At 71.6% G+C, this 49,064-nt stretch carries 46 protein-coding genes and 3 tRNA genes; 24 read left to right on the top strand and 25 right to left on the bottom strand.

Annotated features, from left to right (window positions below; translation table 11 throughout):
* The first annotated feature begins 284 nt into the window (after positions 1 to 284).
* Both ASE27_RS07415 and ASE27_RS07410 read left to right on the top strand, forming a co-directional pair.
* Complete coding sequence (locus ASE27_RS07415) at positions 285 to 881, top strand: YdeI family protein (RefSeq protein WP_056648255.1); 597 nt, start codon at positions 285 to 287, stop codon at positions 879 to 881.
* Positions 882 to 960: 79 nt separating this feature from the next.
* Positions 961 to 2,412: a sodium:alanine symporter family protein gene (locus ASE27_RS07410; RefSeq protein ID WP_056648253.1), complete on the top strand. Its 1,452-nt coding sequence runs from the start codon at positions 961 to 963 to the stop codon at positions 2,410 to 2,412.
* Here the strand turns inward: ASE27_RS07410 and ASE27_RS07405 are convergent.
* From ASE27_RS07405 to ASE27_RS07390, 4 genes are all read right to left on the bottom strand, one after another.
* The gene (locus ASE27_RS07405) at positions 2,391 to 3,275 is read right to left on the bottom strand and encodes an endo alpha-1,4 polygalactosaminidase (RefSeq protein ID WP_056648250.1); all 885 of its coding nucleotides are present in this window, start codon (positions 3,273 to 3,275) and stop codon (positions 2,391 to 2,393) included. The genes ASE27_RS07410 and ASE27_RS07405 overlap by 22 nt on opposite strands.
* Before the next feature lie 122 nt (positions 3,276 to 3,397).
* Positions 3,398 to 6,067 carry a metallophosphoesterase family protein gene (locus tag ASE27_RS07400; RefSeq protein ID WP_056648247.1) on the bottom strand — a complete coding sequence of 890 codons (2,670 nt, stop codon included), beginning with the start codon at positions 6,065 to 6,067 and terminating at the stop codon, positions 3,398 to 3,400.
* Between the two features lie 209 nt (positions 6,068 to 6,276).
* Positions 6,277 to 7,122, bottom strand: coding sequence for an aminoglycoside 3'-phosphotransferase (locus tag ASE27_RS07395; protein ID WP_056648245.1), 846 nt, complete (start codon positions 7,120 to 7,122; stop codon positions 6,277 to 6,279).
* Between the two features lie 331 nt (positions 7,123 to 7,453).
* The gene (locus tag ASE27_RS07390) at positions 7,454 to 8,410 is read right to left on the bottom strand and encodes a 3-methyladenine DNA glycosylase (RefSeq protein ID WP_235535381.1); all 957 of its coding nucleotides are present in this window, start codon (positions 8,408 to 8,410) and stop codon (positions 7,454 to 7,456) included.
* Between the two features lie 454 nt (positions 8,411 to 8,864).
* Here ASE27_RS07390 and ASE27_RS07385 point away from each other — a divergent pair, with 454 nt between their 5' ends.
* Positions 8,865 to 9,692 (top strand): hypothetical protein, encoded by an 828-nt coding sequence (locus ASE27_RS07385; RefSeq protein WP_056648241.1) that lies wholly within the window; start codon positions 8,865 to 8,867, stop codon positions 9,690 to 9,692.
* A gap of 1 nt (position 9,693) precedes the next feature.
* Here ASE27_RS07385 and ASE27_RS07380 read toward each other — a convergent pair whose 3' ends face one another.
* Positions 9,694 to 10,077 carry a DUF1622 domain-containing protein gene (locus ASE27_RS07380; protein WP_056648238.1) on the bottom strand — a complete coding sequence of 128 codons (384 nt, stop codon included), beginning with the start codon at positions 10,075 to 10,077 and terminating at the stop codon, positions 9,694 to 9,696.
* Between the two features lie 120 nt (positions 10,078 to 10,197).
* Complete coding sequence (map, locus tag ASE27_RS07375) at positions 10,198 to 10,974, bottom strand: type I methionyl aminopeptidase (RefSeq protein WP_056648235.1); 777 nt, start codon at positions 10,972 to 10,974, stop codon at positions 10,198 to 10,200.
* A gap of 66 nt (positions 10,975 to 11,040) precedes the next feature.
* Here map and ASE27_RS07370 point away from each other — a divergent pair, with 66 nt between their 5' ends.
* The gene (locus tag ASE27_RS07370; protein ID WP_056648233.1) at positions 11,041 to 11,343 is read left to right on the top strand and encodes a helix-turn-helix transcriptional regulator; all 303 of its coding nucleotides are present in this window, start codon (positions 11,041 to 11,043) and stop codon (positions 11,341 to 11,343) included.
* 14 nt (positions 11,344 to 11,357) lie between these two features.
* On the opposite strand, the gene ASE27_RS07365 is transcribed toward ASE27_RS07370, so the two are convergent.
* Both ASE27_RS07365 and ASE27_RS07360 read right to left on the bottom strand, forming a co-directional pair.
* Complete coding sequence (locus ASE27_RS07365; RefSeq protein ID WP_056648230.1) at positions 11,358 to 11,738, bottom strand: MmcQ/YjbR family DNA-binding protein; 381 nt, start codon at positions 11,736 to 11,738, stop codon at positions 11,358 to 11,360.
* A 32-nt stretch (positions 11,739 to 11,770) separates the two neighbouring features.
* Entirely contained in the window at positions 11,771 to 15,211 is a 3,441-nt protein-coding gene (locus ASE27_RS07360) for an FUSC family protein (protein ID WP_157257443.1), read from the bottom strand.
* Between the two features lie 264 nt (positions 15,212 to 15,475).
* Here ASE27_RS07360 and ASE27_RS07355 point away from each other — a divergent pair, with 264 nt between their 5' ends.
* From ASE27_RS07355 to ASE27_RS07320, 8 genes are all read left to right on the top strand, one after another.
* Positions 15,476 to 15,781, top strand: a complete 306-nt coding sequence (locus tag ASE27_RS07355) for an urease subunit gamma (protein WP_056648226.1) — start codon at positions 15,476 to 15,478, stop codon at positions 15,779 to 15,781.
* Between the two features lie 192 nt (positions 15,782 to 15,973).
* Complete coding sequence (locus ASE27_RS07350) at positions 15,974 to 16,735, top strand: sirohydrochlorin chelatase (protein WP_157257442.1); 762 nt, start codon at positions 15,974 to 15,976, stop codon at positions 16,733 to 16,735.
* Between the two features lie 77 nt (positions 16,736 to 16,812).
* A complete protein-coding gene (locus ASE27_RS07345) occupies positions 16,813 to 17,229 on the top strand; it encodes an urease subunit beta (protein ID WP_056648221.1) in 417 nt (138 codons plus the stop codon).
* Positions 17,229 to 18,953, top strand: a complete 1,725-nt coding sequence (ureC, locus tag ASE27_RS07340; RefSeq protein ID WP_056648216.1) for an urease subunit alpha — start codon at positions 17,229 to 17,231, stop codon at positions 18,951 to 18,953. The genes ASE27_RS07345 and ureC overlap by 1 nt, the downstream gene beginning before the upstream one ends.
* A 38-nt stretch (positions 18,954 to 18,991) precedes the next feature.
* Positions 18,992 to 19,672, top strand: coding sequence for an urease accessory protein UreF (locus ASE27_RS07335; RefSeq protein ID WP_231907726.1), 681 nt, complete (start codon positions 18,992 to 18,994; stop codon positions 19,670 to 19,672).
* Positions 19,673 to 19,757: 85 nt separating this feature from the next.
* Positions 19,758 to 20,393 carry an urease accessory protein UreG gene (ureG, locus tag ASE27_RS07330; protein WP_056648213.1) on the top strand — a complete coding sequence of 212 codons (636 nt, stop codon included), beginning with the start codon at positions 19,758 to 19,760 and terminating at the stop codon, positions 20,391 to 20,393.
* Positions 20,390 to 21,454 carry an urease accessory protein UreD gene (locus tag ASE27_RS07325; RefSeq protein ID WP_082608670.1) on the top strand — a complete coding sequence of 355 codons (1,065 nt, stop codon included), beginning with the start codon at positions 20,390 to 20,392 and terminating at the stop codon, positions 21,452 to 21,454. Before ureG ends, ASE27_RS07325 begins: the two co-directional genes overlap by 4 nt.
* 139 nt (positions 21,455 to 21,593) lie before the next feature.
* Positions 21,594 to 22,481 carry an urea transporter gene (locus tag ASE27_RS07320; RefSeq protein ID WP_056648210.1) on the top strand — a complete coding sequence of 296 codons (888 nt, stop codon included), beginning with the start codon at positions 21,594 to 21,596 and terminating at the stop codon, positions 22,479 to 22,481.
* A 112-nt stretch (positions 22,482 to 22,593) separates the two neighbouring features.
* Here the strand turns inward: ASE27_RS07320 and crcB are convergent, their stop codons facing one another.
* The 5 genes from crcB to ASE27_RS07295 form a co-directional block, all read right to left on the bottom strand.
* Entirely contained in the window at positions 22,594 to 22,971 is a 378-nt protein-coding gene (gene crcB / locus ASE27_RS07315; protein WP_056648207.1) for a fluoride efflux transporter CrcB, read from the bottom strand.
* Complete coding sequence (locus ASE27_RS07310; protein ID WP_056648202.1) at positions 22,968 to 23,417, bottom strand: CrcB family protein; 450 nt, start codon at positions 23,415 to 23,417, stop codon at positions 22,968 to 22,970. The genes crcB and ASE27_RS07310 overlap by 4 nt, the downstream gene beginning before the upstream one ends.
* Positions 23,417 to 23,935, bottom strand: coding sequence for a universal stress protein (locus ASE27_RS07305; RefSeq protein ID WP_056648199.1), 519 nt, complete (start codon positions 23,933 to 23,935; stop codon positions 23,417 to 23,419). The genes ASE27_RS07310 and ASE27_RS07305 overlap by 1 nt, the downstream gene beginning before the upstream one ends.
* A 70-nt stretch (positions 23,936 to 24,005) precedes the next feature.
* Positions 24,006 to 25,013: an aldo/keto reductase gene (locus tag ASE27_RS07300; RefSeq protein WP_056648197.1), complete on the bottom strand. Its 1,008-nt coding sequence runs from the start codon at positions 25,011 to 25,013 to the stop codon at positions 24,006 to 24,008.
* Positions 25,010 to 26,323 (bottom strand): heparan-alpha-glucosaminide N-acetyltransferase domain-containing protein, encoded by a 1,314-nt coding sequence (locus ASE27_RS07295; protein WP_235534224.1) that lies wholly within the window; start codon positions 26,321 to 26,323, stop codon positions 25,010 to 25,012. The genes ASE27_RS07300 and ASE27_RS07295 overlap by 4 nt, the downstream gene beginning before the upstream one ends.
* Positions 26,324 to 26,590: 267 nt before the next feature.
* Between ASE27_RS07295 and ASE27_RS07290 the strand changes: the two genes are divergently transcribed.
* Entirely contained in the window at positions 26,591 to 27,400 is an 810-nt protein-coding gene (locus ASE27_RS07290) for a class I SAM-dependent methyltransferase (RefSeq protein ID WP_056648269.1), read from the top strand.
* A gap of 143 nt (positions 27,401 to 27,543) precedes the next feature.
* A complete protein-coding gene (locus ASE27_RS07285; RefSeq protein WP_056648194.1) occupies positions 27,544 to 28,326 on the top strand; it encodes a fumarylacetoacetate hydrolase family protein in 783 nt (260 codons plus the stop codon).
* A 102-nt stretch (positions 28,327 to 28,428) separates the two neighbouring features.
* Here ASE27_RS07285 and glsA read toward each other — a convergent pair whose 3' ends face one another.
* Positions 28,429 to 29,829: a glutaminase A gene (glsA, locus tag ASE27_RS07280; RefSeq protein ID WP_056648191.1), complete on the bottom strand. Its 1,401-nt coding sequence runs from the start codon at positions 29,827 to 29,829 to the stop codon at positions 28,429 to 28,431.
* A 75-nt stretch (positions 29,830 to 29,904) separates the two neighbouring features.
* Positions 29,905 to 30,378 (bottom strand): carboxymuconolactone decarboxylase family protein, encoded by a 474-nt coding sequence (locus ASE27_RS07275; protein WP_056648265.1) that lies wholly within the window; start codon positions 30,376 to 30,378, stop codon positions 29,905 to 29,907.
* Between the two features lie 47 nt (positions 30,379 to 30,425).
* Here ASE27_RS07275 and ASE27_RS07270 point away from each other — a divergent pair, with 47 nt between their 5' ends.
* From ASE27_RS07270 to ASE27_RS07260, 3 genes are read left to right on the top strand one after another with little or no spacing between them, the layout of a single operon-like run.
* Positions 30,426 to 31,868 (top strand): PLP-dependent aminotransferase family protein, encoded by a 1,443-nt coding sequence (locus ASE27_RS07270; protein ID WP_056648188.1) that lies wholly within the window; start codon positions 30,426 to 30,428, stop codon positions 31,866 to 31,868.
* Between the two features lie 48 nt (positions 31,869 to 31,916).
* The gene (gene gltX, locus ASE27_RS07265; protein WP_157257441.1) at positions 31,917 to 33,416 is read left to right on the top strand and encodes a glutamate--tRNA ligase; all 1,500 of its coding nucleotides are present in this window, start codon (positions 31,917 to 31,919) and stop codon (positions 33,414 to 33,416) included.
* Entirely contained in the window at positions 33,413 to 34,249 is an 837-nt protein-coding gene (locus ASE27_RS07260; protein WP_369818997.1) for an HAD family hydrolase, read from the top strand. The genes gltX and ASE27_RS07260 overlap by 4 nt, the downstream gene beginning before the upstream one ends.
* Positions 34,250 to 34,355: 106 nt before the next feature.
* Here ASE27_RS07260 and ASE27_RS07255 read toward each other — a convergent pair whose 3' ends face one another.
* A complete protein-coding gene (locus ASE27_RS07255) occupies positions 34,356 to 35,429 on the bottom strand; it encodes a LysR family transcriptional regulator (protein ID WP_056648186.1) in 1,074 nt (357 codons plus the stop codon).
* A 69-nt stretch (positions 35,430 to 35,498) separates the two neighbouring features.
* On the opposite strand from ASE27_RS07255, the gene ASE27_RS07250 reads away from it, so the two are divergent.
* The gene (locus tag ASE27_RS07250; RefSeq protein WP_056648182.1) at positions 35,499 to 36,716 is read left to right on the top strand and encodes a YeiH family protein; all 1,218 of its coding nucleotides are present in this window, start codon (positions 35,499 to 35,501) and stop codon (positions 36,714 to 36,716) included.
* A gap of 116 nt (positions 36,717 to 36,832) precedes the next feature.
* Here the strand turns inward: ASE27_RS07250 and ASE27_RS07245 are convergent, their stop codons facing one another.
* Complete coding sequence (locus tag ASE27_RS07245) at positions 36,833 to 37,498, bottom strand: hypothetical protein (protein WP_056648180.1); 666 nt, start codon at positions 37,496 to 37,498, stop codon at positions 36,833 to 36,835.
* Complete coding sequence (locus ASE27_RS07240) at positions 37,495 to 38,313, bottom strand: class I SAM-dependent methyltransferase (protein ID WP_197487023.1); 819 nt, start codon at positions 38,311 to 38,313, stop codon at positions 37,495 to 37,497. The genes ASE27_RS07245 and ASE27_RS07240 overlap by 4 nt, the downstream gene beginning before the upstream one ends.
* 263 nt (positions 38,314 to 38,576) lie before the next feature.
* On the opposite strand from ASE27_RS07240, the gene ASE27_RS07235 reads away from it, so the two are divergent.
* From ASE27_RS07235 to ASE27_RS07225, 3 genes are all read left to right on the top strand, one after another.
* Positions 38,577 to 38,648, top strand: a tRNA-Gln gene (locus tag ASE27_RS07235).
* 94 nt (positions 38,649 to 38,742) lie between these two features.
* Positions 38,743 to 38,815, top strand: a tRNA-Glu gene (locus ASE27_RS07230).
* A gap of 81 nt (positions 38,816 to 38,896) precedes the next feature.
* Positions 38,897 to 38,972 (top strand) — tRNA-Glu (locus tag ASE27_RS07225).
* A 124-nt stretch (positions 38,973 to 39,096) separates the two neighbouring features.
* Here the strand turns inward: ASE27_RS07225 and ASE27_RS07220 are convergent.
* The 5 genes from ASE27_RS07220 to ASE27_RS07205 form a co-directional block, all read right to left on the bottom strand.
* A complete protein-coding gene (locus tag ASE27_RS07220) occupies positions 39,097 to 40,596 on the bottom strand; it encodes a nitronate monooxygenase (protein ID WP_235535380.1) in 1,500 nt (499 codons plus the stop codon).
* Positions 40,597 to 40,764: 168 nt separating this feature from the next.
* Positions 40,765 to 41,787, bottom strand: coding sequence for a PH domain-containing protein (locus ASE27_RS20200; protein ID WP_157257440.1), 1,023 nt, complete (start codon positions 41,785 to 41,787; stop codon positions 40,765 to 40,767).
* 8 nt (positions 41,788 to 41,795) lie between these two features.
* On the bottom strand, positions 41,796 to 41,963 hold the full coding sequence (locus tag ASE27_RS20590) for a hypothetical protein (RefSeq protein WP_169834240.1): 168 nt from the start codon (positions 41,961 to 41,963) through the stop codon (positions 41,796 to 41,798).
* A gap of 246 nt (positions 41,964 to 42,209) precedes the next feature.
* Entirely contained in the window at positions 42,210 to 42,575 is a 366-nt protein-coding gene (locus ASE27_RS07210; protein ID WP_056648173.1) for a nuclear transport factor 2 family protein, read from the bottom strand.
* A gap of 136 nt (positions 42,576 to 42,711) precedes the next feature.
* Entirely contained in the window at positions 42,712 to 43,431 is a 720-nt protein-coding gene (locus ASE27_RS07205; RefSeq protein WP_030150819.1) for an IclR family transcriptional regulator, read from the bottom strand.
* A gap of 164 nt (positions 43,432 to 43,595) precedes the next feature.
* Between ASE27_RS07205 and leuC the strand changes: the two genes are divergently transcribed.
* Positions 43,596 to 45,077 carry a 3-isopropylmalate dehydratase large subunit gene (gene leuC, locus ASE27_RS07200; protein WP_056648171.1) on the top strand — a complete coding sequence of 494 codons (1,482 nt, stop codon included), beginning with the start codon at positions 43,596 to 43,598 and terminating at the stop codon, positions 45,075 to 45,077.
* Positions 45,078 to 45,159: 82 nt separating this feature from the next.
* Positions 45,160 to 45,798, top strand: a complete 639-nt coding sequence (gene leuD, locus ASE27_RS07195) for a 3-isopropylmalate dehydratase small subunit (protein ID WP_056648168.1) — start codon at positions 45,160 to 45,162, stop codon at positions 45,796 to 45,798.
* A gap of 157 nt (positions 45,799 to 45,955) precedes the next feature.
* Here the strand turns inward: leuD and ASE27_RS07190 are convergent, their stop codons facing one another.
* Together ASE27_RS07190 and ASE27_RS07185 are read right to left on the bottom strand one after the other, a co-directional pair.
* Entirely contained in the window at positions 45,956 to 46,795 is an 840-nt protein-coding gene (locus tag ASE27_RS07190) for an LLM class flavin-dependent oxidoreductase (RefSeq protein ID WP_369818996.1), read from the bottom strand.
* A 133-nt stretch (positions 46,796 to 46,928) separates the two neighbouring features.
* On the bottom strand, positions 46,929 to 47,864 hold the full coding sequence (locus ASE27_RS07185; protein ID WP_056648165.1) for a DUF808 domain-containing protein: 936 nt from the start codon (positions 47,862 to 47,864) through the stop codon (positions 46,929 to 46,931).
* 224 nt (positions 47,865 to 48,088) lie between these two features.
* Between ASE27_RS07185 and ASE27_RS07180 the strand changes: the two genes are divergently transcribed.
* Positions 48,089 to 49,064 (top strand): NAD(P)/FAD-dependent oxidoreductase (locus ASE27_RS07180; protein ID WP_056648161.1); only part of this gene is annotated, 976 nt, incomplete at its 3' end.

Below are 49,064 nucleotides of genomic sequence, written 5' to 3'. Positions count from 1 at the left end.
TCGTGGGGCTGGCGCCGGGCAAGAGTGCGTCGGCGTCGTTCGCGACGCGTTCCGGCGCGGTCGAGGCCGGCCAGGTCACGGTCGTGGTCTCCCAGGACCGGCGGTCGCAGGAGGTCGTGGCGTCCTACGACGCCACCACCTGCGACTGACCCACGAGCCGGGGAGGTGCTGGTCCGGACGCGTCCCGGACCAGCACCTCCCTTCGTCGTCCGCGGGGGCCGGGCCCCGACGGGACCCGCTGGTCTCGCCGGGACCCACGGGAGGTCCCGTGGCAGTCTGGGCGCATGGTGACCGACCGGCGCGCGGACGCGCCCCGCTTCCACCCCGAGACCGCGGCCGAGTGGCGCGCGTGGCTCGTCGACCACCACGACGACGAGGTGCCCGGGGTCTGGGTCGTGCAGTGGCGGCGGGCCAGCGGTCGCGCCCCGATCGACTACGACGCGCTCATCGAGGAGGCGCTGAGCTTCGGCTGGATCGACGGGACCGTGCAGACGATCGACGACGACCGCTCGATGATGTGGCTCACACGCCGGCGCCCCGGCAGCCGCTGGACGCGCCTGAGCAAGGAGCGGGTCGCGCGGGCCGAGGCGGACGGGAGGATGACCGACGCGGGGCGCGCGGTCGTCGAGGCCGCGCAGGCCGACGGTTCCTGGACGAGGTACGACGACGCCGAGGCGCTGGTCGTCCCCGACGACCTGGCCTCGGCGTTCGCCGCCGTGCCGCCTGCCCGGGAGCACTGGGACGCCTTCCCGCCCGGGGTGCGCCGACTCGTCCTCGGCTGGATCGCGGACGCCCGGCGGGCGCCGACCCGCGCCGCCCGGATCGCCGAGACCGCGCAGAAGGCCCAGCGCGGCGAGCGCGCGCACGAGCAGCCGCGCTGAGTGCCCGTCGCGACAAGGACCACCGCGAGAGGTTAGCGTCCTGCGGACGGCAGAACCGCCGTCGGGCTGGAGGAACCCCATGGACGTCCTGCAAGAGGCGCTGATCGACCCGGTCAGCAACTTCCTGTACTCCTACGTCCTGATCTACGTCCTCATCGGCGCGGGCATCTACTTCACGGTGCGCACGCGCGCCGTCCAGATCCGGATGTTCGGGCTCATGTTCCGGCTGGTCGGCGGCTCGACCGGCGCGGCCGAGGGCGGCATCTCGTCGTTCCAGGCCTTCTGCGTGGGTCTCGCCTCGCGCGTGGGCACGGGCAACATCGCGGGCGTCGCGATCGCGCTGACGCTCGGCGGGCCGGGCGCGATCTTCTGGATGTGGTGCGTCGCGCTCATCGGCATGGCCACGGCGTTCGTCGAGGCGACCCTGGGGCAGATCTTCAAGGTCCGTGCCGACGACGGCTCCTTCCGCGGCGGCCCCGCGTACTACATCCAGCGCGGACTGGGCTCGCGACGCTGGGGGATCGTGTTCGCGATCCTGCTGATCTTCGCGTTCGGCTTCGCGTTCAACATGGTGCAGGCCAACACGATCAGCGAGGCCCTGGACAACGGGCACGCCGTCTCGCCGGGCTGGACCGCGGTCTTCCTCATGATCCTCGCAGCGCCCGTGCTGTTCGGCGGGGTCAAGCGCGTCGCGAAGGTCGCGGGTGTCGTGCTGCCGATCATGGCGGGCATCTACGTCCTGCTCGCGGCCACGATCATCCTCATGAATCTCGGCGCCGTGCCGGGCGTGGTCCGGCAGATCGTCGAGGGCGCGTTCGGGCTCGACCAGGCCGTCGCGGGCACGGCCGGGGGGATCCTCGCGGCGCTGCTCAACGGGGTCAAGCGTGGCCTGTTCTCGAACGAGGCCGGCATGGGCAGCGCACCGAACGCGGCCGCGACCGCGACGGTCGCGCACCCCGCCAAGCAGGGCCTGATCCAGTCGCTCGGCGTGTTCGTCGACACGATCGTGGTGTGCTCGGCGACGGCCTTCATCATCCTCATGGCGGGACCCGAGGTGTTCGACCCGGGGAGCACGACCGACGCGGCCGGGGCCTCGCTCACGCAGGAGGCCGTCGCGGCCCAGCTCGGGTCGTGGACCGTGTGGCCCATGACGATCCTGGTGTTCGTCTTCGCGTTCTCCTCGGTGCTCGGCAACTACTCGTACGCCGAGGTCAACCTGACGTTCCTCGGCATCCGCGCCAAGGCGCTCACCGCGCTGCGCACGCTCGTGCTCGCGGCGATCGGGATCGGGTCGCTCGTCGAGCTCGAGGCCGTGTGGGCCGTCGCGGACGTCGCCATGGCGCTCATGGCTCTCGTGAACCTGGTCGCGATCACGCTGCTGGGCCGGTGGGCCTTCGGGGCGCTCAAGGACTTCGAGCGCCTGCGGGCGAGCGGGGCGGGCGACCGGTTCGTCGGGGTCGGGAACCCCGACCTGCCCGGGGACGTGCCGGGCGACGTGTGGGCGCCGGTTCAGCAGGACTCGAAGGCGTAGCCCGGGTCGTCGGGCGTCGAGAGCGCGCGGTCGCGTCCCACGACCGGCACCCCGCGCGCGCACGCGTCGGCGAGGCGGGCGGAGAGGTCCGGCTCGTCGTCGTACTCGATCTCCAGGACGCGCGTGCCGTAGGCGGCGGCGTAGTCGCCGCACTCGTCGTGGACGGCGCAGTCCTCGGCGACCACGAAGTCGAAGCCGAGCGCTGGACCGTCCTCGCCCAGCTCGACCGTGTTCTTCTGCCCGATCGCGAGTCCTCGCGCGTGCGCGCGGTCGATCAGCAGCGCGGCCAGGGCGAGGTTGTCGTCGCGCGTGAGCGCCCCCGACGAGCGGGTGAACGAGTCCAGGTTGTCGGGCTCGACCGCGTCGAACCCGGCGTCCGCGCACGCGTCCACCTGTGCGCCGACGACCTGCGCGATCTCGCGGCGCGCGGTGTCGGTCGAGGTGTCGAGGAGCAGCTCGTCGGGCCAGCCGGGGTCGGCGACGGGTTCGCCGCCGTCGTCGCGCAGGACCAGGTCGGGGTGGTCGCGCAGCCAGGTCTCACTCTCGCCGGGCTGGGTCTGGAACCCGTTGACGTAGCAGACGTCGTAGCCCGCGCCCGCGGGGGAGTCGGTGACGTCGCGGACGACGACGGTCACGCCGTCGGGCGGCGGGTAGGCCCCGCCCAGCTGGTAGTCGAGCCCGGCCCCGGCGGGCGGGGGAGCGGGGGCCTGGTCCTCCTGCCCGACGGCGTCGCTCACCGAGGTGGTCGGCTCGAGGTCGTCACGGGCCGAGGTGGGCGCGGGCGCCGGAGCGGTGCACCCGGCGAGGAGAGCGAGGGCCAGGACCGAGGAGGCGAGCGGGAGCGCGGAGCGGGTCGGGAGCACGGGACCATGCTCGCACCGGGCACCGGGCACCGGTGCGCAGGTGCGCAGGTGTCCCGCGAGGCACGGCCGGCCGACCCCCGCAGAACGCGGGAGCCGGCCGGCCGAGGTGCAACCGACCGGTGTCAGCCGATCTTCGTCGTGAACTCCGCGGTCGTGCCGGCGAACTCGACGGAGTCGGTCGGGGTGAGCGTCGCGGTGACCTGGACGGTCGCACCGCTCACGCCGAAGGGCAGCGACTGGGGCAGCGTGACCGTCGTCGTGGCACCCTTCGCGACGGGGACGCTCGCGGTCGTCAGGAACATCCCCGAGACGACCGTGACCTCGACCGTCCCGGCCACGGACGCGTTGGCGGTCACGCGCGGCTTGGCGCCCGTGCGCAGCGAGGACGCGGCGAGCTTGAGCGTCGTCGGCGCCTTGGTCACGGTCATGGTGCTCACGGCCGAGGTCGTCGAGGACTTCCCGGCCGTGGCGACCACGCGGTAGCGGTGCTGGTCGGTCGTGGCCGAGACCTTCTTGAGCAGGAGGTTCTTCGACGTCGCACCGGCGATGTCGGTCCACGCGTCGGTGCCCGCAGCGGCGGTCTGCCACTGGTAGGCGACGCGGGGGGCGGGCGTGGCCGTCGAGGTCGAGACGGCAGTCGAGGAGATCGTCACGTTCTTGCCCGACTCGACCGTGACGGCGGCGGCGGGCTGCGTCGTGAACGTCACCTCGCTCGGGACGGCGACGCCGGCCTCGGTGACCCACTTGGTGCCGTCGTCGCGCTTGGTGACCGTGAACTCGTCGTAGACCGCGCCCACGGGCAGGTCGGTGCTCGCGCCCGCGACCTTCTCGGCGATGTAGGACTTGTAGGTCAGGGTGTCCGCCGTGACGTCGACGACCTGGTAGGTCGTGATCTTCTCGCCGCGCAGCACCTGGGTCGCGCCGTTGTTGGTCCAGACGTTCTTGTCGGGGGCCGCGAGGTCGTAGTGCTTGGCTCCCGAGTTGGACACGATGTAGACGGGGCCGTCGGTCACGCCCTCGGTGTCGGTGCGGTCCTCGTCGTTGTAGCCGCGCGCGTAGGTGTGGTCGTGACCCATCATGACGAGGTCGATGTCGTGCTCCTGGAACACGGGGACCCAGTACTTGCGCAGCACGGGTTCGTCACGGCCCGACGACGTCGAGTAGACGGGCTGGTGGAAGGTCACGACGTTCCACTTCGACGGGCTCTCGGTGAGCACGGTGTCGAGCCACGCGGCCTGGAACTGGGTCCAGAGCTCGGCGACCTTGGCCTGCGGGCAGTCGGTGCCGGTGCACGCGGGCAGCGCGTCGGGCGTGAGGAACGCGGTGTCGCGGGTCGCGTTGATCGTGATGAAGCGCATGCCCTGGTAGTCGGTGAAGTACACGGTCTCGGCCGCGAACTCGCTCCAGTGCGCGAAGTAGGCGGCGTACTGGCGGGCCACGGGGGTGTCGCCCACGGCGAGCTGTGCGAGCTCGCCGACGGTCTCGGTCGTGGGGTTGTTGAGCGGGTACTCGAAGTTCGCCTTCCAGGCGGCGAGCTTCTTGTCGCCCGAGTACTCGTGGTTGCCGGGGGCGGCCATGACGTTGCTGGTCGCCGCGGCGTCCTCCATGCCGTTGAACCAGTTGACCCACTGGGTCTCGTTGCTCGCCGAGTCGATCAGGTCGCCCGCGTGGACCGAGCCGATCGCGTCGGGGGCCGTGGCCTGCGCCTGGGCGACGACCTTGGGCCACGTGCTGTCGAGGCCGATCTGCGCGTCGCCGTAGTAGATGAAGGAGAAGTCCGTCTCGGCCGGGTCGGCCGTCCCGAAGGTCTTCCACCCGGTCCATGCGCCGGGCACGCCGACGCGGTAGGAGTACTCGGTCGCGGGCTTGAGGCCGGGCACGGTCACCGAGAAGTGCTGCTTGGCGTTGCCGTTGACGGCGCCAGCGGCGTAGGCGCGCAGCGTGCGGGTCGCGCCGCCGGAGGCGGGGCGGATCTCGACCTGTCCCGTGGTGTCGGCCTCGCTGCCCGCGAGCCACGAGATCGACTGCGAGGTCTCGGGCGTCTCGGTCGGGGTGAGGATGACGCGGGTCGGCGGGGCGACCACGACCGGGGCGTCCTCGGCGACCGGCGTGAGCGAGGTCAGGTCGAAGTAGACGTCCGAGCTCGACGCGCGGTCCTGGTAGAGCGCGACCGCGATCGTGTTGGTCCCGTCGAGCAGGGCCTCGGGGTCGAGGTCGAACGAGGCCGCGATCGGGTCGGAGGCGCCCGAGCCCGCGTACTGCAGGTTCGTCGTCGTGCTCGTGACGCGCTCGTCGTGGAAGCCGGCGACCTTGGCGCCGTTGACGTAGACGACCAGCCCGTCGTCGTAGACGACGTTGCCGACGACCTTCTCGAGCTCGTCCGCCGTGTCGGCGTCGAACTCGAACGTCGAGCGGAAGAAGAACGTGGGGACGTCGGTCGTGGTCCCCTCGATGTACTGGGTCAGGAGGGTCGTGGGGGTGTGCGGCCCGACGGCCGCGAGCTTGCCGCCCTTGGCCCCGAACGACCCCTTGGCCGACTTCCACGCCGAGGCGTCGTAGGCGGGCTGGGTCCACGACAGCAGGTTCTCTGGCGTGCCCGGGTCCGTGTTGTCGTCGAGGTACTTCCAGGTGGTGTCCGCCGTGGTGAGCAGCGGTGCGGGGGGTGCGGTCGCCGCGGAGGCGTCCTGGGTGGGGGTGGCGGCGAGCACGAGCCCGCCGACCAGGGTGAGGAGGGCGAGCGCGGGCACGCTTCTCCGCACCGGGCGGACAGGGGTGTCCATCGTCTGCGTCATGTCAGTCCTTCGTCCGGTCCCGCGCGCGAGCGCGGCAGCTGGGCGGCGCGACCTTGGCGCCGTCCCGATCCCACCTGACCCGGGTGGCTACGGGGTGAGCCGACGATGAACGCGAAACGTCCGCTTCGTGCCCATTCCCTGCCCGACGGCGTGGCGCGCCTCGCGCGTGGCGGTGCGCCCCGTCGTCGGGCAGGGGAGGGGGGAGCGTCTCAGCCCAGGTCCCAGAGCAGCCGGTAGTAGGCGATCCGTTCCTCGTCCGGTTCGATGCCGTAGGCGTCGTAGACGATCCGGTCGTAGCCGGGCCCGTAGTTCCACTCGGTGCTCCAGGCCGCGACGGCCAGGTCGGCCCAGCGGTCGGCGACTCCCAGCGAGCCGAGGTCGACGTGCGCGGCGAACGACCCGTCGGTGTGCACGAGCGTGTTGGGTGCGCACGCGTCGCCGTGGCACACGACGAGGCGGTCCACGGGCGGCGCGAGGTCGAGCCGGGCGCGCGCCTCGGTGACGGTGAGCGCTGCGTGCTCGGGGAACCACTCGGTGGGGCCTTCGCCGTCGGCGATCCGTTCGTCGGCGCGCGCGACACGCTCCTCGACGCTCCAGGTGAAGGGGCAGCCCTCGACGGGCAGGGCGTCGTGCAGGACGCGGAGCCCGTTGCCGATCGCGGCTGCCGCGGTGGCGGGCTCGGCGACCCAGCGCGGGTCGACGGCCGAGGCCGCGTCGATGGCCTCGGTCACGAGCCAGGTGCCCAGCTCGTCCTGCCCGGCGTCCAGCACATGGGGCACGGCCGTGTGCTGCGACGCCCACGCGAGCCGCTCTGCCTCGGCGAGGAGGTCGATCTCGGGTGTGCCCGCGGCGACCCACTTGACGTACCGGTCCGTGCCGCCTGTGCCGCTCGTGCCGCTCGTGCCGCTCGCGCCCCAGCGGAACGTGAGCCCGCCGAGGTTGTTCCGCCACACCGGGACAAGGTCGCCGCCCCCGGCGGCGTCGACGAGCGAGCGGACGGCGGGTGGCACGGGCACGGGGCCGGTCGGGATCATGGCGAGGGGCGGGCGCGACATGCCCCGATCCTGCCAGGACCCGCCCCGTGCCTCATGACTCGCCGGGATTCGGTGGTGAGGGAGCCCGGGGAGGGCCGGCCCCCGGTGGTGCAGGTACCCAGGGTGGGATGTGTTTTCTGCGTAGCCACCACAATTGTGGTGGCTACGCGGAAAACACTCCCTCCCCCTGGGCTGCGGAACAGCCCGGCGTGCCTCGCCGGTGGTCTTCGGGGAGCACGAGGGATGCGGACGAGCGAGTGAGCCCGTCAGGCTGGACTGATCTCGAGCCGTGAGGGTTCGGGAAGCTCGGTCGGCCTGTCGTCGCTGACCCGACCCCGATCCGTGGCGTCCCTCAGCCCAGCAGGCGCTCGCAGGCCTCGAGCAGCCGGGAGCGCAGCACGGCCGAGCGCTCGGCGAACCCGCGCTGCAGCCGCACGTACTCGGCCTTCCCCTCGGACGTCTCGACCGCCACGGGCGCCTCGCCGTAGGACGAGACGTCGTAGGGGCTCGCCCTCATGTCGACCCAGCGGATGTCCCGAGCGAGCTCGAACGCGTCGAGCACCAGACCGCTCGGCACCGCGGGGGACAGCTTGGTCGCCCACTTGTAGAGGTCCATGTTCGCGTGCAGGCAGCCTGGTTGCTCGAGCGCCGGCTGAGTCTCCCGGGTGGGCTGCAGCCGGTTGAGGCTCACGGCCTCCGGGGTGAAGAAGCGGAACGCGTCGAAGTGCGAGCACCGCACCGGGTGCGACGCGACGACCTCGTCCGTCCCCTGTGCCCCGAGCCGCAGCGGCAGCGGGTGGCGGTGGTCACGCCCCTCGGCGTGGTCGCGGTAGACCATGGCCCACTCGTGCAACCCGAAGCACCCGAGCGTTGCCGGGCGCGACGCCGTAGCAGCGAGCAGCTCGCGCGCGTAGCGCACGGTGTCGCCCCGGTCGGCGAGGAACGCCTCGACGTCGAGGCTCACCTGGCCGGCCGCGTCGGCCCGGTGCCACCGCCAGTCCGCACGCTCGGCGAGAAGGGGAGCGACGTCGTCGGGCGTGAGCCCACCGGAGGGCGAGAGCGTGACGCCCGCACCCGGGTGCCAGCGGCGCAGCTGAGCCGGGCGCGTGGGGTAGTAGGTGAAGAGGAAGTCCTCGACCGCGTGCTTCTCGCCCTGGGCCTTGCGCTCGCGCCAGCCCGCGGTCAGGGCGTCGGCACGCGTGGCGTGCGCCGCAGCGAGCGGGAGCCACGTGTCGCTGTCCAGGACCTGCCCGACGGCGCCGCGCACCTCGGGCGCGAGGGCGCGGTCGGAGACGTCGAGGGAGGGCATGGTCCCAGGGTAGGCGGCTCGGCGAGCGAAGTTCACCCCACCAGCAGGAGCGGAACGGCGCGAGGACACGAGAACATGGCACCAGGGTCCAGCAATCGCGCCGGACCGCAGGGGGGTCGGTGACGGCCCATGACAGCGGCCACCGGTCGCAAGGAGCGCCATGTCTCAGCCGCCGTACGGACAGCCGCAGCCTCCGGCCCCGGATGACCCGCAACAGCCCGGCCCCGCATTCCCCGGTCAGCCGGACCCTTCTGGGCAGGGCGCGTATCCCGGTCAGCCGGCCGCATACCCGGGCCAGCCAGCCGCGTACCCCGGCCAGCCCGGAACCTCCGGCGGCGAGCAGGCGGGCTACCCCGGCCAGCCGACTGGACCCGGCCAGTACGGACCGGGCCCCGGGTACGGTTCGCAGCCCCCGGCGCAGCAGGGGTCGTCGGGCCTGGCGATCACGGGCTTCGTGCTCGCGCTCCTCGGCCTCGTCCTGTGCCTCATCCCGGTCGTCAACATCTTTGGCGGGATACTCGCGTTCGCCGGACTGGTCCTCGGGATCGTCGGCCTCGTGAAGGCCTCGAAGGGTGCTCCGGGCAAGGGCCTGTCCATCGCTGCGATCATCATCGCGGTTGTGGCGGGCATCGGGGTGATCATCTCCAACGCGATCTTCATCTCCGCAGTCGACAGCGCCGTCAACGACGTGGCGACCGAGTCGGTCGAGGAGGTCGCCCCCGAGGCGCCCGCCGACGAGGACGCCGCGGTCGACGAGGCCCCCGCCGACCCGGCTCCCGAGGAGGACGGAGCAGGTGCGCTGGGCAACGGCGACTGGTTGGTGGGCACGCAGATTGCGGCGGGGCAGTACCGGGCGAAGGTCGAGGAGAGCATCCTTCCGCTGGGGACCGCGTCGCAGAGCAACGGCGACGAGATCCTCGACATCCGCACCGCGAACGAGGGCTTCCTGATCTTCTCTGTCCAGGACGTGGCTGGCTCGGTTGTGAGCTTCTCGGGAGTCACCGACATCGAGCTGATCGACCCAGCAGCCCCTTCGGCGGCTCCGGTCGACTCGTTGGGCAACGGCGACTGGCTCGTCGGCACCGATATCCAGCCCGGGCAGTATCAGGGCACGGTCGACGTCACATCGATCATGCCTCTGGGGACCGCATCCCAGTACCAAGGAGCTGAGATCCTCGACATCCAGAACGCCGAGGAGGGCAACGTGATCTTCACGGTGCAGGACATCCCGCTCTCGGTCGTGAGTTTCTCGGGATTCTCCGCGATCGAGAAGATCGGCTGACCTACGTCTCGTCGGGCACCGGGTCAGGTCTGGCCTTGTCCGGATCCGGTGCACCGGGCACCTGCTGCCACGGCCACCGGCCCGTGATCTCGAGCTCGAGCGAGAAGCTGAGGAACGTCCTGATGAGGACGATCGCCGCGAGCACCCCGACGCTCTCGAGCGTCGGGGTGATGGCGACCGTCCGGATGATGTCGGCCGCGACCAGCAGCTCGAGCCCGAGCAGGATCGACCTGCCGAGGCGGCGCCGGAACAACCGGTAGACGTTGCCCTCATGGCGCCGGGTCACCGACAGGAACGTCGCGTACAGGGCGCCGACCACGATCGCGGCGACCCCTGCGGCGTCGACCACCTTGCCGACGACCTCGATCACCTCGGCGAACGTCATGAGCCGAGCCTAGGACGGAACGGCCCGGCGGGCCGGGCGAGAGCGTCGAGGGAGCACCGGGGCGCACCGGGCGTCCCGGTCGACCGCGTCAGGCCTGCAGCGGTGCACGGAGCCCTGACCTCACGAGGGGGTCGGCAGCGTGAGGATCTCGGCCCCCTCGTCGGTGATCGCGATCGTGTGCTCGCTGTGTGCGGTCCGGCAGCCCGTCGCACTGCGGAGCGTCCATCCGTCCGCATCGGTGACGAGCTCCGCGGTGTCCTCCATGACCCACGGTTCCAGCGCGAGCAGCAGGCCAGGGCGCAACCGGTACCCCCGGCCGGGACGTCCCGTGTTCGCGACGTGAGGGTCCTGGTGCATGGTCGACCCGATCCCGTGCCCACCGAACTCGGTGTTGATCGGGTACCCCGCCTCGCTGAGGACCGAGCCGATGGCGTGCGAGATGTCACCGACACGGGCCCCAGGCCGCGCGGCCGCGATGCCGGCGGCCAGGGCCCGTTCGGTCGCCCCGATGAGCGCGACGCTCTCGGGAGGTTCCGAGCCCCCCACGACGAAGCTGAGGGCGGAGTCCGCAGCGACCCCGCCCAGCGACACGGCGAGGTCGAGCGTCAGCAGGTCGCCGTCGGCGAGCGTGTAGTCGTGCGGCATCCCGTGCAGCACGGCGTCGTTGACAGCCGTGCACACGTAGTGGCCGAACGGTCCCCGCCCGAACGACGGGGCGTAGTCGACGTAGCAGGACTGTGCTCCCGCCTCGGTGATCATGGCCTGCGCCCACCGGTCGACGTCCAGGAGGTTCGTGCCGACGGTGCTGCGGGCCTTGAGGGTCTGCAGGACGTGGGCGACCAGAGCGCCCGTCTCGCGTGCCTGGGCGAGCTCGGTCGGGTTCAGGATCTCGATCATGGAGTGCCTCTCTCGTGTTTCCGATAACTATACCGGTCATATCATCCCGGTACTAGAATCGGCACCATGGTCAGGTTGCCCCTCACACCAGCCGAGGTCGAGCGCGGACAGCGTCTCGGCGCCCTCCTGCGTCGGGCCAGGGGGGATCGCTCGATGCTCGAGGTAGCGCTCGACGCCCGCGTCTCGCCCGAGACCCTCCGGAAGATCGAGACGGGCCGGGTCGCGACCCCTGCCTTCCCGACCGTCGCTGCGATCGCCGACGTCCTCGGCCTCTCGCTCGACGCCGTCTGGGCCGAGGTCACCCAGGCGGAACCTGGCGCTCAGGGGGCCGGAGCGCGCGAGGGTGCGCGCGAACGGTGGGCCTCCTAGGCGTCAGGCCGTACCTACTCGGACGCGTCGAGGAACGACTGGGCCAGGCGCTTCGGTGCCCGCGCCAGCCACGCGTCCTCGACGAGCTCCTCGAGCTCGGGGACCGCGACCAGGTCGAGGCGAGCCAGGACGATCGGGTAGCCCGCGAAGTGGGTCGTCGTGAAGAACGTGCCGGGCTCGTCGCCCACGAGGGCGAGCTTCTCGCCCTCGTGGGCGACGTAGAACGCGAGGGGGGCGGCGTCCGGCGCCAGGTCGCCCAGCTCGTCGAGGTCCCGACGGCGCAGCGGCCTCTCCCACACGAAGTTCCGGCCGTGCACGGCCCACTCGCGCGGCCGGTGCTCCTCGGTGTCGGGGAGGACCGACGCGACCCGACCGACGTCGTCCCAGGTGGCCATGCCTCCGACGCTACGCCTGCCGGGCCCGGATGTCAGAGCGTCGACCTCGCCGCGGCGTCGTCCTTCTCGGTGGCCCCGGGGGCGACGCTCTCGATGAGCACCACGAGCGTCTGGTTGATGCGCTCGAGCTGGCGCAGCACGACGTCCTCGCTGCGCGTCGTGGGCCCGGTCGGGTCGTAGTCGGCGCTGACGTCGAGGTTCTCCTCGACCTTGGTCGGGAGCCTGTCGGCGAGCGCGGCGCGGAGGGCGCCGATGTTGTGGCTCGTGGTGCGGCGCAGGTTCTCCCAGTCCTCGGACGTGAGGTCGCCCCCCGCCTCGATCATGCGTTCGACCGCGTGCGCGAGATGGCGGGTGTAGTAGGTCAGGGACCAGACGGCCGTGAGGCGCCCCTCGATGCCGTCGACCTCGAGCGAGCCCGACGTCCGACGCAGCGGCGCGGCCGTGGCGTTGACCTGCCGGACGTCCTTGTTGATGACCAGGAGCCGCTTGTCGATGGCCTTCCTCGAGATCTTGCTCCCGCCCTCGAGCCGCTCGAGGCCCGCGACGATCACGATCTCGATGTCCGTGACCAGCTTGGTGATGTCCTTGTTGAGCTTGGTGCGCGTGTGCGTCGGGAAGACGAACCACGCGACGAGCAGAGCGACCACGGCCCCGAAGAGCGTCTCCAGGATCCTGATCTCGAGCGCCTGCGTGGTGAGCCGTCCGAGGAACTCGTACAGGAGCGCGAAGATCATGGTGGTCCAGAAGTTCGACACCGCGGGTGAGACCGGCCGGTAGTACGTCGAGGCGAACACCGCGATGGCCAGCAGCGGCACGATGATCGCGGGGTCTGCTCCTGTCCAGATCGCGATGCCGAAGCCCACGGCTGCACCGACGACGGTGCCCGCGATGCGCTGGGCGCCCTTGACGAACGTCTCGCCGTCGGTGCCGCCCAGCACCTGGTACGCCGCGAGCGTCGCCCAGTACTGGTGGGTCGCAGACACGGCCTCGCCGACGCCGAGCGCCGCGCCCGTCGCCACGGCGACCTGTGCGGCCCGTCTCGTCATGGGCGACAGGGGCTTCTTCCCGTCCGTCGGTGGTGCGGACGTCGCCAGCTCGTCGAGGCCCGCGTCGTCGACCTGCGCGTCGTCGGGATCGACCGTGGTGAGCGGGGGTGCGTCGGGGTCGAGGCCCGCGGTCTCGGCCGTCCGGAGCACGTCGGCCGCGCGGTGGAGCTCGTTGGCGGCCTGGTAGAGCAGACGCGCTGCCTGGGGCCAGTCCGCCGGCGGGCGCTCGTCCTGCCAGGGTGCGAGGTGTGGCGTCGGGGCGGTCGGCGCGGATCCGTCGAGCGGCCGGGCCGCGATCTCCGCGAGGTGGGCCTGCAGCAGCTCGAGCCGTCCCGCGAGCCGGCCCCGGAGCTCGAGAGGGATCGCGGTACCCGTGACGTTGCGAGCCGCCGTCTTGAGGTTGACGGCGGCGAGCTCGGTGTCGAACACGTGCAGGCGCAGCTCGGCGCTGCGGGCAGGGTCGAGGCCCGTCGCGCTCTCCTCGCCGGTCAGCTGGCCCGCGAGGAACGCGGCCCCACGGTGCAGCTCACGCATGTCGAGGCTCACACGCTTGCGGATGTCGGGGTCCCAGCGTGCCCAGGACACGGCGTCGATGAGCGAGTCCATCGAGGCCACCAGGCGCTGACCGAAGCCTTCGATGCCGCCCTGCAGCACCTTGCGGGGGCGCTCGGGGAGGATCACGTAGTTCAGGAGGAACGCCCAGGCGATCGCGAGCGCGGCCGCGGTCACGTACAGGAGCACGTCGGAGAGGTGCAGGCGCAGGATGAGGGCGAAGTAGTACGCCACGAACGTGACCTGGCCCAGGGCGCCCCAGCGTGGCCCGAACCGGCCGAGCCACACCCCGAGCGTCGCGACGGACACCACGAGCACCGCGGTCCAGGCCGGCGAGTCGGAGACCAGCGCACCGAGCGCGACCACGAGGCTGATCGGCACGATCAGCAGGATGCTGGTGATCTTGCGCCCGCGCAGCGTCTTGTCGACCGAGATGCCGGTGCTGAGCATGGCCACGAACCCGCCGAACATCGCGGGTTGCATCCCGTCGCGCCCCGTGGCCTCGAACAGGAAGTACAAGGAGACGACGGCGGCGCTCGCCGCGAGCACGGAACGTCCGGCCGCGCGGAGGCGCGCGTAGCCGGGGTCGACGAGCGAGACGTGCTGGTCGACGAAGGTCTCCCAGCGTGAGAGCCGGCTGCGAGCGCCGCGGTCGCGGGGGCCGAGCGCCTCGACGACAGGGCCCGGGATGTCCTCCTCGAGGTTCTGGAGCGCCAGCGCGTCGTCGCTGTGCAGGATCGAGACCGGCTTGTCGGTGACGATGATCGGTTGGTAGTCCAGGTCCTGGCTGACCGCGAGCGTGATCTGCTGGGCTCGGTAGGCGAAGGGCAGCCACTCGGTGTAACGACGGTAGGAGTCGTCGAGGTCGGTGAGCGGCTCGATCGCCGCGAGCTCCGCCATGTCGCGCTCCAGGTCCACGAAACGGGTGACCCACTCGTCCCGACGGCCGCGGTGCCGCTTCTCCTGCGCGAGGCGCGCGAACTCCTCGGCGCTCACGATCTCCGGGACGTCGACGCTCGACCAGCGCAGCCTCTTCTGCAGATACTCCCCGAACTCCAGGAACTGGAACGAGAGGGGAATCAGGTCCGGTTCGGTCGACGCGGTGTGCCCGGTCGGCAGGCCCCAGCGGAGGGCGCCGAGGGTGCCGCCCAGCATCCGGATCGCGTACGGGAGAGCGAACTGGTCGCGCCCGCTCTGGAAGTAGTAGGCAGCGTGGTGGAGCCGGATCCCGTCCGTGTAGCTCGAGAACGTGCTCGCGATCCCGTCGAGGTGCCCGTCGAGGCCGGTGGGCTGCCCCTGCTGGAAGTACGGGGCGAGGCTCGCGACGGCCGAGCCGGCGCCCCGCTCGGCGCTGAAGAACTGTGCCGACAGGGCGCGCAGGTCGCGGATCACGTCGTAGACGCCGAGGAGGAAGGTCAGGATCAGCGAGACGAGGACGACGCCGGTGAGCGTCTCCGCGATGCTGAGGAAGCGCAGCACGTCCGTCTCGGCGGTCAGGGAGGATCCGCCGACCGTCGAGAGCTGCGCGGCGCTGAAGTACATCGCGTTGAAGAAGTCGAGGCTCGCCCCGGTGCCCGACACCGAGAACGCCGTCTTGGTCATCTGGCCGTAGTAGATCAGCCCGAACCCGAGGATCACCCCGAACAGCCAGGCGATCACCGTGATCATGATCTGCAGCCCCGTGACCTGGCGCAGCGCGAGGGGGCGCCACCGCCTGGACATCCGGCGTGTGACGCGACGCAGCAGCCGCCACTGACCCGACGCGAGCGGCCCGGCGATGAATCCCGACTCGTCGTAGTTCAGCGCGGTCAGGAAGACGTCGAGCAGGACGAGACCAAGAATGACGATTCCGAGGACGAGCCACACGGTTTCCACGCGTTCAGGCTATACGGGGCGTTCCGTTCCGGCCCGACAGGAATGTCCGGGTGCCTCGGCATGATCGTTTCGGGTGAATTGTGATGACGATCTGTTGCGACGACGTCGCATCTAGGTCGGGATTCACGGGCGATAAAACTCCTGCTCAGAGCCCTTTCTCTCCTCGGGTTGCAGTCCCGTGCGCCCCGCGTAGGGTCGAAGACATCAGACGCGAAGACCGATGGCTTCCGGCTGCCGGTCGCACCCCGAAAGGTCGTGCAGGCAATGAATCTCACCCCACGAGAAATCGACAAGCTGTATGTGTACCAAGTGGCAGATCTCGCGCGGAAGCGTCGTGAGCGTGGTACCAAGCTGAACCTCAGCGAGGCGCAGGCGTTGATCTCGGAAGCAATTCTCGAGGCCGCACGGGACGGAAAGTCCGTGGCCGAGTGCATGGAGCTCGGCAAGAAGGTCGTCTCCGAGAAGGACTGCATGCCGGGCGTTCGCGAGAGGCTCTCCCTTCTCCAGGTCGAGGCGACGTTCGTCGACGGCAGCAAGCTCGTCTCGTGTCACGACCCCGTGGCGGCCTGACATATGTCGGCAGGGGCACACGACGAAGCGCGGCTCGTCGTCGTCGGGGGGCACGAGAGCGATGACGGGGCTGACCTCGGATTCCTCCGGGACGCACTGCCCGGTGTGGTCGTCTCGCCGGCGGGGCGCGTCCTGCACAACACGGTGAGTGCACTGCTCACCTCCGGTGACGCACCGGTTGCGGTACTGCCCATGACGTTCGGCAGGAACCCGACGATGGTCGCGGACGTGGCCAAGACCCTCAAGTGGCTGAGCGCGGGGGACGGTGCGGGCCGAGTGGTCCTGTGCGACGACTTCGGGACGATCGACCACCTGATCGCGTGGCTCCGCAAGGCCGCTACCGAGACGGCCAAGCGCCGACCCGGCGCGGCCCTCGTGATCACGGCCCGGGCGTCGAACCCGTTCGACGATGCGGAGCTGTACCGCGTGGCGCACCTGGTGCGGACGCACGGGGCGGGACTCGAGGTCGAGGTCGCATGCGTCGAGGAGGACGGCGACGTCGCGGACGCGGTGCGTCGTGCCCGGCTGCTGGGCTCGGAGGAGTCCGTCGTGGTCCCGGCCGGATTCGCCAGGACCAGCTCCGCACCGTGGGGGATCGGCGAGCTCGCGAGCGCCAGGTTCTACGGTCCGCTGATGTCGGAGCAGGCGATCCTCCAGGTCGTCCGGCAGCGGCTCGCTGCCGCCGGGCACAGCCTGAGCCACGGGCACGACGGCATCGAGACAGGGCTGCTCGCCGACCACGGTCACGGGTACGCGCACTCCCACGCGTTCGAGGAGAGCCAGGGCGGTCATGCCCATCCGCATCCCCATCCCCACCCGCACCCGCACCCGCACGGCGGAGGGGAGCCCGCGCACGCCCCGGCCAACACCGCGCACGGGCACGACAGCAAGCATCACGAGGCACCTGCAGCCCACGGCGCCTCCAACGACGAGGTACTCACCCATCGTCACTGAGCGGTCGTCGAGACCGTCTGGTCACTGCGTCGAAGGCAGCGCCGCGACGCGAACAGCAGCAAGTGGAGGGAAGAACGATGCTAGGTAGCCCCAAGTACCACCACACCGACGAAGACATCGAGATCAACGCGGGCCGGGAGACGGTGACGCTCAAGGTCAGCAACACCGGTGACCGCGCGGTGCAGATCGGTTCGCACTTCCACTTCTTCGAGGTGAACCGTGCCCTGCTCTTCGAGCGGGAGAAGGCGTACGGGAAGCACCTCGACATCCCCGCCGGCACCGGCGTGCGCATCGAGCCAGGCGACACCCGAGAGGTCACGCTGACGGCCTATTCCGGTTCCCGTCACCTCGTCGGCTTCAACAACCTGGTCGACGGCGGGCTCGACTCGGGTCAGACCCGGATCGACTCGCTCGCGCGGATGACCGAGGGACAGTTCAAGGACGGCAAGCCGGCAGCGCGGACCACCGGAGCTGCGAAGAAGGGGAAGAAGTAATGGCCATCATCTCCCGCAAGCAGTACACGGACCTGTTCGGTCCGACCACCGGTGACAAGGTGCACCTCGCCGACTCGAACCTCGTGATCGAGATCGAGAAGGACTACAACGAGGGTCACTACGGCGACGAGGTCGTCTACGGCGGTGGGAAGAGCGCCCGTGACGGCATGGCCGCCGACCCGCAGGCCACCAGTGCTCAGGGTGCGCTCGACCTGGTCATCACCAACGCCATCATCCTCGACCCCGTCCTCGGCGTGATCAAGGGCGACATCGGCGTCAAGGACGGCAAGATCGCCGGTATCGGCAAGTCGGGCAACCCTCATCTGCAGAGCGGCGTCGACCCGCGGCTGGTGGTCGGCGCCACGACCGAGGTCCTTGCCGGTGAGCACTGCATCGCGACCGCCGGGGCGATCGACTCCCACGTGCACTACATCTCGCCGCAGCAGGCGCAGGCCGCGCTCTCGAACGGCATCACGACGCTGTTCGGTGGCGGCACGGGGCCGACCGACGCGACGAACGGCGTCACCACGACCCCCGGCGCATGGCACCTGCACCGCATGATCCAGGCCGCGGAGGAGATGCCCGTCAACATGGGCTTCCACGGCAAGGGGAACGGGTCGCTGCCTGCCGCGCTCGTGGAGCAGATCGAGGCCGGAGCCTCGTCGCTCAAGGTGCACGAGGACTGGGGGGCCACCCCGGCGGTGATCCGGAACGCGCTGACGGTGGCCGACGAGTTCGACGTCCAGGTCTCGATCCACACCGACAGCCTCAACGAGGCGGGCTTCGTCGAGGACACGATCTCGGCGATCGACGGCCGCACGATCCACACGTACCACACCGAGGGGGCGGGCGGTGGGCACGCGCCGGACATCATGAAGGCCGCGGGCTTCCCGAACGTGCTGCCGTCCTCGACCAACCCGACGCTGCCGTACACCGTGAACTCGGTCGACGAGCTCCTCGACATGGTCATGGTGTGCCACCACCTGTCGCACGACATCCCGGAGGACGTCGCGTTCGCCGACTCGCGTGTCCGTGCGGAGACGATCTCGGCCGAGACCGTGCTCCACGACGAGGGCGTCCTGTCGATGTTCTCGTCCGACTCCCAGGCCATGGGGCGTATCGGTGAGTCGGTGACGCGTGCCTTCCAGACCGCCCACCACAACAAGGCGGTGCGCGGCCCGCTGCCCGAGGAGACCGGGGACAACGACAACTTCCGTGTCCTGCGCTACCTGGCGAAGGTGACGATCAACCCGGCGATCACGCAGGGCGTCTCCGACTACGTCGGCTCGCTCGAGCCCGGCAAGATGGCCGACATCGTGCTGTGGCCCGTGGACTCGTTCGCCGCGAAGCCCAAGGTCGTCGTCAAGGGCGGTCTCATCAACTGGGCCCTCATGGGCGACCCGAACGCGTCGCTGCCCACGCCCCAGCCCGTGTACTACCGGCCGATGTTCGGCGCGTTCGGGCAGGCACTGCAGAAGACCCGCATCACGTTCATGTCCCAGGCCGCGATCGACAAGGGCGTCCCGGAGCAGCTCGGCCTGAAGAGCCAGGTCCTGCCGGTGCGCCGCTGCCGGGGGATCGGCAAGGAGCACATGGTCCGCAACGACGTCGCACCCGTGATCGAGGTCGACCCGGAGACGTACAAGGTGACGTTCGACGGGAAGCCCGCGCACATCGAGCCGGCCGAGTCCCTGCCCATGACCCAGCTCTTCTTCCTCGCCTGAGGATGGTCATGATCGAGACGGCCCGGACGAGGACCGACGTGAGTGCCCTCCTCGTCAGCCTCCAGCTGTCGGACTCGGCCTTCCCGAGCGGCTTCTACACGATGTCGCACGGGTTGGAAGGGTTCAGCCAGGCGCGCCTGGTCGACCGCGGAGACGTCGAGGGGCTGCTCACGGGTCTGTTGCTGCACTCCGTGGGCCCGGGCGACGCGACAGCGCTCGCCCGGGCCCACGAGGCGGCGATGGACGCCGACTGGGACCGGGTCCAGGAGGTGGACCAGATGCTCTTCGCCTCGAAGCTCAACGCCGAGATGCGCAAGGCCTCGGTCCGCAGCGGGCACCAGCTCACCGACATCGCCCGTGAGGCGATCGGGGGGCCGGAGCTCGAGGAGTGGGGGCGACGGATCACGGCCAAGGAGACGCCGGGATGCCAGCCCGTCGCGACCGCGGTCGCGTACGCCGGCACCCGCGTGAGCACCGAGCAGGCGGTGGCGTCGGACATGTTCGCGTTCGCGGTGAGCTTCGTGGGTGCGGCCCTGCGCCTACGTCTCACGGACCACCGGCACGCACAGGTGGTCCTGCACGCCGTCGGGCCGGTCATCGAGGCCGCGACGGCCGATGCGGTGACGCGAGACCTGACGGACATGGGTGGGTGCGTGCCTCTCGCCGACGTGATGTCGGCACAGCACGAGCGTGCCGAGGCGCGGTTGTTCGCCAGCTGAGCGGTGTCCGCGAGGAACCGTGGACAGGGCGTCGGACGAGACGTAGACAAGAGATACAGGCAGACGAGAAAGACGAGGCAGTCGAATGAGCGAGAACGTCCTGAGGATCGGCATCGGCGGACCGGTGGGTTCGGGCAAGACCGCTCTCACGGAGGCGCTGGTGCCCAAGCTGTTCGCGGCCGGGCGTCAGCCGGCCGTCATCACCAACGACATCTACACGCAGGAGGATGCGCAGCACGTGCGACGCGAGCTCGCGGGGATCCTCGACCCCGAGCGGGTCGTGGGCGTCGAGACGGGGGCGTGCCCGCACACCGCGGTGCGCGACGACCCGACCATGAACCTCGCGGCGGGCGCGGAGATGCTCGAGAAGTTCCCCGAGGTCGACACGCTGATCTACGAGTCGGGGGGCGACAACCTGACGCTCACCTTCTCGCCCTCGCTCGCGGACGTGTTCATCTTCGTGCTGGACACCTCGGAGGGGGAGAAGATGCCCCGCAAGAGGGGTCCGGGTATCACGGAGTCGGACATCCTGGTGATCAACAAGATCGACATCGCGCAGTACGTGCGGACCGACCTCGGGGTCATGGAGTCGGACGCGCGACGGGTCCGCGACGGCAAGCCCGTCGTGCTCACCAACTCGCTGACGGGACAGGGGCTCGACGAGCTGTACGAGCAGATCTTCACGCTGTGGAACGGCCGACGAAGCGCGCTCGTCGGATGAGTGCGGAGCTCGTGACCGACGTGCCGGAAGCGGCACCCCTGCACGCGGTGCCCGGCGAGCCGACCGGCTCGCCGGGACCCGCGGGCCCACGAGGGGACTCGTGGGCGAGCGCGGACGCCTACGGCGGCTATCGCCTCCAGCCCCCGCACTACGAGCCGGACCGTGTCCCGCGGGAGGTCCTGCAGCACGGCAGCACCCTGGACACGCTGGCGACGGGCAGCCCGGGCAAGGTGGGGCTCCTCGAGATCGAGTTCGGCAAGAACGAACGCGGCACCGAGGTGGTCCACCACTACCAGAAGTCGCCGCTCCAGATCATGCGTCCGCTGTACTACGACCCGCTGCGCCCCGACATGCCGTACACGTACCTCATGTCGACGGGCGGGGGCATCCTCCAGGGTGACCGGCTCCGGACGGACCTCACGTTCGGTCCGGGGACGTCCGCGCACGTCACGACGTCGGCGCACACCAAGGTGTACCGGATGGAGCACGACTACGCGGTCGCCCAGACCAACATCGAGGTCGGTGCGGGCGCCTACGCCGAGTACCTGCCCGATCCCGTGATCCCGTTCGCCGACTCGCGGCTCTACCAGCGGACGCGGGTCACGCTCGACGAGTCGGCCACGCTCGTGGCAGGGGAGACGGTCTTCGCGGGCCGACTGGCACGGGACGAGCGGCACCGGTACACGGTCTTCGCCTCGGACTTCGAGGTCCGGCGCCCGGACGGGAAGATCGTCGCGCTCGACCGCGTGCGGCTCACGCCCGAGGACGGGCAGACCGGTGGCCTCGCGGTGCTCGGCGACAGGGACGTGCTGTCGATGCTCTACGTCCTCACGCCGCTGGCCCCCGCGGCCCAGCTCGCCGACCTGCTGCACTCGGTGCTCGCCGAACGGTTCGAGGAAGACCTGTTCCTCGGCGTGAGCGCCCTGCCGGGGGACACGGGCGTCTGGGTGCGGATCGTCGGGGACGACACCGAGGCGGTGGCCCACGCGAACACCGCGGCCTGGCAGGCGGTGCGCCTGCTCCTCACGGGGGTCGAGGCTCCGCTGATCCGGAAGAGCTGAGGTCCCATGAACGCCAAGGCCTCGTCCCTCCTGACCCAGGACGCCCCCGCCCCACCGACCGCTCGACCCGACACCCGACCAGCAGGGAGATGACATGTCAGCGACGAACGCAGCGACAGCACCTTCGAACGCGGCGGCGGTGACTGCCGGTTCCCTGGCCCACGGCCTGTCGCAGATCTTCTTCCAGAAGAACGTCTGGACAGGTCTGCTGATCCTCGCGGCCTTCGTGGTCGCGGACTGGCGCATGGCCCTGCTGGTCGTCGTCGGGACGGTCGCCTCGACGGCCGCGGGCTACCTGATGAAGGTCGGCGCGGACAACGTCGAGATGGGCCTGCAGGGCTTCTGCGGCGCGCTGGTCGGTGCCGCGGTGTTCGCGGCGATGGGCGGCGACCAGGCGTGGTCGTACGTGGTCGCGCTCATCGGTGGTCTGCTGTGCGCCCCGGTGACGTGGTTCTTCGTATGGCTGTTCGGCACCGAGCCGCTCAAGCGGTTCGCGCTGCCTGCCACCACGGCCCCGTTCTGCACGGTCGCCGGGATCATGTACGTCACCACCACGAGCCTGCACGTCTCCTCGGCCGGCACGCACGTGGCCGACGACACCACGACGGCCTTCTTCCGCTCGTTGCTGACCAACGTGTCGGAGGTCGTGCTGGTCAACAGCCTGTGGGGCGGCGCGCTGATCCTGCTGGGACTGTTCGTCGCCTCGTGGAAGGTGGGCCTCGCGGCCGTCATGGGCAGCGTCGTCGGGAGCCTGTGCGCCCTGGCGTTCGGCGAGAACCTGCAGAACACGGCCAACGGGCTCGAGGGCTACTCGGGCGTCCTGACGGCGATCGCGCTCGCGGTGGTCTTCCTGCGCAGCACGACCGCGTCCTGGGTCTACGCGCTGATCGGCACGGTCGCGACGGCCGCGGTCACGCTCCTGATGCACGACCTCACGAGCGGCCCGGTCTACACGTGGCCCTACATCCTCACCACGTGGGTGTTCCTGATCATCGCGGCGTTCGTCCCGGCGCTCAAGCGGTCCTGAGCGGCGTTCCCACGGCACGCACGGCCCGACGGCGGCGCTCCCCGAGAAGGGGAGCGCCGCCGTCGGGCGTGACGGGAGTTCTCGCTCGTGCCGACGGCGACGAACCGGCTCCTCAGAGCGAGGCGCCCCAGCGGTAGCCCACGTAGGCGAGCGCGACGCACACCACGAGGATGCCGATCGAGTAGGCGAACGCCGTCCCGTAGCGCTTCTGCTTGATGAGCTGGACGGCCTCGTAGCTCGCGGTGCTGAACGTCGTGTACCCGCCCAGGAAGCCCGTGCCGATCACGGCGCTGACGTCGGTCGAGGCGATCTTGCTCACGACCAGGCCGGTCAGGACGCCCAGGACGAGCGAGCCCGACATGTTGATGATCGCGGTGGGCCAGGGGAAGGCCGTCTTGACCTTCGAGCGGATCAGCCCGTCGACCACGAAGCGCGTCCCGGCTCCCAGGCCACCGGCGATCGCGAGGAGGAGGAAGATGCCGAGGGTCATCGCTTCGTCCCCTCGTCGGTCGTCTGCTTCTGGGCGTTGACCTTGGTCGCCACGACGATCCCGGTGAAGGTCGCGACCGCACCGACGAGGACGGTCGCGAGGACGTAGATCAGGGCGAGGTCGACGCGCGACTTGTCGAGCAGGACCGCGGTGTCGGTGGCCAGCGAGCTGTACGTCGTGAAGCCGCCGCAGAAGCCGGTACCGAGGAGCAGCTTGAGCCGGGGGCCACGAGGATCGCCCGGCAGGCGGCGGGCCACGGCCTCGTAGAGGTAGCCCAGCAGGAACGCTCCGACGATGTTGACGATCGGGATCGCGATGGGCAGCTGGTCGATGTCGGGGACCGCGAGCGAGACGCCCTCGCGCCCCGCGGCGCCGAACGCTCCTCCGATCATGACGAGACCGATCGAGGCCCAGCGCAGGTAGCTGGGCCTCGTCGCGGCGGCCATCAGCGCGTCACCCAGGGCAGCGGCGACTCGACCCCGGGGGGTCGGGCCGGGACGACCACCACGGGCCGGTTCTGCCGGTGCGCGAGGTGGACCGCGATCGAGCGGTTGAAGAACTCCTGGACGCCCCCGCCGAACCCGCGCTCGTGCGTGCCCACGACGATCATCGCCGCGTCGACCGTCTCGGCGAGGTGGGCCAGCGCATCGGCGGTGTCCCCGACCAGGAGCCTCGTGCTCCAGCGCACACCGCTCGGGTCGAGCACCGCGGCGAGACGGGCCGCGAGCGCAGGGTCGAACGCGTCCTCGCGCTCGTCGTGGTAGTCCGGGTCGATCGGGGCCGACGTCACCGCCCCGGCCGAGTCCTCCGACACCGCGAAGCGACCGGCGTTCACGTGCGCGCAGATCAGCTCGGTGCCGAACTGCGTCGCGAAGCGCGCCGCGTCGTGGAGGATGTGGTCGGGTTGCCCGGGGGCAACGCCGAGGACGACTGGTTGCGGGTCGAGCCCCGTGTTCTCTCCCATGCTTCGAGGGTAGGTCGGAACGGGGTGGGGTGCCCGGTGACCCTGGCCCGTCGCCCCGTCCTCGCGGGGCTCAGAACGGCGCCACCTTGCGGGCCGGAGGGAAGATCGCGTCGAGGGCCGCGAGGTCGTCGGCCGACGGGACCCAGGCGCCGGCCGCGGCGTTCTGGGCAACCTGCTCGGGCCGGGTCGCTCCCGCGATCACGCTCGACACCTGCGGCTGGGCCAGCAGCCACCCGAACGCGACCTCGACCTCGGTCACGCCGCGCTCGCGCGCGAACGCGTGGAGCGCCTTCAGCGCCCGCCAGGGCGCGGACTCGAGGAGGTGCGGCTTGCTGTGGACCAGGCGGCCGTCGTCGGGCCCGGTGCCGTCCGCGTACTTGCCCGTCAGCAGGCCGTTCGCGAGCGGGAAGAACGGCAGCACGCCCAGCCCGTACGCCTTCGCTGCGGGCAGGACCTCGAGCTCGGCCTCGCGGTCGATCAGGTTGTACTGGTTCTGCGCCGACACGAAGCGGACGGTGCCCGCCAGGCGCGCCTGGTACTCGGCGTCGGCGATCTGCCACCCCGCACGGTTCGAGTGCCCCACGTAGCGGACCTTGCCCGCGCGGACCAGGTCGTCGAGCGCGGACAGCGTCTCCTCGACGGGCGTGCGCTTGTCCGGCGTGTGGAACTGGTAGAGGTCGATCCAGTCGGTCCCGAGGCGCCGCAGCGACGCCTCGACGGCCTTGACGACGTACCGGCGCGAGCCGCGTGCCCGGAAGTCCTCGCCGTTCGCGCCGTGCATGGGCATGCCGAACTTGGTCGCGACCACCACGTCGTCGCGGCGGCTGCCCAGCGCCTTGCCGAGCAGCTCCTCGCTCAGGCCGGGGCGGGCGCCGTAGACGTCCGCGACGTCGAAGAACGTGATGCCGGCGTCGAGCGCGGCGTCGATCAGGGCCGTCGAGCCCTCGAGGGTCTCGGTCGCGGTGCGCGGGCGGCCCAGGTTGTTGCAGCCCAGGCCGATCGCGGAGACCGCGAGGCCGGACGAGCCGAGGCGACGGACCTCGGGGCGGACAGGGGCGGTGGGTGAAGACGTCGTCATGCGCCCGACTGTACGTCGCCTCGCGGGGTGGGCGGCGCCGTCGGGCCGTCGTCCCGGCTGGTGGGATCCGGTGCCGGTGCCGCGGGGATCGACGCCGCACGCCCGGCCACCCAGCCCACGAACCGTTCGAGCGGACCGCGCCCCAGCGCCCAGCGCCACACCGTCGCGAAGACCAGGCTCGCAACGACGAGCAGCGCGAGCTCGCCGTTGCCGGTCGCGCTCATGAGCTGGTCCTCCCACGCCCAGATCGCGAGGACCTGCAGGCAGTACACCGTCAGTGCCATGGACCCCACGGCCGCGAGCGGGGCCAGGACGCGCAGCACCGCACGGCTCGATCCCAGCAGGAGGCACAGGCCCAGGACCGCGAGCGCGAACCCGCCCGATCCCAGGACCTCCAAGGTCGTGTTCGTGTGCGGCCCCGCGAGCCACAGGTACTCGGGCGTCGGCAGGGGAGCGGACCACGGCAGCGGCTCGGGCTGGTAGACGCCCGACGCGTCCGCGGCCTGCTGCTCGATCAGTGCCGTCGGGCCGCTCCCCGCGAGCACCGCCGTCAGCCAGCTGCCCGTGACGAGCGCCGACGCCATGTAGGCGACGAACGACGTCACGAGGCCGCCCCCGAGCAACGACACCTGCAGACGGCGCGAGGCCAGGTCGAGCCGCCCGACCGCGAGCCCCGCGAGCACGAACGCCATCCACACGAGGGCCGGGTACGTGCCCGTCAGGAGGAAGTCCGTCAGAGCGCCCGAGCCGTCCATCGGCAGCCAGAGCTCGGCCCGCAGCATGATCTCGGGCCACCAGTACGCGACCGGTGGCCCCAGGACCGCCACGACCAGCGCGAGACCCGCCAGCCGCGGCGGCGACCACCGCAGGAACGGCAGCGCCAGGACGAAGTACGCCGCGTAGAAGCCCAGGATCAGCGCGACCGGGGTGCCGAGCACGTCGAGCAGGCCCGCCAGTGCGAGGAGCAGGACGGCCCGCACCAGGATGCGCGTGCGCGCCTGGAGCGCCGGGACCCCCGTCAGCGGGGTGCGACGCCCCGAGACCAGCGCGAGCGAGACGCCCGCGATCACCGCGAACAGGATCGAGGACCGTCCGTGCACCAGGGAGAGCCAGCCCTCCCCGGTCGAGAAGTCGTCCGACGTGACGCCCACGTGCGCCGCGAACATCCCGAGGATCGCGAGCCCGCGCGCCAGGTCCACCCCGGGGACGCGGTCTCCCGCGGGCAGGAGAAGGTCGGCGTGCCGCCGCCAGAACCCGCCCGACGGCGTCGCGAGGCTCGGGAGGGACAGGTCGGCCGCGGGGGTGGTCACGGGAGAATCCTGCCCCCCGGAGCCGGCTCGCACGTGCAGGACGCACCGGCCGCGGGGGCGCCCGACCGGGCCTCGCGACGACGCGCGACCCGCACCCCGACCCTCCACCGCCCATGATGTGAGAACGGGGCTGTGGGAACCGTGGAAGCGTTCTACCGTGCAAGCATGACCCACACCCCCACGCCGGACCAGGACGTCACCGTCGACGCCTCGCCCGACACCCACGCACCCGATGCCCCCACCGGGGCCCTGGGCAGCACTCCCAGCATGGAGTCCGAGTCGTACACCCACGGCCACCACGAGTCCGTCCTGCGTTCGCACCGGTGGCGCACCGCGGAGAACTCCGCCGGGTTCCTCCTGCCGCACCTGCGCCCCGACCACTCGATCCTCGACGTCGGCTGCGGTCCCGCGACCGTGACCGTCGACCTCGCGCGGCACGTGCCCGGAGGCACCGTGATCGGTGTCGACGCTTCGGCCGCGGTGCTCGACAGCGCCCGTGAGCTCGCCGCCGGCTCAGGACTGAGCAACGTCTCGTTCCAGCAGGCCAACGCCTACGAGCTGCCGTTCGCGGACGACACGTTCGACGTCGTGTTCGCCCACCAGCTCCTCCAGCACCTCTCCGACCCGCTCGCCGCGCTGCGCGAGATGAAGCGCGTCGCCAAGCCGGGCGGCCTCGTCGCCGTGCGCGACGCCGACTACGCCGCCATGACCTGGTACCCCGAGTCCGCGGGCCTCACCGAGTGGAACGAGCTCTACCACGAGGTCACGCACGCCTACGGCTACCAGGCCGACGCAGGCCGTCGCCTCCTCGCCTGGGTCCAGGAGGCCGGGTTCGACCCGGCCGGGATCGTGCCGTCGGCCGGCGTCTGGTGCTACTCGACCCCCACCGACCGCGCCTGGTGGGGCGGCCTGTGGGCCGAGCGCTGCATCGCCTCCAACTTCGCCGTCCAGGCCAAGGAGTCGGCGCTCGCGGACGACGTCGCCCTCGAGCAGCTCGCGCAGGAGTGGCTGCGCTGGGCAGAGGAGCCCGCCGGATGGTTCGCCGTCCTCAACGGCGAGGTGCTCGCCCGGGCCTAGCGCCGCCGTCGGGCCTCGCCGCTGCGACGGACACGCTGACGAACCGCAGGCGCGACGCGCCGCACGCGCCACCACGACCACCACGAGAAGGCCGCGGATCCCCGCCCAGGGGACCGCGGCCTTCTCGTCGGTAGGCTGGGCTCGTGCGCATCGCCAGATTCACCACCGGAGAAGACCCCCGCTACGCCCTCGTGCAGGAGGAGGCGGGCAAGACCTATCTCGCCGTCCTCAACGGCGACCCCCTCTACATGCCCGTCCTGCCGACGGGCGAACGGATCGAGCTCGGGGACGGCGTCCGCCTCCTCGCGCCCGTGATCCCGCGCTCCAAGGTGGTCGCGGTCGGCCGGAACTACGCGGCCCACGCCGCGGAGATGGGCAACGACGTCCCGACGTCGCCGCTCATCTTCTTCAAGCCCAACACCTCGGTCGTGGGTCCGGACGACCCCATCGTGCTGCCCGACTTCTCCGAGGAGGTCAGCTACGAGGCCGAGCTCGCGGTCGTGATCGGCCGCATGGCCAAGGACGTGAGCCCCGAGCACGCCGCGTCGTACATCCTGGGCTACACGATCGCGAACGACGTGACCGCACGCGACGCCCAGCGCACCGACGGTCAGTGGGCCCGCGCCAAGGGCTTCGACTCGGCCTGCCCGCTCGGCCCGTGGATCGACACCGACCTCGACATCGACGACGTCGCGGTGCGCTCGCGCGTCAACGGCGAGATCCGCCAGGACGGCCGCACGCGCGACATGATCTTCGACATCCCCTACCTGGTGTCGTACATCTCCGAGGCGTTCACGCTGCTCCCGGGCGACGTCATCCTCACGGGCACGCCCGCGGGCGTGGGCCGCATCGAGGCGGGCGACCGCGTCGAGTGCGAGGTCGAGGGCCTGGGCGTGCTGGCGAACCCGGTGGTCCGCCGCAACTGACGTCCTACCTGACCGTCGTGGGGGCGGAGGGCCGCCGTTCCTCGCGGGACGGCGGCCCTCTCTCGGCCGACGACGGGCGTCGGCCCGGTCGAGCGCCCCGGGTCAGGCGGCCCGTGCCGCCTCGAGCAGCCGGTCCTCGCACCAGCGCTGCGCGCCCTCGAACGTCGTGAGCTCCTGGTCGACCCCGGGCAGCAACCCGCGCTCGAACGGGTCGACCACCACGACGTGCACGCCCTGCCCCTGCAGGCGTGCGACGAGCCCGCGCAGGAGCTGGGCCCCGAGCGTCACGACGCGCGAGGTGCGGTGCAGGTCGAGGATCAGCCATCGTTCGCCGCTCGGCAGGGGCGAGGGGAGCTCGTCGACCGAGCGCAGGATGGTCTCGGCGGCCGCGAACTCGACCGTGCCCTGGACGGCCCGCACCGAGATCGCCGAGCCCAGGTCGCGGAGCCGGCGGAGCTGGGAGGGCGTGCGGTGCGCGAGCTGGCGCAGCCGGTCGGCGCGCGTGCTCCGGTAGAGCGTCGGCACGTCGCGGTCGGGGCGGTGCATGAGGTGCAGGTCGAACTGCCGCGAGATCTCCTGCGCGGCCGCGACCGAGCGCACGCTGTTGCCACGCGCGTCGAGCGGCGGGCTGAACAGGCCCAGGCCGAACTGCCCCACGCCCACCGACACGAGCCCGCCCGAGACCCCGCTCTTGGCCGGCAGTCCCGCCCGCAGCAGCCACTCGCCCGCGTAGTCGTACATGCCGCTCGTGGCCATGACGGCCAGGACCCACTCGGTCACGACCTCGTCGACCACGCGCTCGCCCGTGACCGGGTTGACGCCCCCGTTCGCGAGCGTCGCCGACATCACCGCGAGATCGCGGGCCGTGACCAGGACCGAGCACTGGCGGAAGTAGGTGTCGAGCGTGGCCTCGACGCCCGCGGTGAGCGAGCCGGCGCTGTGCATGAGGTAGGCGATCGCGCGGTTGCGGTCTCCCGTCTCGGACTCGCTCACGTAGACGCGCCCGTCGACGTCGAGCGGGCGCCCCGCGAACGCGCCGAGCAGGTCGAGGATGCGTGCGAAGCGCTCCTCCTCGGAGTCCCCGCGGACCAGGGACGTCGTGACGATCGCGCCCGCGTTGACCATGGGGTTGGGCGGGCGCCCCGTGGCGGGGTCCAGGCGGATCGAGTTGAACCCCTCGCCGCTCGGCTCGGCACCCACGTGCTCGAGGACCTCGGCGAGCCCCCGGTCCATGAGGGCCAGCGCGAACACGAACGGCTTGGACAGCGACTGGATGGTGAAGGGGGTGTCGGCGTCGCCCGCGGTGTAGATGCTGCCCGTGACTCCTGCGAGGGCCACGCCGAACAGCGAGCGGTCGGCCGTGGCGAGCTCGGGGATGTACGTCGCGACCGTGCCCTCGTCGAGGTCGCGGAACGCCTCGTGGACCGCAGCGAGCGCGTCGGCGATGAGCTCGCTCGCACCGGTGCGGCCCGGGTCGGGCGTGGACTGCGAGGAGGAGGACATGTACGCGATTGTGCCCGCGGGGCGTGCTCGGTGCCCGGTGGGGCGACGGCCGCACCGGGCACCGGGACGGTCGTGTCAGTCGAGCGGCCAGGGGTGGAGCGTCGCCCCGACCATGTTCCACGCATTGATCGCGGCGACGGCCCAGACGAGCTCGGCGAGCTCGGCCGGGCCGAAGTGCTCGGCAGCCTCCTCGACGACCTCGGCGGGCACCGGACCCTCGGCGCACCGGGTGGCCGCCTCGGTCAGCGCGAGCGCCGCGCGCTCGCGAGCCGTGAAGAAGGGTGTCTCCCGCCAGACGGACAGGCTCAGGACCCTGCGGAGGTCCTCGCCCGCGGCGATCGCGTCAGCGCTGTGCGTGTCGACGCAGTAGGCGCAGCCGTTGATCTGCGAAGCGCGTGCCGAGACCAGGTCGAGCAGCGCGGGCTCGATCGAGGACTTCCGGGTCGCGGCGGCGAACGACGCCATCGCGCGGCTCATGAGCGGAGCGAGCTCGTCGGCGGCGAGGCGGGAGGGGACAGGAACGGTCTGGAGCGTGGTCTCAGTGGTCATGCGTCCGACGGTACGGAGCACGCGGACCAGCGGTAAGGTCCATTTGCATGAATGATCAGTGGTCCACTTCCGGAGCGGACCTGCACCTCGAGATGGGCGGCGGCACCGGGAAGAGGTCCGGTCTCGAGGGCGCGCTGCGTGACGCGATCCGTGCAGGACGGCTCGGCCCCGGCTCCCGACTGCCCTCGACCCGGGCTCTGGCGCACGACCTGGGCTGTGCTCGCGGGACCGTCACTGCGGCGTATGACCAGCTCGTCGCCGAGGGGTACCTCGAGGCCAGGGCAGGGTCGGGGACCCGCGTCGCCGCACTCGATGCCACGCGGGTCTCGTCGGCAAGGGGTGCCCCCCAGGCGCCTCCCGAGCGATGGGTGCCGGACCTGCGTCCGGTGCGCATGCTCCGCCTCGTACCGGGCAGCCCCGATGCCACGACGTTCCCCGGCGCCGCGTGGTCCAGGTCCACCCGGGCCGCGCTCGCCACGGCATCGACCGAGGCGTTCGGGGTCGGGGACCCACGGGGTCGGCCCGAGCTGCGGACGGCACTCGCCGAGTACCTCGCACGCACCCGCGGTGTCGTGGCGGACCCCCGACGCATCGTGGTCACCACCGGGTACGCCCAGTCGCTCGCGCTGGTCGCCCAGGTGCTCCACGATGCCGACGTCCGCCACGTCGCGATGGAGGACCCGGGCCTCGGGTTCCACCGTGAGATCGTCCGCCGGGCCGGCCTGGAGGTCCGGGCGCTCCCGGTCGACGGGGACGGGGCGCGAGCCGATCTGCTCGCAGGTGCGGGGTTCGACGAGGTGGGCGCCGTCGTCGTGACCCCCGCCCACCAGTACCCGACGGGGTCGACGCTGGCGCCCGCCCGGCGGCGCGCTCTCCTCGACTGGGCGCGCTCGACCGGAGGCCTCGTGATCGAGGACGACTACGACGGCGAGTTCCGCTACGACCGGCAGCCGGTCGGGGCGGTCCAGGGGATCGGCCCGGACGAGGTCGTGTACGCGGGGAGCGTCTCCAAGACGATCGGTCCGGCTGTCCGCCTCGGGTGGTTGGTCGTTCCCGAGCGGTGGCTCGACGCCGTCGTGGACGCGAAGACCCACGCCGACTACCGGACGGGGAGCGCCGACCAGCTCGCCCTGGCCCATCTGATCGAGTCCCACGGCTACGACCGCCACGTCCGGGCGGTCCGGGGGCGGTACCGCCGACGCAGGGACCTGCTGGTCGGTCGACTGGCGGGACTGGTCGGGAGAGGCGCCGTCGAGGTCTCCGGGATCTCTGCGGGGCTGCATGCGCTCATCGGGCTCCCGGGCGCGGTGGACGAGGCCGCGGTGGTCCAGCGTGCGGCCGACCTCGGCCTGGAGGTCACGGGCCTCGCCGAGCACCGGCACGTGCCGGGCCAGGGCGTGCCAGGGCTCGTCGTCGGGTACGGAACGCCCACCGAGCCTGAGGTCCCACGGGCGCTCGACCTGCTCGTCCGGGTGCTCGGCGGCCCGTGACGGGCCGTGCACGCCCCGCGGCCACCTGGCGGCGATAGGCTGTGGGACGTGATCCCTGCACCTGGTTCCTCGCCCGTCCGCGTCCGCTTCTGCCCGTCGCCCACCGGTACGCCGCACGTCGGCCTCATCCGCACGGCGCTGTTCAACTGGGCGTACGCCCGGCACGTGGGCGGGACGTTCGTCTTCCGCATCGAGGACACCGACGCCGCGCGCGACTCCGAGGAGAGCTACCAGCAGCTCCTCGAGGCGCTGCGCTGGCTCGGCATGGACTGGGACGAGGGAGTCGAGGTCGGCGGCCCGCACGAGCCCTACCGCCAGTCGCAGCGCGGTGACATCTACCAGGACGTCATCCGCCGGCTCGTCGAGGGCGGCTACGCGTACGAGTCCTTCTCGACGCCCGAGGAGATCGAGGCGCGCAACGTCGCGGCCGGTCGCCCCAAGGCCATGGGCTACGACGGGTTCGACCGCACGCTGACCGACGAGCAGAAGGCGGCGTTCCGCGCCGAGGGCCGCGAGCCCGTGCTGCGCATGCGCATGCCGGACACGGACGTGGCGTTCACGGACCTGGTGCGCGGCGAGATCTCGTTCGGTGCGGGCTCGGTCCCGGACTACGTGATCGTGCGCGGCAACGGCCAGCCCCTGTACACGCTGGTCAACCCGGTCGACGACGCCCTGATGGGCATCACGCACGTGCTGCGCGGCGAGGACCTGCTGTCCTCGACGCCGCGCCAGGTCGTGCTGTACCGCGCGCTGCTCGAGCTGGGCGTCGCGCACGTCATGCCCCAGTTCGGCCACCTGCCGTACGTCATGGGCGAGGGCAACAAGAAGCTCTCCAAGCGCGACCCCGAGTCGAACCTGTTCCTGCACAAGGAGCGCGGCTTCACGCCCGAGGGGCTGCTCAACTACCTCGCGCTGCTGGGCTGGAGCATCTCCGCGGACAACGACATCTTCTCGGTCGAGGAGATGGTCGCGGCGTTCGACGTCGCCGACGTCAACCCGAACCCGGCCCGCTTCGACCTGAAGAAGGCCGAGGCCATCAACGCGACGCACCTGCGCATGCTGGCCCCCGAGGACTTCCGCGACCGCCTGGTCCCGTACCTGCACCAGGGCGGGTTCGTCCCGGCCGACTCGTTCGCGGACCTCTCGGCCGAGCACCAGGCGCTCGTCACGGCGGGCGCACCGCTCGTGCAGGAGCGCATGGTCCTGCTCGGCGAGGCCAAGGGCATGCTGGGCTTCCTGTTCGTGGCCGACGACGCGGTGCCCGTCGAGGACGAGGCGCGCGCTGCGCTGCGCGAGGAGGCCCCGGCCGTGCTCGACGCCGCGATCCGCGTGCTCGACGCCCTGGCCGACTTCTCGACGGACCCGATCCAGGAGGCGCTCAAGGCCGTCCTGGTCGAGGAGATGGGCATCAAGCCCCGCTTCGCGTTCACGCCGCTGCGCGTGGCCGTGACGGGTCGCCGCGTGTCGCCGCCGCTGTTCGAGTCGATGGAGATCCTCGGCAAGGAGTCCACCCTGGCGCGTCTGCGGGCGCTGCGCGCGTCGCTGTGACCGCGTCCGAGCCGGCGCCCGGCGCAGTGCTGCCCTCGCTCCCCGACGGTGTCGCTCCCCTCGCGGGGGACGTGGCGCCCGGCGGTGCTGTCGACGGTGTGGACGGTGTCCTGTTCGACGTCGACGACACGCTCGTCGACACCCGCGGCGCGTTCGCGCTCGCGATCGACGCGGTGTGCGCGGTGCACCTGCCCCACCTGCCGGTCGAGCGGTACGGCGAGGTCCTCGCGCTCTGGCGGAGCGACCCGCACGGCTGGTACCGCGCGTACACGCGCGGCGAGCTGACGTTCGACGGGCAGCGCATGCTGCGTGCGAACGAGCTGCAGGAGACGTTCGGCGGTGCGGTCCTCGACGAGGACGGGTACGCGGCGTGGAAGACGGTCTTCTGGGGCATGTTCGAGGAGAGCTGGCGCGCGCACGACGACGCCGCACCGGTCCTCGGGCGGCTCGCCGCCGCAGGGGTCAAGGTCGGCGCGCTCTCCAACGCGTCGGTCGCGCTCCAGACGGACAAGCTGGCCCGGTCGGGGCTCTCGGACGTGCCCATGCTCGTGGGTGTCGACACCCTGGGCTTCGGCAAGCCGGACCCGCGGGTCTTCCTCGAGGCGTGCGCGCGCCTGGGCACGGACCCGGCGCGCACGCTCTACGTGGGCGACGAGCTCGACGTCGACGCGCGGGCCGCGGCCACCGCAGGTCTGACGGGCGTGTGGATCGACCGTCCCGGCACCCGGCGTGGTGGCCCGCACGAGGAGGACCCCGAGGCCGCGCGCGCGGCGGGGGTGCACGTCGTGGCGACGCTCGACGAGGTCGGCGACCTGGTGCTCGCGGGGCGCTGACGCTGCCGGGCGCGAGGTAGAACGCGCTGCGTGAGGTAGTGCGCGGCGCGTCCTACCTCGCGCAGCACGTTCTATCTCGCGGTGAGGTTGATCGCTGGCCCGTGACCTACCGCACGGTCCTCGAGCGCGGCGCTCCGGCGCTCCCGGCCGCGACCGCCGCGATCCGTCGGGCCGCCGCCGAGAGCTCGGTGCCGTCCTTCCAGACCATCCGGAGCCGCCGTGAGAGGTCGAGACCGGGCACCTGGATCTCTGCGAGCGTGCCGCGAGCAAGGTCGTCCGCGACCGTCAGCCGGGACAGCACGGCGACCGCGCCGCCGTACTGCACCGCGGTCTTGAGCGACGCGGTCGAGCCCAGGTAGGGCAGGTGGTCGGGGAGGCGGGCGCCGGCTGCCACGAGCGACTTCTCGAGCGTCTCGCGTGTTCCCGAGCCGCGCTCGCGGACGACGAGCCCACCGTTCACCAGCTCCTCGACCGTCGCGGTGCGCCGTCGCCGCCCGGCCCACGGGTGCGTCGCCGCGACGACCACGACCAGCTCGTCGTGGGCCAGGGTGCGGCTGCGCAGCCCCCGACGCAGGGTCGAGCTCTCGATGAAGCCGAGCTCGGCGTCGTCCGACAGCACGAGCTCCATGACGGTCCGGGAGTTGCGCACGAGCAGCTCGACGTCGGGGGAGGCGGGCCCTCGGGCGGCCACCGACGAGCCGCGCTGCTCCGACGAGCCGCCCGGTCCCGACACCGGACCGGTCGCCGCCCCGGCCCCGGGCACCGGGGTCAGACCGTCGAGCGCGAGCGTCGCGAGCCAGCGAGGGGCGAGGTACTCGGCGATCGTCAGGCTGGCCGCCAGGCGGATCCGGGCCGAGGGGGCCTCGCGCAGCGCCGCGGCCGACGTCTCGAAGCGGTCCGAGGCGTCGAGGACCTCGCGGGCCCAGGTCGCGGTCGCGCGCCCGGTCTCGGTGAGGCGGGCGCCGCGCGTCGAGCGTGCGACGAGCTCGAGCCCCAGGTGCTTCTCGAGGCGCCGCATGCCGGCCGAGGCGCTGGGCTGGGAGATGCCCAGCGCTCGTGCGGCGGCGCTGATCGAGCCGTGGCTGTCGGTCGCGACGAGCAGCTCCAGGAGGCCCAGCGACGTCCGGTCCCGGCGCGGGGGAGGGGTGTTCGGGAGGTGCTGCGGGGCGGTCTCGGCCATAGCTTCATCCTATGGCTCGGTCGCCAGGTAGGCCTTCCGGCGCCGTTCTCGTCGCGGCACGGTGGAAGCATGACCCCCACGACCGACCTCGACACCCCCACCCCGGACGTCGACCCCGCCGCCCGCCGGCCGACCACGCCCGGCCCCGCCCCCTCGACCGTGGCCGCCGCTCCGGCCCCCTGGATCCGCCGCGCGGCCCCAGGGCTCGCCCTCTGCGCGCTCGCGACCGTCGTCGCCTACCTCCTCGCCCAGGTGGTCCCGCTCTCGCCCCTCGTGCTGTCCCTGCTCGTCGGGGCCGTCGTCGGCTCGGTGCTCGGAAGCCTGCGCCGCGCGCACGGGGCGAGCGACGCCGTCGGACGGACGACGCGTGCCGCGCGGTGGGCGGACGCCCTCACCGCCCGGACCCAGGAGGGGACGCGGTGGACCGCGATGCGCGTCCTGCGCGCGGGCGTGGTCCTGCTGGGGCTCCAGCTCTCGCTGCCCGAGGTCCTCGCGCTCGGCTGGCGCGGCCTCGCGGTCGTGGCGCTCACGGTCGCCGTGACCTTCAGCGCGACGCTCGCCCTGGGGCGGGCGCTGCGCGTCCCGCGCGTGACGTCGCTGCTCGTCGCGACAGGGTTCTCGATCTGCGGCGCGGCCGCGATCTCGGCCATGCAGGGCGTGGTCGGGGGAGGCGACGACGACGAGTCGCGCCGCGAGGCCGACGACGCCGTGGCGACGGCCCTCGCCCTCGTGACGATCTTCGGGTCGCTCGCGATCTTCGTCCTGCCGTGGCTCGCCGGGCTGCTCGGGCTCGCCGACGACCGCGCCGGGCTCTGGATCGGGGCGAGCGTCCAGGAGGTCGCCCAGGTCGTGACCGCAGGAGGTGCGATCTCCGCCGCGGCGCTCGCGACCGCGACCGTGAGCAAGCTGGCCCGGGTCGTGCTGCTCGCGCCGCTCGTCGCGGGCGCTGGGGTGCTGCGGGCGCGTCGGGAGCGCGTGGCGCGCCCTGCGGACGTCGAGGCCGCCACGGGGGCCCGTGCGGCCCGTAGGACGCCCCCGGTGCCCCTGTTCGTCGTGGGCTTCCTCGCGGCCGTGCTGGTGCGCAGCACGGGCCTGCTGCCCGCGTCCGTCGTGGAGGTGACGACCGTGGTCACGACGTTGCTCTTCACCGCGGCGATGTTCGCGATGGGCCTCGGGGTCGACGTCGCGCACCTGGTCCGCACGGGCCGGCGCGCGCTCGTGCTCGGGACGGCCTCGGCCGCGGTCGTGACCGGAACCTCGCTCGTTGCGGTGCTGGCGCTGACCTGAGCCTCCTCGCGCACGGTGGAGGAAGCTCTGTCGACGCCGAGGCTGGGCCCGGAGCAGAGGCCCGCGCATCGGCGAGGCGGCGCCCGGACGTCCCGGGCGCCGCCTCGGCGCTCGCCCTACCGGACCGTCGCGTCCCAGCGCCAGCGGGTGCGGCGCGCGAGGCCCGGCAGCTCGCGGCGGCCCGTCGCCCACACGAGGACCTCGGCCGCGGGGAGGCCGCGCGTCGCGTCCGGCAGGTCGGGGAAGAGCCGCGTCAGCACCCGTGCGCTGAGCCCCTCGGGCAGGGAGGGGGCGACGCCCGTGAGCCCTTCGAGGATGTCGCGCCCGTGCACGAGGATCTCGACGATCCCCATGGCCGCGAACCCCTGCGGGTCCGAGAGCCCGTACGGATGGTAGGCGCGGGCCGAGTCCGGGCGGGCGCCCACCTGGGCCGCGAGCAGCTCGCCGCCCGCGCGGAGCACCTCGGCCATCCCGGCCGGGCCGGCCTCGCGCTTGACGTGCGCGATCTCGTCCTCACCCTTGGGGCCGGCGAGCGGCAGGTAGTCGAGCAGGGGGAGTCCCGCGACCTGGAGCGCGTAGGCCAGGAGGTCGTCGACAACGTGCTCGGCCGTGGCCCAGCACGACCACCGCACGGGCCCGGCCTGCGCGTCGAACGCGGCGTCCGGGTGGTGCGCCACGCCGTCGGCGAGCCAGCGCGCGGCGGTGCGGACGTCGTCGGGCGTGACGGGACCCGGTACGAGACGGACCGGCGAGAGGTCCGCGTCCTCGGGCTGCGCGCTCACTCGTCGACCATGCCCGCGTCGGTACCGAGGACACGGTCCGCTCGCCAGCACTCGGCCCGGTAGGGGAGGTCGATCTCGGTGAGCCCCGCGAGCGCGGGGTGCGTCGCCGCGAGGTGGTCGACGGCGTCGAGCAGCTCGTCGCGCTCGGCAGGAGGCAGCGTGAGCAGGTGGCTCCGGGTCGCGGCGAGCGTGCGCAGGCCCGCGGCGGGGAGGCGGTCCGCCCAGGGGAAGGTCGCGTGCACGAGCGGCGTGAAGGCCTCGTCGACCCCGTCGAGCGACGGTGTGCGGTGGACGGGCTCGAGCGAGTCGCCGCGGTGGATGATCTCGGTGAACTGCTCGACCCAGTCGACCGTGTGGTCGCGGACGTTCCAGACGACGCCGAGCCGCCCGCCGGGGCGCAGCACGCGTGCGATCTCCGGGACGGCGGTCGCGACGTCGAACCAGTGCCAGGCCTGGGCCACGAGGACCGCGTCGACGCTCCCGTCCTCGAGCGGGATGCGCTCGGCCGTGCCGGGCAGGACGTGGGCACCGGGCACGGCGTCCTGGAGCTGGGCGCGCATGCCGTCGGAGGGCTCGACCGCGGTCACGTGGAGGCCGCGCGCGACCAGCTTCTCGGTGAGCTTGCCGGTCCCGGCCGCGAGGTCGAGCACGTGGCGGGCCCCGGCGGGCAGCATCCAGTCGATCGCTGCGTCGGGGTAGGAGGGACGGACGGCCCGGTAGTCGCCGGCGCCCGCGCCGAACGAGGATGCGCGTTCCGCGTGGGACGCGCGCGGGATGCTGGCGGACGACGGCTCGGGAGGCGCTGCGGTGCTCATGTCTTCGACGGTGCCACGTCGGGAGGGCGTGGTCCACCGTTTCCGAGCGGTTGCATGCGACGTGTCGGACGCGGCGGTGCCCGACGGCGGCACGTCCGTTCCGGACGGAGGCTCACCGCGGGGCGCGGGAGGGATCGGGCAGGGGCTGACAGGGCAACCGAGGGCGATTTGGCCGGACCGGGACTCTCCGGTAATGTTTTCTCTCGGTGAGGCGCTCACCCGAAGCCCGGGAACGGGAAGAGGGCGCGGTGCCGATACCTCCTTGGGGTATGGTGTAATTGGCAACACAACGGTTTCTGGTACCGTCATTCTAGGTTCGAGTCCTGGTACCCCAGCGCAGAGCAAGTAGCGCATCGCGTCGGTCAAACCGACACGAATCGTGCAGTACAGTTCTCAACGGCACGGCGCCCCTCGGGGTGACGAGCTTAGGCCCCCATCGTCTAGCGGCCTAGGACGCCGCCCTCTCACGGCGGTAACACGGGTTCAAATCCCGTTGGGGGTACGTAGTACGAGGCCTGGCCATCGTCAGATGACCGGGCCTCGATGACGCTCGATCACTCTTCGGAGTGTGAGAGCGGTCCAGGCCCCCATCGTCTAGCGGCCTAGGACGCCGCCCTCTCACGGCGGTAACACGGGTTCAAATCCCGTTGGGGGTACCAGCGCAAAGCCCGATCATCGAGAAGATGGTCGGGCTTTCGTCGTTCGTGGGCCAGGGCGGCCTGCCGAGGAGCGACATCTCGGGACCGCTCCTCGGCAGGGACTTGACCGCTCATCTCGTGCGTCTCAGGAGCCGATGACCGCCGGTCCTGCGGTGAGGTCCGTCACGCCCCCTGCGGGCTCGTCGCCGAGCAGCCAGTCCAGGGCGTCGCGGGCCGACCAGGAGCCCTCGTGTCGCTCGGCGAGCCGGGAGGCGTTGGCCACGTCGACGCCAAGCGTCACGAGCGGTGGCTCGACGTACCCGTCGGCGCGGGTCTGCCCGAGCCCGACGTTCGCGGCGAGGGAGTTGCACAGGCAGGACCGGCCGACGGTGTCCGCCACGGCTCCGCCCTTGCGCTCGTACATGTGGACGGGCTCGGCGGGACACCGGTAGGCCACCTTGCCGTCGTCCTTCTGCACGGGCGTGCGGAGGTATCCCAGGTCGCACAGCCGGGGACGGGCAGCGGTGAGGCCGGCGTCGGCGAGGGTGCCAGGAAGCTGTGCGACCTTGAACGGGAAGCCCGTGGGGGACGTGAGGGCCTCGGTCCGGACGTCGAGCGTCCCGTCGCGCAACCGGTTCAGGACGTCGTCGCGGAGCGCGGGGTCGAGTCCCGACTCGGTCGCGAGCGCGAAGAGGGTTCCCACCTGGACACCGGCGGCTCCCGCCTCACGGGCTGCGACGAGCGCCTCGGGTGTCCCCTGCGCGCCCGCGATCCAGAACGGCAGCCCCAACGCCGCGACCTTCGAGACGTCGGCCTGGTCGCGCGGGCCGAACACGGGCTGTCCGACCTCGTCGAGAGTGAGCCGTCCGCGGGGCGGTGCGTTGTGACCGCCCGCAGGAGGCCCCTCGACGACGAACCCGTCCGGGCGGGTGCGGTCCTCGCGCACCAGGTGCTCGGCCAGGGCATGAGCCGAGACGATCGCGAGGAACGTCGGCCGGGGCACGGCCGGCAGCGACTCTCCGAGGAGCGACTCGGGATCGAAGTCGACCGTGTGGTTGCTCCCTCCGACGACCGTCACCGGGAACTCGACGCGCTCGTGCTCGGCGAGCTGGTCGAGCAGGTGCGGGACGTCCCGGGGGATCCCGGCCCCGGTGACGACGTAGTCGGCACCCGCCAGCATCGACCCGTAGGCCGCGGCGGGTGCGGCCATCTGGATCTTCTCGAGGAAGTTGATCCCCACGCGCCCGTCGTGCCCCTCCTTGGCGAGCCACACCTCGACGAAGCTGCCCAGGACCATGAGCTCCTGCGCGAGGCGGGTCTGGCGCAGCGCGAGGCGCGGGACCGGCGCGTAGGGCTGCCCCTCGCTGCGCCCTTCGGGACGGAAGTAGCGCGAGATCACGCGCTGGGCGAACCGGGGGACCGGGAAGGCGGCGAGCGCTCGACGGACCGCCCCGTCGCGGTCACCGTTCTGCAGCCTGCGTGCCAGCACCAGGTCGAGGGCCGTGCCCGACACGAGGCCCAGCTGTCCCGCGTGCGCGACCGCGGACGCGAGGTGCCAGGACGAGACCGCCATGCCCATCCCGCCCTGGATGACCCGCGGGAGCGGCGGGCACGACGACGGGACGGTCAAGGAAAGCGTGGTCACAGGTGGACCCTTCTCATGCCTGGTGCGAGCGCTGCTGCCACCGCCGAGCGGGTGGTTACTGCACCGTAGGTTGTGGGGCGGCGCGCAGCCAGGGTCCAAGGACCCGAAGGTTCGGGGACATCGACGAGACGCACCGCCGCAGTGGCGACGGTGCGGCGTCCCCCGAGGTCAGACCGGCGGCGGAGGGACCGGGGGCTCGGTGCGCCGCACGGGCGAGTCGGTGCGATGGTCGATCCGCACGAACGCCGCACGGTCCTCGTCCGAGACCTCCCAGGCCGGACCGTCCGCCTCGCCGTCGGTGCCGTCTGGGAGGTCCGCTGGAGGGGGCGGGGGGACGGGTGGTGCCATGACCGGCCGGTCGGTCCCGGCGAGGCGTGGCGCGCTCCCGCGGGGCGCCACGAAGAGGTGCCCCTGGCCGTCCTTCTGCATCGACCGCACGGCGACGGGCTGCGTCGCGGCCGCCGCCGGGTCCCGTTCCGGCCCGACGCTCGTCGGCGCCCACGCGAGGTGCGCCGAGGCGGGCGGAGGAGGTGGCGGTGGTGGGGGAGCAGGGGTCGCGGGTCCCGACGTCGGGGGACCGGGCTGCTGCTGGCCGGCAGGTCCGCCGGCGCTGCCCGAGCCGTTCTGACCGTTCGCGGCGCCCGGTCCGCCTCGACCGCCCGGGATGAAGATCGTGTCGCACAGCTTGCGGTACGTCGCGTCGGGCTTGGCGACCCAGTTGATGCGGCTCATCGCCTGGTCCTGCCCCGCGGACTCGAGGATGAACTGCCCGTACCCGAGCACGCGACCCACGATCGAGCGGCTGTAGCTCATGTCGGTGACCTTGCCGAGGGGCATCATCGCGACCTTGTGCGTCACGAGCCCGAACATCAGCAGCATGCGCTTGTCGGTCGCGACGAACCACTCGTTGCGCCAGTCCAGGACCTTCCACAGCAGCCGCACCGCGACCGCGAGCCACACCCACCAGAGCATGAGGGCCCCGTCGCCCACGGTCGGCCCGGAGGCGCTCACGAGCCACGCGACGACGAGGAACGCGGCGAAGGTCGTGGCGACCGGCTCGGCGAGCTTGCCCCAGTGGGCTCGTGTGGCGAGCACGACGCGTTCGCCGGGAAGGATGTAGCGGCGCAGGTGACGCGCGCTCAGACGAGGAGGGCGCCCGGGCGCCTCCACCTCCAGCTGCTCGCGCGCCATGCCGTCGACTACTCGATGAGGGACTGGACGAACTGTCCGAAGCTCGCGAACGCGCCCATGATGACGTCCCAGATCGCCTGGACGATGTCGGCGGCGCGGTCGGGGCTCTTGATGACCGCGTAGAGCAGGAAGACGATGACGACCCACATCAGGATGGTCTTGGCCTTGCCGGGCATCGTGTGGTCCTCACGTGGTCGTCGATCGGGGCGGTGGTGCTCTGCTCGACATGGTGACCAGAGCAGACCGGGCGCCGTCGGAGGCGCGCCGACGACGAGTCTAGCGTTTCGCCCGAATCGGTCGTGGGTCCCGTGTCCGGACAAGGTCGCACAGAGGGTGCGGAGCGCCGGACGAGGCTGCTCAGTGGGCGCGGAGCGCCGGACGAGGTTGCTGCTCAGAGGGCGCGGCGCGCCGGACGGGCCCGGTCAGCCAGGCTCAGCGGCCGGTGCGAGCGTGGCCGCCAGAACCAGCCAACCCCCGTCTGCACGCACCCAGAGCCGCGTGTAGACCAACCGCGCGGAGACTGCGGTGCCGCCCTGGACCGCCTCCACGGCGGCGACCAGCCTGGTCACTCCGCTCGCGACGTCCTCCTGGACGTCCAGCGACTCCTCCTCCAGGCGGGTGATCTGCAGCGACCCCGAGCGGTAGCTCTCCAGGTCGTCCTCTTTGGAGAAGACGGACCCGTCCGGGCCGGCGCCGACGCACCGAGGATGCAGCAGCGCGTCGAGCGCGTCGACGTCGCCGGCGCGCTGGGCGGCTTGGAGCGCGTGCTCGGCAGCGAGAAGACTCATCGCCCGAGTCTACGCACGGGGCCCGCCCCGAGGTGGGCGCTGAGGGGTGCGGCGAGGACCGGCAGGAACGCCAGTCAGGAACGCCGAGGGGCGGGCGCCTCGCGGCGCCCGCCCCTCGGTCAGGGTCGGTGGACGGTCACTCGCCGGCGCGGCGGAGGACCTCGGTCAGGCGGTTGGCCGCGGCGACGACGGAGCCCGAGTGCAGACGGCCCGGCTGGCGCGTCAGGCGCTCGACCGGTCCCGAGATCGAGACCGCGGCGACGATCCGCCCCGACGGTCCACGCACGGGCGCCGACACCGAGGCGACCCCGAGCTCGCGCTCCGAGACGGACTGTGCCCAGCCACGCCGTCGGACCCCCGAGAGGATGGTGGCCGTGAAGACGGCCTCGCGCAGGCCGCGGTGCAGGCGGTCCGGCTCCTCCCAGGCGAGCAGCACCTGGGCGGCCGAGCCCGCGCCCATCGTGAGGGTCGCCCCCACGGGGATAGAGTCACGGAGTCCGACCGGGCGTTCTGCCGCGGCGACGCAGATGCGATGGTCGCCCTGGCGGCGGTAGAGCTGGGCGCTCTCGCCCGTGTGGTCGCGCAGCGCCGTGAGAACCGGGTTGGCGGCGGCGAGCAGGCGGTCCTCGCCTGCTGCGGTCGCGAGCTCGTTCAGGCGCGGTCCGAGGACGAAACGGCCCTGCATGTCGCGAGCCACCATGCGGTGGTGCTCGAGCGCGACAGCGAGGCGATGAGCCGTCGGACGGGCGAGTCCGGTGGCGGTGACGAGCTGGGCCAAAGTGGCTGGTCCGGACTCCAGAGCGCCCAGAACGGACGCCGCCTTGTCCAGCACGCCGACTCCGCTAGAATTGTCCATAGGTCGATATTGACGTCTCGCACAGTGAGATGCAAGTTAGCGTGTGTCGGTGTCGCCGAAGGACCGGGAAGATCACCCGGACCACGACCGAGTTGTACCCCCCGATCGTCGCCCACGGCCCCCGCGTGAGCGACCACCGCAGGACACAGGTAGGAGAAACCAACATGGCCGGCACGCTGGCGGAGAAGGTCTGGGACGCGCACCTGGTGCGACGTGGCACCGACGGGTCGCCCGACCTCCTCTACATCGATCTGCACCTCATCCACGAGGTCACCAGTCCGCAGGCCTTCGAGGGCCTGCGTCTCGCCGGCCGGCAGGTGCGCCGCACCGACCTGACGATCGCGACCGAGGACCACAACACCCCCACGCTCGACATCGACCTGCCGATCGCGGACCTCACGAGCCGCACCCAGATCGACACGCTGCGCAACAACGCCAAGGAGTTCGGCGTGCGCATCCACTCGCTCGGTGACGCGGACCAGGGCATCGTGCACCAGGTCGGTCCTCAGCTCGGGCTCACCATGCCCGGCCTGACGGTCGTGTGCGGCGACTCGCACACCTCGACCCACGGTGCGTTCGGGGCCCTCGCGTTCGGCATCGGGACCTCGGAGGTCGAGCACGTGCTCGCGACCCAGACCCTGCCGCTCGCGCCCTTCAAGACCATGGCGATCACGGTCAACGGCGAGCTACCCCCGGGCGCGACGAGCAAGGACATCATCCTCGCGATCATCGCGAAGATCGGCACGGGTGGCGGCCAGGGCTACGTCCTGGAGTACCGCGGCGAGGCCATCCGCAAGCTGACCATGGAAGCTCGCATGACGGTCTGCAACATGTCGATCGAGGCAGGCGCGCGCGCCGGCATGATCGCTCCCGACGAGACCACGTTCGAGTACCTCAAGGGCCGTCCGCACGCGCCCGAGGGCGCCGACTGGGACGCCGCGGTCGAGTACTGGAAGACGCTCAAGACCGACGACGACGCCACGTTCGACGAGGAGGTCGTGCTCGAGGCGGCCGACCTCGAGCCGTTCATCACCTGGGGCACCAACCCCGGCCAGGGCCTGCCCCTGTCCGCGAATGTCCCGGTCCCCGCGGAGATCGCCGACGAGAACGAGCGCGTCGCCGCCGAGCGCGCGATCGAGTACATGGGCCTGACCCCGGGTGCTCCGCTGCGCGACATCGCGATCGACACGGTCTTCATCGGCTCGTGCACCAACGGCCGCATCGAGGACCTGCGCTCGGTCGCCAAGGTCGTCCAGGGCAAGAAGAAGGCCGACTCGCTGCGCGTGCTCGTCGTGCCCGCGTCGGCCCGTGTCCGCCTCCAGGCCGAGGCCGAGGGGCTCGACCAGATCTTCCTCGACTTCGGTGCCGAGTGGCGCAACGCCGGCTGTTCCATGTGCCTGGGCATGAACCCCGACCAGCTCGCCCCCGGCGAGCGCTCGGCCTCCACGTCCAACCGCAACTTCGAGGGTCGCCAGGGCAAGGGCGGACGCACCCACCTGGTCTCGCCGCTCGTCGCGGCCGCGACGGCCATCCGCGGGACCCTGTCCTCGCTGGCCGACCTGGACCTGCCGGCCGACGTCGACATCACGTCGTTCGACGGCACGCCGCTCGCGCCGCTCGACCCGCGCGTCCCGCTGCAGGTCTGACACCGGACGCGGCGCCGCCCATCCGGTGGTGCCGCACCGGCAGGCCCCCTGACGACCGACTCATCGAGGAAGCAGAAGCATCATGGAGAAGTTCACCACCCACACCGGTGTCGGTGTCCCGCTGCGCCGCAGCAACGTCGACACGGACCAGATCATCCCCGCCGTCTACCTCAAGCGCGTGACGCGCACGGGCTTCGAGGACGCGCTGTTCGCGGCGTGGCGCGGGGACCCCGCATTCATCCTGAACCAGCCCGCGTACTCGTCGGGCTCCGTGCTGGTCGCTGGCCCGGACTTCGGCACCGGCTCGTCGCGCGAGCACGCCGTGTGGGCCCTCAAGGACTACGGCTTCAAGGTCGTCCTGGCCTCGCGCTTCGCGGACATCTTCCGCGGCAACTCGGGCAAGCAGGGCCTCGTCGCGGGCATCGTCGCGCAGGAGGACATCGAGCTGCTGTGGAAGGTCCTCGAGACCAAGCCCGGCACCGAGGTCACGGTCGACCTGGTCGAGCGCACCGCGACGGCAGACGACGTCGTGGTCCGATTCCAGATCGACGACTACACGCGCTGGCGCCTCATGGAGGGGCTCGACGACATCGGTCTGACCCTCCAGCACGAGGCCGACATCACGGCGTTCGAGCAGACGCGCGCGTCGTGGCGCCCCAAGACGCTGCCGGCGAAGCACCTGCCGACGGTCGACATCGAGGCGGCTCGCCCGTCCGCGTGACCTGACGGTCGCGAACGGTTCGCACGGCCCGACGGCGCCGCTCCCCTGGGTGGGGAGCGGCGCCGTCGGCGTGTGCGGGGCGAGGGCGACGGGCCGCACCGCGAAGGTGACCGGGGCCGTCGCCGACGGTGACGGACACGCCCGCCGAGGGTGACACCTACGGGCGCGGCGGTCCCTGGCGGATCCTCGCGAGCTGAGACTCGGCGGTGACCTTGGACGGGTCCCAGCCGGCCTCGATCCACCAGGTCGCGCCCGCCGCCTCGAGCGCCCGCGCGTCCTGCGCTGCGGCGTCGAGGTCGGTCACGAAGTCTCGCTGGACCACGAGCTCGAACGGACCGGCCGACGGGTCGCGGTGCTCGGCGACCCAGGTCGCGACCTCGCGCGTCTCATCGGGTGTCAGGGAGTCCATGCCGCGGTCGCCCCGGAGCTGGACCGTCACGCCGTCCCAACGGACCGCGCGGCTCATCGACTTCTCGCTCGGGAACACCCCCACGGGCCACACGGGGATGCGCCCGTTGACGGGCTGCGGTGAGATCGTCATCTCGCCCGTCGAGATGTGCTTCCCGTCGAACGAGAACGACTCGCCCGACCAGGAACGCTCGAGGAAGGCCAGGACGTCGTCGAGCAGCTCGGCGCGCTCGCGCAGCGACGTGAGCTGGCCGGGGACGGCGCTGAAGCCCGCGTCGTCGAGCACCCCGACCCCGGCGGGCAGCACGAGCCGCCCGCCCGAGAGGTGGTCGACCGTAAGGGCCTGGCGCGCGAGCTCCCACGGGCGCCGACGCGGCAGCGCGAACACGAGCGCCCCCAGCGTCACGCGCTCGGTCTGGACGGCTGCCGCGGCGAGGATGCCCCACGGGTCGTAGCCCTCCATGCCGGGCAGGCTGATGCCGTCCCACGTGAAGTAGCCGTCCCAGCCGTGCTCCTCGGCCTCGCGGGCCATGGAGACCAGCTCTGCTGCGGAACCGAAGCTCCCGACGAACCCGAACTTCAAGCCCATGACGTCCTCCTGCGACTCGTTGGCGGTCCTCCCACGGTAGGACCGGCCACCCACACGCGTCGCGGGCGGGACGACGAAGGCCTGCTCGTCCGCGACGTCGCGGGCGAGCAGGCCTTCGGACGTGGTCAGAGGATCAGTGGTGCGCCTTCTTGCGGGGGATGAAGTGCACGACCGTGACGACGACCGCACCCACGATGGTGCCGACGATCGCCGAGCCCAGGGTGTCGACGAGCCACGTGAGCACACCGCCGACGACCGGGACGCCGTGCACACCCGACTCGAGGAAGTGCAGCAGGTCGTACGGGCCGTGCCAGCCGAGGTCGTACGTGCCCTGCAGCAGGATGTGCCCACCGACCCACAGCATCGCCACCACGCCGACGGTCGAGATGACCGCCATGACGCGCGGCATCGCGGTCACGAGGCCGCGCCCGAACGACTGGACCCACCCCGTGCGCTGCCGGGCGAGGTGCAGGCCGATGTCGTCCATCTTCACGATCAGGCCGACGATCCCGTAGACGAGGACCGTGATCAGCAGCGCGACGACCACGAGGATGATCGCGCGCGACCAGAACGCTTCGTCGGCGACCTCGTTGAGCGCGATGACCATGATCTCCGCGCTGAGGATGAAGTCGGTGCGCACCGCGCTCGACACGACCCGGTCCTCGTCGACGGCCTTCTTCGCGGCCGCGTCGTCGATCGCCTTCGTGTGCTTGCCCGAGATCATCTCCCAGAGCTTCTCGGCTCCCTCGTACGCGAGGTACGTCCCGCCGACCATGAGCAGCGGGGTCAGGAGCCACGGCAGGAACTGGCTGAGCAGCAGCGCCGCCGGGAGGATGAACAGGAGCTTGTTGCGCAGCGAGCCCAGGGCGATGCGCTTGACGACCGGGATCTCGCGCTTCGCGGCCAGACCCTCGACGTACCGGGGCGTGACTGCGGTGTCGTCGATCACGACGCCGGTCGCCTTGACGCTCGCGCGCCCCGCGGCGGCACCGATGTCGTCGATGGACGCTGCTGCCAGCTTGGCGAATGCTGCGATGTCGTCCAGCAGTGCTACGAGTCCGACGGACATGAGGTCTCCACGAGGCCCGTGTCGCCGCCCACGAGCCCTTGAGGTCGGGATCCGACGCGGCTGTAGCGCATCGTAACGACTCGGGCGGTGCGCCGTCGCGGGGCGTCCGTGCGAGAGCACCCCGGGCCCGCCGGCATCGTCGACAGTGACCCGGCCCCGTGCCCTGGTGACGTGTGACGCGATCGGTCGCACCGCCGTCGGGCAGACGATCTAGGCTGGTCCACATGGCTAACCACTACGACGTCGTCGTCCTCGGCGCGGGCCCCGGCGGCTACGTCGCCGCCATCCGCGCGGCCCAGCTCGGCCAGTCCGTCGCGATCATCGAGGAGAAGTACTGGGGCGGTGTGTGCCTCAACGTCGGGTGCATCCCCTCCAAGGCGCTCCTGCGCAACGCGGAGCTCGCCCACCTGTTCACGCACCAGGCCGACTTCTTCGGCATGACCGGTGACGTGTCGTTCGACTTCGGCAAGGCGTTCGACCGGAGCCGCGACGTCGCCGACGGCCGCGTCAAGGGCGTGCACTTCCTCATGAAGAAGAACAAGATCACCGAGTACGACGGGCGTGGCACGTTCCGCGACGCGAACACGATCGACGTCGCGCTGTCCTCGGGCCAGACCGAGACCGTGACGTTCGCGAACGTGATCATCGCGACAGGCTCGAAGGTCCGCCTGCTGCCGGGCGTCGAGCTGAGCGAGAACGTCGTCACGTACGAGAAGCAGATCCTGACGCGCGAGCTGCCGCGCTCGATCGCGATCGTCGGAGCCGGCGCGATCGGCATGGAGTTCGCGTACGTCCTCAAGAACTACGGCGTCGACGTGACGATCATCGAGTTCCTCGACCGCGCACTGCCCAACGAGGACATCGAGGTCTCCAAGGAGATCGCCAAGCAGTACAAGAAGCTCGGCGTGAACATCCTGACGTCGACCGCGGTGCAGACCGTGGTGGATGGTGGCTCGTCGGTGACCGTCTCCTACAAGGGCGTCAAGGACGACAAGCCCGGCTCGATCGAGGTCGACAAGGTCCTCATGGCCGTGGGCTTCGCGCCCAACGTCGAGGGCTTCGGCCTCGAGAACACGGGCGTTGCGTTGACCGACCGCGGCGCGATCGCGATCGACGACGTCATGCGCACCAACGTGCCCCACATCTACGCGATCGGTGACGTCACCGCGAAGCTCATGCTCGCGCACGTCGCCGAGGCGC

It is taken from the genome of Oerskovia sp. Root918 (assembly GCF_001428945.1).
Classification (GTDB): domain Bacteria; phylum Actinomycetota; class Actinomycetes; order Actinomycetales; family Cellulomonadaceae; genus Oerskovia; species Oerskovia enterophila.
The sequence above is the reverse complement of the archived record's forward strand: the minus strand, read 5'-3'. Positions and strand labels throughout refer to the sequence as shown.

What these genes read in the sequence shown, in the direction of transcription:
- crcB (WP_056648207.1), bottom strand. Translation starts at nt 22,971, where the DNA reads ATGACCCTCGGCATCTTCCTCCTCCTCGCGATCGCCGGTGGCCTGGGA.
- ASE27_RS07345 (WP_056648221.1), top strand. Translation starts at nt 16,813, where the DNA reads ATGCTAGGTAGCCCCAAGTACCACCACACCGACGAAGACATCGAGATC.
- ASE27_RS07400 (WP_056648247.1), bottom strand. Translation starts at nt 6,067, where the DNA reads ATGACGCAGACGATGGACACCCCTGTCCGCCCGGTGCGGAGAAGCGTG.
- ASE27_RS07190 (WP_369818996.1), bottom strand. Translation starts at nt 46,795, where the DNA reads ATGGGCTTGAAGTTCGGGTTCGTCGGGAGCTTCGGTTCCGCAGCAGAG.
- ASE27_RS07390 (WP_235535381.1), bottom strand. Translation starts at nt 8,410, where the DNA reads ATGCCCTCCCTCGACGTCTCCGACCGCGCCCTCGCGCCCGAGGTGCGC.
- ASE27_RS07300 (WP_056648197.1), bottom strand. Translation starts at nt 25,013, where the DNA reads ATGACGACGTCTTCACCCACCGCCCCTGTCCGCCCCGAGGTCCGTCGC.
- ASE27_RS07325 (WP_082608670.1), top strand. Translation starts at nt 20,390, where the DNA reads ATGAGTGCGGAGCTCGTGACCGACGTGCCGGAAGCGGCACCCCTGCAC.
- ASE27_RS07290 (WP_056648269.1), top strand. Translation starts at nt 26,591, where the DNA reads ATGGAGTCCGAGTCGTACACCCACGGCCACCACGAGTCCGTCCTGCGT.
- ASE27_RS07250 (WP_056648182.1), top strand. Translation starts at nt 35,499, where the DNA reads ATGACCCCCACGACCGACCTCGACACCCCCACCCCGGACGTCGACCCC.
- ASE27_RS20590 (WP_169834240.1), bottom strand. Translation starts at nt 41,963, where the DNA reads ATGCCCGGCAAGGCCAAGACCATCCTGATGTGGGTCGTCATCGTCTTC.
- ASE27_RS07355 (WP_056648226.1), top strand. Translation starts at nt 15,476, where the DNA reads ATGAATCTCACCCCACGAGAAATCGACAAGCTGTATGTGTACCAAGTG.
- ASE27_RS07255 (WP_056648186.1), bottom strand. Translation starts at nt 35,429, where the DNA reads ATGGCCGAGACCGCCCCGCAGCACCTCCCGAACACCCCTCCCCCGCGC.
- map (WP_056648235.1), bottom strand. Translation starts at nt 10,974, where the DNA reads ATGATCGAGATCCTGAACCCGACCGAGCTCGCCCAGGCACGCGAGACG.
- glsA (WP_056648191.1), bottom strand. Translation starts at nt 29,829, where the DNA reads ATGTCCTCCTCCTCGCAGTCCACGCCCGACCCGGGCCGCACCGGTGCG.
- ASE27_RS07350 (WP_157257442.1), top strand. Translation starts at nt 15,974, where the DNA reads ATGACGTTCGGCAGGAACCCGACGATGGTCGCGGACGTGGCCAAGACC.
- ASE27_RS20200 (WP_157257440.1), bottom strand. Translation starts at nt 41,787, where the DNA reads ATGGCGCGCGAGCAGCTGGAGGTGGAGGCGCCCGGGCGCCCTCCTCGT.
- ASE27_RS07305 (WP_056648199.1), bottom strand. Translation starts at nt 23,935, where the DNA reads ATGGGAGAGAACACGGGGCTCGACCCGCAACCAGTCGTCCTCGGCGTT.
- ASE27_RS07370 (WP_056648233.1), top strand. Translation starts at nt 11,041, where the DNA reads ATGGTCAGGTTGCCCCTCACACCAGCCGAGGTCGAGCGCGGACAGCGT.
- ASE27_RS07270 (WP_056648188.1), top strand. Translation starts at nt 30,426, where the DNA reads ATGAATGATCAGTGGTCCACTTCCGGAGCGGACCTGCACCTCGAGATG.
- ASE27_RS07310 (WP_056648202.1), bottom strand. Translation starts at nt 23,417, where the DNA reads ATGGCCGCCGCGACGAGGCCCAGCTACCTGCGCTGGGCCTCGATCGGT.
- leuC (WP_056648171.1), top strand. Translation starts at nt 43,596, where the DNA reads ATGGCCGGCACGCTGGCGGAGAAGGTCTGGGACGCGCACCTGGTGCGA.
- ASE27_RS07365 (WP_056648230.1), bottom strand. Translation starts at nt 11,738, where the DNA reads ATGGCCACCTGGGACGACGTCGGTCGGGTCGCGTCGGTCCTCCCCGAC.
- ureG (WP_056648213.1), top strand. Translation starts at nt 19,758, where the DNA reads ATGAGCGAGAACGTCCTGAGGATCGGCATCGGCGGACCGGTGGGTTCG.
- ASE27_RS07240 (WP_197487023.1), bottom strand. Translation starts at nt 38,313, where the DNA reads ATGAGCACCGCAGCGCCTCCCGAGCCGTCGTCCGCCAGCATCCCGCGC.
- leuD (WP_056648168.1), top strand. Translation starts at nt 45,160, where the DNA reads ATGGAGAAGTTCACCACCCACACCGGTGTCGGTGTCCCGCTGCGCCGC.
- ASE27_RS07185 (WP_056648165.1), bottom strand. Translation starts at nt 47,864, where the DNA reads ATGTCCGTCGGACTCGTAGCACTGCTGGACGACATCGCAGCATTCGCC.
- ASE27_RS07415 (WP_056648255.1), top strand. Translation starts at nt 285, where the DNA reads ATGGTGACCGACCGGCGCGCGGACGCGCCCCGCTTCCACCCCGAGACC.
- ureC (WP_056648216.1), top strand. Translation starts at nt 17,229, where the DNA reads ATGGCCATCATCTCCCGCAAGCAGTACACGGACCTGTTCGGTCCGACC.
- ASE27_RS07210 (WP_056648173.1), bottom strand. Translation starts at nt 42,575, where the DNA reads ATGAGTCTTCTCGCTGCCGAGCACGCGCTCCAAGCCGCCCAGCGCGCC.
- ASE27_RS07275 (WP_056648265.1), bottom strand. Translation starts at nt 30,378, where the DNA reads ATGACCACTGAGACCACGCTCCAGACCGTTCCTGTCCCCTCCCGCCTC.
- ASE27_RS07410 (WP_056648253.1), top strand. Translation starts at nt 961, where the DNA reads ATGGACGTCCTGCAAGAGGCGCTGATCGACCCGGTCAGCAACTTCCTG.
- ASE27_RS07205 (WP_030150819.1), bottom strand. Translation starts at nt 43,431, where the DNA reads ATGGACAATTCTAGCGGAGTCGGCGTGCTGGACAAGGCGGCGTCCGTT.
- ASE27_RS07395 (WP_056648245.1), bottom strand. Translation starts at nt 7,122, where the DNA reads ATGTCGCGCCCGCCCCTCGCCATGATCCCGACCGGCCCCGTGCCCGTG.
- ASE27_RS07380 (WP_056648238.1), bottom strand. Translation starts at nt 10,077, where the DNA reads ATGACGTTCGCCGAGGTGATCGAGGTCGTCGGCAAGGTGGTCGACGCC.